This is a genomic window from Gordonia sp. (in: high G+C Gram-positive bacteria), from assembly GCF_020438995.1.
GTDB lineage: Bacteria > Actinomycetota > Actinomycetes > Mycobacteriales > Mycobacteriaceae > Gordonia.
In genome coordinates this window covers 1-55,822 of record NZ_JAGQTN010000078.1, presented here as the reverse complement: position 1 = coordinate 55,822, position 55,822 = coordinate 1, and the positions used below count along the sequence as shown (strand labels likewise).

At 67.5% G+C, this 55,822-nt stretch carries 52 protein-coding genes and 4 tRNA genes; 27 read left to right on the top strand and 29 right to left on the bottom strand.

All coding sequences use genetic code 11. The features are described 5' to 3' along the window. Nucleotides 1-1,989, top strand: a 1,989-nt coding sequence (locus KDB67_RS06875) for an ABC transporter permease (protein WP_291014019.1), incomplete at its 5' end; no start/stop codon positions are given. A gap of 330 nt (nt 1,990-2,319) precedes the next feature. Here the strand turns inward: KDB67_RS06875 and KDB67_RS06870 are convergent. Genes KDB67_RS06870 through KDB67_RS06845 form a run of 6 tightly spaced genes read right to left on the bottom strand, consistent with a single transcriptional unit; the run spans nt 2,320 to nt 9,877 of the window. Beyond that, nucleotides 2,320-3,423 (bottom strand): hypothetical protein, encoded by a 1,104-nt coding sequence (locus KDB67_RS06870; protein ID WP_291014017.1) that lies wholly within the window; start codon nt 3,421-3,423, stop codon nt 2,320-2,322. After that, nucleotides 3,420-4,631, bottom strand: coding sequence for an ATP-binding protein (locus tag KDB67_RS06865; protein ID WP_291014014.1), 1,212 nt, complete (start codon nt 4,629-4,631; stop codon nt 3,420-3,422). Before KDB67_RS06865 ends, KDB67_RS06870 begins: the two co-directional genes overlap by 4 nt. Then, nucleotides 4,628-6,922 carry an ATP-binding protein gene (locus tag KDB67_RS06860; protein ID WP_291014012.1) on the bottom strand — a complete coding sequence of 765 codons (2,295 nt, stop codon included), beginning with the start codon at nt 6,920-6,922 and terminating at the stop codon, nt 4,628-4,630. Before KDB67_RS06860 ends, KDB67_RS06865 begins: the two co-directional genes overlap by 4 nt. Continuing rightward, nucleotides 6,919-8,016 carry a hypothetical protein gene (locus KDB67_RS06855; RefSeq protein WP_291014010.1) on the bottom strand — a complete coding sequence of 366 codons (1,098 nt, stop codon included), beginning with the start codon at nt 8,014-8,016 and terminating at the stop codon, nt 6,919-6,921. Before KDB67_RS06855 ends, KDB67_RS06860 begins: the two co-directional genes overlap by 4 nt. After that, entirely contained in the window at nt 8,013-9,257 is a 1,245-nt protein-coding gene (locus KDB67_RS06850; RefSeq protein ID WP_291014008.1) for an ATP-binding protein, read from the bottom strand. The genes KDB67_RS06855 and KDB67_RS06850 overlap by 4 nt, the downstream gene beginning before the upstream one ends. Continuing rightward, nucleotides 9,224-9,877, bottom strand: a complete 654-nt coding sequence (locus KDB67_RS06845; protein ID WP_291014006.1) for a response regulator transcription factor — start codon at nt 9,875-9,877, stop codon at nt 9,224-9,226. Before KDB67_RS06845 ends, KDB67_RS06850 begins: the two co-directional genes overlap by 34 nt. Before the next feature lie 219 nt (nt 9,878-10,096). Between KDB67_RS06845 and KDB67_RS06840 the strand changes: the two genes are divergently transcribed. Continuing rightward, the gene (locus tag KDB67_RS06840; protein WP_291014004.1) at nt 10,097-10,390 is read left to right on the top strand and encodes a helix-turn-helix domain-containing protein; all 294 of its coding nucleotides are present in this window, start codon (nt 10,097-10,099) and stop codon (nt 10,388-10,390) included. Further along, a complete protein-coding gene (locus KDB67_RS06835; RefSeq protein WP_291014001.1) occupies nt 10,387-11,265 on the top strand; it encodes a Clp protease N-terminal domain-containing protein in 879 nt (292 codons plus the stop codon). Before KDB67_RS06840 ends, KDB67_RS06835 begins: the two co-directional genes overlap by 4 nt. 7 nt (nt 11,266-11,272) lie before the next feature. Here KDB67_RS06835 and KDB67_RS06830 read toward each other — a convergent pair whose 3' ends face one another. Continuing rightward, nucleotides 11,273-11,977: a metal-dependent transcriptional regulator gene (locus KDB67_RS06830; RefSeq protein ID WP_291013998.1), complete on the bottom strand. Its 705-nt coding sequence runs from the start codon at nt 11,975-11,977 to the stop codon at nt 11,273-11,275. 77 nt (nt 11,978-12,054) lie between these two features. Here KDB67_RS06830 and KDB67_RS06825 point away from each other — a divergent pair, with 77 nt between their 5' ends. Further along, nucleotides 12,055-12,744 carry a response regulator transcription factor gene (locus tag KDB67_RS06825; RefSeq protein ID WP_291013996.1) on the top strand — a complete coding sequence of 230 codons (690 nt, stop codon included), beginning with the start codon at nt 12,055-12,057 and terminating at the stop codon, nt 12,742-12,744. Between the two features lie 35 nt (nt 12,745-12,779). Here KDB67_RS06825 and KDB67_RS06820 read toward each other — a convergent pair whose 3' ends face one another. The 6 genes from KDB67_RS06820 to KDB67_RS06795 form a co-directional block, all read right to left on the bottom strand. Then, entirely contained in the window at nt 12,780-14,285 is a 1,506-nt protein-coding gene (locus KDB67_RS06820) for a HAMP domain-containing sensor histidine kinase (RefSeq protein ID WP_291013994.1), read from the bottom strand. Nucleotides 14,286-14,476: 191 nt separating this feature from the next. Then, on the bottom strand, nt 14,477-15,364 hold the full coding sequence (locus tag KDB67_RS06815) for a 1,4-dihydroxy-2-naphthoate polyprenyltransferase (protein WP_291013992.1): 888 nt from the start codon (nt 15,362-15,364) through the stop codon (nt 14,477-14,479). A 156-nt stretch (nt 15,365-15,520) separates the two neighbouring features. Beyond that, nucleotides 15,521-16,804 carry an o-succinylbenzoate--CoA ligase gene (menE, locus tag KDB67_RS06810; protein ID WP_291014026.1) on the bottom strand — a complete coding sequence of 428 codons (1,284 nt, stop codon included), beginning with the start codon at nt 16,802-16,804 and terminating at the stop codon, nt 15,521-15,523. A gap of 41 nt (nt 16,805-16,845) precedes the next feature. Further along, on the bottom strand, nt 16,846-17,232 hold the full coding sequence (locus tag KDB67_RS06805; protein WP_291013990.1) for a DUF3349 domain-containing protein: 387 nt from the start codon (nt 17,230-17,232) through the stop codon (nt 16,846-16,848). Nucleotides 17,233-17,432: 200 nt separating this feature from the next. Next, nucleotides 17,433-17,714 (bottom strand): hypothetical protein, encoded by a 282-nt coding sequence (locus KDB67_RS06800; RefSeq protein ID WP_291013988.1) that lies wholly within the window; start codon nt 17,712-17,714, stop codon nt 17,433-17,435. A gap of 32 nt (nt 17,715-17,746) precedes the next feature. Further along, complete coding sequence (locus KDB67_RS06795; protein WP_291013986.1) at nt 17,747-18,976, bottom strand: inorganic phosphate transporter; 1,230 nt, start codon at nt 18,974-18,976, stop codon at nt 17,747-17,749. A gap of 292 nt (nt 18,977-19,268) precedes the next feature. On the opposite strand from KDB67_RS06795, the gene KDB67_RS06790 reads away from it, so the two are divergent. From KDB67_RS06790 to KDB67_RS06775, 4 genes are all read left to right on the top strand, one after another. Beyond that, nucleotides 19,269-20,321 (top strand): LLM class F420-dependent oxidoreductase, encoded by a 1,053-nt coding sequence (locus tag KDB67_RS06790; RefSeq protein ID WP_291014024.1) that lies wholly within the window; start codon nt 19,269-19,271, stop codon nt 20,319-20,321. 178 nt (nt 20,322-20,499) lie between these two features. Further along, the gene (locus KDB67_RS06785) at nt 20,500-21,675 is read left to right on the top strand and encodes an EAL domain-containing protein (RefSeq protein WP_291013984.1); all 1,176 of its coding nucleotides are present in this window, start codon (nt 20,500-20,502) and stop codon (nt 21,673-21,675) included. Between the two features lie 154 nt (nt 21,676-21,829). After that, the gene (locus KDB67_RS06780; protein WP_291013981.1) at nt 21,830-23,206 is read left to right on the top strand and encodes an exopolysaccharide biosynthesis polyprenyl glycosylphosphotransferase; all 1,377 of its coding nucleotides are present in this window, start codon (nt 21,830-21,832) and stop codon (nt 23,204-23,206) included. Nucleotides 23,207-23,363: 157 nt separating this feature from the next. Continuing rightward, a complete protein-coding gene (locus KDB67_RS06775; protein WP_291013978.1) occupies nt 23,364-24,575 on the top strand; it encodes a GGDEF domain-containing protein in 1,212 nt (403 codons plus the stop codon). Nucleotides 24,576-24,614: 39 nt separating this feature from the next. Here KDB67_RS06775 and KDB67_RS06770 read toward each other — a convergent pair whose 3' ends face one another. Continuing rightward, nucleotides 24,615-25,574: a 1,4-dihydroxy-2-naphthoyl-CoA synthase gene (locus tag KDB67_RS06770; protein WP_291013975.1), complete on the bottom strand. Its 960-nt coding sequence runs from the start codon at nt 25,572-25,574 to the stop codon at nt 24,615-24,617. Nucleotides 25,575-25,722: 148 nt separating this feature from the next. On the opposite strand from KDB67_RS06770, the gene KDB67_RS06765 reads away from it, so the two are divergent. Next, nucleotides 25,723-26,340 (top strand): PaaI family thioesterase, encoded by a 618-nt coding sequence (locus KDB67_RS06765; protein WP_291014022.1) that lies wholly within the window; start codon nt 25,723-25,725, stop codon nt 26,338-26,340. 42 nt (nt 26,341-26,382) lie between these two features. On the opposite strand, the gene KDB67_RS06760 is transcribed toward KDB67_RS06765, so the two are convergent. Genes KDB67_RS06760 through KDB67_RS06735 form a run of 6 tightly spaced genes read right to left on the bottom strand, consistent with a single transcriptional unit; the run spans nt 26,383 to nt 33,747 of the window. Then, complete coding sequence (locus KDB67_RS06760) at nt 26,383-27,630, bottom strand: glycosyltransferase (RefSeq protein WP_291013972.1); 1,248 nt, start codon at nt 27,628-27,630, stop codon at nt 26,383-26,385. Further along, entirely contained in the window at nt 27,627-28,757 is a 1,131-nt protein-coding gene (locus KDB67_RS06755) for a glycosyltransferase (RefSeq protein ID WP_291013970.1), read from the bottom strand. Before KDB67_RS06755 ends, KDB67_RS06760 begins: the two co-directional genes overlap by 4 nt. A 1-nt stretch (nt 28,758) precedes the next feature. Next, complete coding sequence (locus tag KDB67_RS06750; protein WP_291013968.1) at nt 28,759-29,736, bottom strand: hypothetical protein; 978 nt, start codon at nt 29,734-29,736, stop codon at nt 28,759-28,761. After that, nucleotides 29,733-30,914: a glycosyltransferase family 4 protein gene (locus tag KDB67_RS06745; protein ID WP_291013966.1), complete on the bottom strand. Its 1,182-nt coding sequence runs from the start codon at nt 30,912-30,914 to the stop codon at nt 29,733-29,735. The genes KDB67_RS06750 and KDB67_RS06745 overlap by 4 nt, the downstream gene beginning before the upstream one ends. Then, on the bottom strand, nt 30,911-33,100 hold the full coding sequence (locus KDB67_RS06740; protein ID WP_291013964.1) for an O-antigen ligase family protein: 2,190 nt from the start codon (nt 33,098-33,100) through the stop codon (nt 30,911-30,913). The genes KDB67_RS06745 and KDB67_RS06740 overlap by 4 nt, the downstream gene beginning before the upstream one ends. Then, complete coding sequence (locus KDB67_RS06735) at nt 33,097-33,747, bottom strand: hypothetical protein (RefSeq protein ID WP_291013962.1); 651 nt, start codon at nt 33,745-33,747, stop codon at nt 33,097-33,099. Before KDB67_RS06735 ends, KDB67_RS06740 begins: the two co-directional genes overlap by 4 nt. A gap of 460 nt (nt 33,748-34,207) precedes the next feature. Between KDB67_RS06735 and KDB67_RS06730 the strand changes: the two genes are divergently transcribed. Next, nucleotides 34,208-35,470, top strand: a complete 1,263-nt coding sequence (locus KDB67_RS06730) for a glycosyltransferase family 4 protein (RefSeq protein ID WP_291013959.1) — start codon at nt 34,208-34,210, stop codon at nt 35,468-35,470. Between the two features lie 31 nt (nt 35,471-35,501). Beyond that, nucleotides 35,502-37,073: a lipopolysaccharide biosynthesis protein gene (locus KDB67_RS06725; protein ID WP_291013956.1), complete on the top strand. Its 1,572-nt coding sequence runs from the start codon at nt 35,502-35,504 to the stop codon at nt 37,071-37,073. A 29-nt stretch (nt 37,074-37,102) separates the two neighbouring features. Here the strand turns inward: KDB67_RS06725 and KDB67_RS06720 are convergent, their stop codons facing one another. After that, nucleotides 37,103-38,383 carry a saccharopine dehydrogenase NADP-binding domain-containing protein gene (locus KDB67_RS06720; protein WP_291013953.1) on the bottom strand — a complete coding sequence of 427 codons (1,281 nt, stop codon included), beginning with the start codon at nt 38,381-38,383 and terminating at the stop codon, nt 37,103-37,105. 43 nt (nt 38,384-38,426) lie between these two features. Here KDB67_RS06720 and menD point away from each other — a divergent pair, with 43 nt between their 5' ends. Genes menD through KDB67_RS06705 form a run of 3 tightly spaced genes read left to right on the top strand, consistent with a single transcriptional unit; the run spans nt 38,427 to nt 41,287 of the window. Beyond that, the gene (gene menD / locus KDB67_RS06715) at nt 38,427-40,112 is read left to right on the top strand and encodes a 2-succinyl-5-enolpyruvyl-6-hydroxy-3-cyclohexene-1-carboxylic-acid synthase (RefSeq protein ID WP_291013951.1); all 1,686 of its coding nucleotides are present in this window, start codon (nt 38,427-38,429) and stop codon (nt 40,110-40,112) included. Further along, nucleotides 40,109-40,564 carry a DUF3592 domain-containing protein gene (locus KDB67_RS06710; RefSeq protein WP_291013948.1) on the top strand — a complete coding sequence of 152 codons (456 nt, stop codon included), beginning with the start codon at nt 40,109-40,111 and terminating at the stop codon, nt 40,562-40,564. The genes menD and KDB67_RS06710 overlap by 4 nt, the downstream gene beginning before the upstream one ends. Before the next feature lie 18 nt (nt 40,565-40,582). Beyond that, entirely contained in the window at nt 40,583-41,287 is a 705-nt protein-coding gene (locus KDB67_RS06705) for a demethylmenaquinone methyltransferase (RefSeq protein WP_291013945.1), read from the top strand. Nucleotides 41,288-41,436: 149 nt separating this feature from the next. Here the strand turns inward: KDB67_RS06705 and KDB67_RS06700 are convergent, their stop codons facing one another. Continuing rightward, on the bottom strand, nt 41,437-42,354 hold the full coding sequence (locus KDB67_RS06700; RefSeq protein WP_291013942.1) for an oxygenase MpaB family protein: 918 nt from the start codon (nt 42,352-42,354) through the stop codon (nt 41,437-41,439). 20 nt (nt 42,355-42,374) lie between these two features. Further along, on the bottom strand, nt 42,375-43,625 hold the full coding sequence (locus KDB67_RS06695; RefSeq protein ID WP_291013939.1) for a geranylgeranyl reductase family protein: 1,251 nt from the start codon (nt 43,623-43,625) through the stop codon (nt 42,375-42,377). 101 nt (nt 43,626-43,726) lie between these two features. Between KDB67_RS06695 and KDB67_RS06690 the strand changes: the two genes are divergently transcribed. Then, on the top strand, nt 43,727-44,743 hold the full coding sequence (locus KDB67_RS06690; protein WP_291013936.1) for a polyprenyl synthetase family protein: 1,017 nt from the start codon (nt 43,727-43,729) through the stop codon (nt 44,741-44,743). A 92-nt stretch (nt 44,744-44,835) separates the two neighbouring features. Continuing rightward, the gene (gene htpX / locus KDB67_RS06685; RefSeq protein ID WP_291013933.1) at nt 44,836-45,681 is read left to right on the top strand and encodes a zinc metalloprotease HtpX; all 846 of its coding nucleotides are present in this window, start codon (nt 44,836-44,838) and stop codon (nt 45,679-45,681) included. 4 nt (nt 45,682-45,685) lie between these two features. On the opposite strand, the gene KDB67_RS06680 is transcribed toward htpX, so the two are convergent. Next, on the bottom strand, nt 45,686-46,177 hold the full coding sequence (locus KDB67_RS06680) for a YajQ family cyclic di-GMP-binding protein (RefSeq protein WP_291013930.1): 492 nt from the start codon (nt 46,175-46,177) through the stop codon (nt 45,686-45,688). Nucleotides 46,178-46,338: 161 nt separating this feature from the next. On the opposite strand from KDB67_RS06680, the gene KDB67_RS06675 reads away from it, so the two are divergent. From KDB67_RS06675 to KDB67_RS06625, 11 genes are all read left to right on the top strand, one after another. After that, nucleotides 46,339-46,419: transfer RNA gene (locus KDB67_RS06675), tRNA-Tyr, on the top strand. 123 nt (nt 46,420-46,542) lie between these two features. Continuing rightward, nucleotides 46,543-46,615 (top strand) — tRNA-Thr (locus tag KDB67_RS06670). Nucleotides 46,616-46,637: 22 nt separating this feature from the next. Continuing rightward, nucleotides 46,638-46,711: transfer RNA gene (locus KDB67_RS06665), tRNA-Met, on the top strand. 84 nt (nt 46,712-46,795) lie between these two features. Next, nucleotides 46,796-46,963, top strand: coding sequence for a 50S ribosomal protein L33 (gene rpmG, locus KDB67_RS06660; protein WP_005188102.1), 168 nt, complete (start codon nt 46,796-46,798; stop codon nt 46,961-46,963). 108 nt (nt 46,964-47,071) lie between these two features. Further along, nucleotides 47,072-48,160: a fused (3R)-hydroxyacyl-ACP dehydratase subunits HadA/HadB gene (locus tag KDB67_RS06655; protein WP_291013925.1), complete on the top strand. Its 1,089-nt coding sequence runs from the start codon at nt 47,072-47,074 to the stop codon at nt 48,158-48,160. Between the two features lie 199 nt (nt 48,161-48,359). Further along, nucleotides 48,360-48,432 (top strand) — tRNA-Trp (locus KDB67_RS06650). A gap of 39 nt (nt 48,433-48,471) precedes the next feature. After that, entirely contained in the window at nt 48,472-48,876 is a 405-nt protein-coding gene (secE, locus tag KDB67_RS06645; RefSeq protein WP_291013923.1) for a preprotein translocase subunit SecE, read from the top strand. Nucleotides 48,877-48,988: 112 nt separating this feature from the next. Further along, nucleotides 48,989-49,798, top strand: a complete 810-nt coding sequence (gene nusG / locus KDB67_RS06640; RefSeq protein ID WP_291013921.1) for a transcription termination/antitermination protein NusG — start codon at nt 48,989-48,991, stop codon at nt 49,796-49,798. Between the two features lie 82 nt (nt 49,799-49,880). Continuing rightward, nucleotides 49,881-50,315, top strand: coding sequence for a 50S ribosomal protein L11 (gene rplK / locus KDB67_RS06635; protein ID WP_291013918.1), 435 nt, complete (start codon nt 49,881-49,883; stop codon nt 50,313-50,315). Nucleotides 50,316-50,396: 81 nt separating this feature from the next. After that, a complete protein-coding gene (rplA, locus tag KDB67_RS06630; protein WP_291013915.1) occupies nt 50,397-51,113 on the top strand; it encodes a 50S ribosomal protein L1 in 717 nt (238 codons plus the stop codon). Between the two features lie 252 nt (nt 51,114-51,365). Next, nucleotides 51,366-52,466 carry a DUF2855 family protein gene (locus KDB67_RS06625; protein ID WP_291013913.1) on the top strand — a complete coding sequence of 367 codons (1,101 nt, stop codon included), beginning with the start codon at nt 51,366-51,368 and terminating at the stop codon, nt 52,464-52,466. Between the two features lie 51 nt (nt 52,467-52,517). On the opposite strand, the gene KDB67_RS06620 is transcribed toward KDB67_RS06625, so the two are convergent. The 5 genes from KDB67_RS06620 to KDB67_RS06600 all read right to left on the bottom strand — a co-directional run. Further along, nucleotides 52,518-53,024 (bottom strand): hypothetical protein, encoded by a 507-nt coding sequence (locus KDB67_RS06620; RefSeq protein ID WP_291013911.1) that lies wholly within the window; start codon nt 53,022-53,024, stop codon nt 52,518-52,520. 109 nt (nt 53,025-53,133) lie between these two features. Further along, nucleotides 53,134-53,409 (bottom strand): hypothetical protein, encoded by a 276-nt coding sequence (locus KDB67_RS06615; RefSeq protein ID WP_291013908.1) that lies wholly within the window; start codon nt 53,407-53,409, stop codon nt 53,134-53,136. Between the two features lie 300 nt (nt 53,410-53,709). Continuing rightward, nucleotides 53,710-54,345 carry a hypothetical protein gene (locus tag KDB67_RS06610; RefSeq protein ID WP_291013905.1) on the bottom strand — a complete coding sequence of 212 codons (636 nt, stop codon included), beginning with the start codon at nt 54,343-54,345 and terminating at the stop codon, nt 53,710-53,712. 62 nt (nt 54,346-54,407) lie between these two features. Further along, nucleotides 54,408-55,022 carry a hypothetical protein gene (locus tag KDB67_RS06605; RefSeq protein WP_291013904.1) on the bottom strand — a complete coding sequence of 205 codons (615 nt, stop codon included), beginning with the start codon at nt 55,020-55,022 and terminating at the stop codon, nt 54,408-54,410. Between the two features lie 302 nt (nt 55,023-55,324). After that, nucleotides 55,325-55,822 (bottom strand): hypothetical protein (locus KDB67_RS06600; RefSeq protein ID WP_291013902.1); only part of this gene is annotated, 498 nt, incomplete at its 5' end.

The following is a 55,822-nucleotide window of genomic DNA, read 5'->3' as shown; positions in this document are numbered from 1 at the left end:
GACGCGCTCAACGGCGGCGGCTTCGTGTTCGCCTATCTGAATCTGGCGCAACGGCTCACGGCCAAGGTGGGCAGGCTCGATTCGATCCTCATCGTTCCGCGCGACGGTGTCCCCACCGCACAGCTGCGCAGCGAGATCAACCGGATCGTCGACGGCCGCGCCGTCGTCGTCGACCCCGCATTCCGGGCCAAACAGATGGAGACCGCCACTTCGGTGACCCGCGACGCGACGCTGCTGGTGTCGCTGATCTCGCTGGTCATCGCCGCATTCCTGGTGTTCAACACCATGAACATGGCCGTCGCATCGCGGCGCCAGTCGATGGCGATGCTGCGGGCGCTCGGCGCCAAACGCGGGCATCTGGTGATCGACCTGCTCGGCGAGTCCGCGGTGTACGGACTGGTCGGCGGACTCATCGGGGTACCGCTCGGCATCCTGGGCGGCCGTGCGGCCGTGTCGGCCGGGTCCGGCGAGTCTCACGGCGGCATGGTGACGCAGTACCACCTGCCGGTGAGTGCGCCGGTCATCGCGGTCCTGGCGTGCGTGGTGGCGTGCGTGGCGGCGACGATGCTGGCCGCGCGGTCGGTGTTCGCGGTCTCGCCCGTCGAGGCGATGTCGCAGGGCGAGGTCGCCGAATCGGCGGCGCCGCGCAGTATTCTGCGGCAGGTTGCGGGGGTCACCGGGATCGGCGTCATCGCCGGATCGTTCGCGGTGGCATTGCAGGTTCCGGGACGCCCGGCGATCATCGCGGGCGCGGTGTACGCGGTGGGGGTGCTGCTGCTGTGCTTTGCGCTCACCGGGCCGCTGGTGTGGCTGGTGGTGCGGTGTGCGCGCCTGTTCTCCGGCCCCGGGCAGCTCGCCGCCGTCAACACCGAACGCGCGCCGCGCCGGGCGTGGGCGACCCTGATGACCGTCGCGGTGGCGATCGCCGTGGGGATGGGCACCTCCGGGGCGCTGGCCAACATGGTCTCGTCGATGTCCGACTCACTCGACGGGCTCGCCGACCCGGACTTCTACGTGGCATCGCAGCCGCTCGGGCAACTGCCCACCGACCCGCTGCTCTCGCCCGTGATCGCCAAGCAGATCCGGAAGGTGCCGGGCGTGGACGAGGTGACCGACGGCCAGTGGGCCACGGTCAACGTCGGCGAGGCCCGGATCATCGTGCAGGGTCTGACAGCCGGCTCGCTCGCCCCGTTCATGAAGAAGGCGCCGGCCGACGCCCGCCGCGACATGCTGGCCGGGAAGGGGATGGTGTTCTCGAAGGTGCTGGCCCGCACGCTCGATGTCGGCACCGGCGACCGCGTACGGTTGGCCACCCCGACCGGCTACCGCGAGACGACGGTGCTCGCGACCGTCGACTACGTGTCGCTGGACTCGGGAACGGCCGCGATGTCACTGGATCTACTACGCAAGTGGTTCGACCGAGACGGCGCCACCTACCTCCAGGTGACTCTCAAGCCCGGCGCCGACGCCGAACAGGTGCGGACCGAACTCGAGCGGATCGCCGAACAGAATCCGTCGGCGTCCGGTGAGCCCGTCGACGTGCACAGCGGCACCCAGGCGATCGAGTCGTCGAAACAGATCGTCGAGCAGTCGGGGGCGTTCACCGTGGCGATCCAGTGGATCGTGTCGGGCGCGGCGGCGATCGCGCTGCTCAACACGCTGCTGCTGTCGGTGATCGAGCGGCGCCGCGAACTCGGGGTGTTGCGGGCCATGGGCGCCTCCCGCAGGTTCATCTCCCGGATGGTGCTGGCCGAGGCGGCGGCCGTCGCGATCGTCGGCTCGGTAGCGGGACTGCTGTTCGGCGGCGTGCTGCACTGGCTGGCCGACAAGATCCTGGCGGCCACCACCTCCGTCGGTGTCGAGTACTCACCGCAGCCGTCGACGCTGCTGTTCGTGACGATCGCGATGGCGCTGTGTCTGCTCGGCGCCCTGGTGCCGGCGATGCGGGCGGCCAGACTCAACATCAGCGAGTCGATAGCTCAGGAGTGAACTTACCCCCTGCCGGTTTCAAACGATCGCACTGAAAACCGGCAGGGTGGTCAGACCGACTTGCGGCGGGGCTCGGGCGGCTGCTGCGACGGATACACCGGGCCGGTGTGTAGGCGCCGGACGAACGGCAGCGGCGCGGCGGTGGGCCGGACGCGGCGCCTCCGCTGCCACCAGCGTGGCCTCGTGAATTGGGGGCAGCCGCACTGCGCACAGTCAAGACCCGCACGGTGATGTTCGTGCGCGTGGCGCGGATGGCCACAACCGGAACATTCCTCACGGCCTCGCATACCGGCGAGTGTAGTCAGTGAGCACGGTTTATGGTCCGAAGTCTCAGCGTTCTCCCAGGTTGTCGCCCGGACGGTCGACACGCTCGCCGTCGGCGGAAAACTCCAGCCGGACCGGTTCGGAACCCGGCACCTGCGGGTCGATGACGACGGTGGCCACCAGTGCCCGGTCCGGTGGCAACACACGCACCACCACGGACCCCGTCGTCGTGGAGTCGAGCGCGTCGGCGACCGCGGCGAGTACCGAGCCGCGCACCGCGGGGGCGGAGTCGTCGAGTCCGTGCGCGTCGACCAGGACGACTTCGATGCCGCGGCCCCGGGCGCGGGCGGCCGCACCGGCGGTTCCGGGATCGGCGGCGATGATCGGGGCCCGCAGCCGGTCGCGCAGTGACTCCTCCAGGCGTCGGCACCGGTCGCGTTCGGCGTCGGTGAGCGGCTGCGGCCGGGCGATCCGGTTGAGAGTGGGCCGCACCTCCGCGTCGAGATACCGCATCTGTTCGCGGTTCTCCTGGAGCACGGCGAGCGCGGCCACCTGGGCGGCGATCGACTGCATCGAGCGGTTGCGCAGTTCGTAGATGTTCTCGACGGCCGGCCGGATCGTCAGCGAGAACAGGGTGGCCGCCACAAGTGCGGCGATGGTGGTGGACATGAGTCCGACGGCCGCACCGATCCCGCGGTCCGTGTCGACCGTCCACATCGCGCACGCCGCGGTGCAGCCGATCATCAACACCCACGCCGCGGCGGTGCGCCCGCGGATGCTCAGGTAGATGCAGATCGCCGTCACCATCCCCAGCGGCCAGGTCTGCTGGGGAGCGGTGGTCGGCGACGGCGTGGTAGTGAACACCAGGTAGAGGAGTACCGGCACGACCACCGCCATCGCCACGGTCAGCGGCCATGGCAGCGGGTCGGCGGACACGGCCAGCAGCGCCAGGCAGCACAGGGCCAGCACGATCAGCAGCAGAACGCTGGGCCACTGCGGATGCACGTCGCCGGCGACCATGACCACCTGCACCGTCTTGGAGACCAGGAACAGACCCACGATCAGCCACGCCGCCCGGGTCGTCATCCCGAGTAGTCCGCGCACGTTGCCGCCGGCCGCGGTATCCACCGGATACTCGCCGGCCGGTACGCCGAGGCGCCGGCCGATCATCGCGGCGCCGACCAGGCCAGATGGACCGCGGTGCCCGCGCCGGGCCGGGACACGACCTGCGCCGATCCGCCTTCGAGCGCGCGTACGCGCCGGATGATGCTGACCGCCACCCCGAGGCGGTGCGGGGGCACGGCGCCGGGATCGAATCCGCATCCGTCGTCGAGGACGTCGACCGTGAGCGAGTCCACATCGGCGCGGATCGACACGTGCCGGGCGGCGTCGGCACCCGCATGCAGCATCGAGTTGCGGACGGCCTCGCTGACGGCGGCGTCGAGCACGTCCACCACATCCGCGGGGATGGTCAGCGCCGCGGATTCGGGGGATGCGGTGGCGTCCACCCGCGGCGAGAGGTCGACGGCGTGGACGCCGGCGCGCAGCTGGGTCAGGGCCGCGCGGAGCGGGACCATGGTGGCGGGCACCGGCTGCGTGTCGAGCTTGTCCAGGGTGAGCAGCGCCTGCTGGCGCACGGCGTCGTTGTTGCCCTGCCGACCGGCCGCCAGCAAAGTCGAAATCACCCAATCATGAAGCAGCGCATCAATTTTGGTTCGATGAGACTTGCGGGCGAGGGTGGCCGCGGTCCGTGCCGCCGCCGCGTAGGTGCCGGCCCTGGTCTCGTCGAGCAGGCGTGCGGTGCGCAACGTCATCACGCCGGCCGCCACGAACAGCAGGCTGAAGCTCAGCGTGAACATGATCGACAGTGGCAGGATTCCGGCCTTGTCGTCCGGGCGGGCGAGGTACTCGGTGGTGCACGAGAGCACGACGGCCGCGCACAGGTAGGCAATCGTCGTCCGGGCGGGCATCACGACGGCCGCCGCCAGTGCCGCGAACGCCGGGAGCATCGAATACCACAGGGGTACTGTCGAGGACTCGTGGTTCCACGCGATCAGCCAGGTCAGCCCGGCTGCGAGATAGCCGACGGCCGACGTCACCGCTGCCATGCGCGCGAGGTCGCGGCGCCGGACGATCGAGGCGGCCAGCAGGACGACCGGTGGCCCGAACACCGCAGCGACCGCCGGAACCGTCCACCACCCGGCGACGAGATCGGTGTTCGACACGATCGACGGGCTCAGGATCGCCAGATACACCAGGTAGGAGCTGCCGACGAAGATCCCGAACAAGCGGACGATGCGGGTCTGGGCCTCGTTGTCCGGGATCGGGTCGTCGGCGATCGTGGAGCCGGCACCGGTGGTATCGGCGGTGGTGGTCATGGCAGCGCGAATTCGAGTCGGGTGGCATAGGAGGCGGATTCGGTGCCGCCTGCGTCGGGGTCGATGACGGCGGTCGCGACGAGGTCGCGTCCTGGGGGCAGGACCCGGATGATGATCGATCCTCCGGTCACAGTGTCGAGGGCGCAGGCCAGGCGTTCGAGTACGTATTCGCGGTCGGCGGCCGTGGTGTCGTCGAGGCCGTGTCCGTCGACCATGACCACGGTCACTCCGCGTCCACGGGCGCGGGCGGCGGCTTGTGCGGTGCGTTCGTGGCCGGCCAGGATCGGGGCTCGCAGGGCGTCGCGCAGTTGTGCTTCCAGAGCGAGGCATTCGGCGCGTTCGTCGTCGGTCAGCGGGGCTGGATCGGCAATCCGTTCGAGCATCGGCCGGACCCGATGGTTGAGTGCGCGCATCTGCTTGTCGTGTTCGGCGACGGCCGCCAGCGAGGCCACCCGCGCCGCGTTCCGTTCCACCGCACGCTTGCGCGACTGGTAGATATCGGCGGCTGCAGGTCTGACCGTCAAGGCGAATAGTGTTGCCGCGAAAAGTAACCCGAAGTTGTTGGCGCCGATGCTGAGGCCCTGTGCCGCACTGTCGCCGTACCGGTGCGTCCAGAGCATGGCCGCTGCCACCAGCAGGCTCAGGAACAGCCAGGCGCTGCCGATCCGGCCGCGCACACACATGTAGCCCGCGACAGCGGTGAACGCTCCGAACTGCCATGTGTGTTCGGCGCGCGTGAGGGGTAGTGGCGTGCCGATGAAGGACAGGTAGACGACGATCGGGACACACACGAGCGTCACCACGACGGACCACGCCGGCAGCGGGTCGGCGGGGATCTTGAGGAGCCCCGCCGCGCACAGCGCGACCATGATCAGCGATGCCAGACCGGGCAGGAGAGCGCTGCCGTGGTCGACCGAGACGAGGAGTTCGGCGGTCAGCGCGATCAGGAAGAACGCGACCACCAGATGCGCGGTGCGGGTGTTCATACCGAGCAGATCGCGGACATCGCCCGACAAGAATGCGGTGGCCGGCGGCTCGGGCGGCTTCCGGGTGCTCACCGTGTCATCGCGACGAACGCCGGGGGAACCGTACGCAGACCCGGTCCAGCGCAGGTCGACCCTGGTGCCCTCGCCCGGCGCGGTGATCACTTCTGCGGATCCACCGGGCAGTGTGCGCACCCTGCCCAGCACGCTGACCGCCACCCCCAGTCGGTGCGGCGGCACGTCGTCGGGGCTGAATCCGGTGCCGTGGTCGGTGACGGTCGTCCGGACACCATCGCCGGTGATGGACAGCGACACCGTGGTCCGGGCGCCGGGACCCGCATGCAGAATGCTGTTACGCACCGCATCGCTCACCGCGTCATCGATAATGTCGATGACGTCGGTGGGGATATCCGGGGCGTCGGAGTCGATGTGGGTGCTGATGGCTGTGGTCAGGTCGACGTCGAGAACACCGGCGCGCAATTGCGCCATCGCGGTGGCCGCGGGTAGCCGGGACAGCGCGATCGGCCCGGAATCGAGTTTGTCGAGGGTGATCGCCGCCTGTCTGCGGACGGCGGCGGTATTCGCCTGGCGACCGGCCGCCAGCATCGTCGAGATCACCCAGTCGTGTAGCAGTGCGTCGATGTGGCTGCGCTGACTGCGCCGCGCGCCCGCCCCGGCGGCGGCCGCGGCCTCGGCGTAGGTGTTGGCGCGGGTGGCATCCAGGATACGGCCGGTGCGCATCGCGACGATCGCCGCGGACGCGAACAGCAAGGTGAACGAGATGCAGAAGAGCATCGTGGCCGGCAGGTTGTCGGTATACGACGCTTCTCGCGCGAGGTACTGGTATCCGTTGGCGGGAACGGCGCCTGCGATGAGCGTGGTCAACATCCAGCCCGTCGACATGCTGATGGCGGCGGCGACTGTCGCCATCTCGGGGACGATGAAGAACCAGAGGAATTGGGGCACGGGGTGCCCGTCCCAAGCCAGTCCGAAGGATGCGGTCGCCACGACGGGGCCGACGGCGCAGGCCCGCGCCGCCCAATGCATGGCTATCCGGTGACGGGTGAGGGCAGCGGTCAGCAGGACCGCCGAGGGACCGAAGGTGAGTAGGACCGCAGTAGGGGTCCACCACGCGGCGGTATGTTCGGCTGTGCTGACGATCGAGCCGGCCAGCAGCGGCAGATAGCCCAGGCAACCTGCGCCGACGAAGATGGAGAGCAGCCGCTCGATGCGGACTTCGGCGGCCTGATCCGGCCGGGGGTCGGCTACTTGCGGCGACGTCGGCGCTTTCTCGATGACGGGTGTCATGGCATCGCGAATTCCAGGCGGGTGGCCCGCGAGGCGGATTCGGCACCACCGGCATCGGGGTCGATGACGGCGGTCGCGGCGAGGTCACGCCCCGGTGGCAGCACGCGGATGATGATGGATCCGTGGGTCACCGAGTCCAGTGCGCCGGCCATGCTGTCCAGGACGCTGTCGCGGTCGCTGGTTGTGGCGGCGTCGAGGCCATGCCCGTCGACCATCACCACAGTCACCCCGCGTGCGCGGGCGCGGGCGGCGGCTTGTGCGGTGCGTTCGTGGCCGGCCAGGATCGGGGCTCGCAGGGCGTCGCGCAGTTGTGCCTCCAGGGCCAGGCATTCGGTGCGTTCGTCATCGGTGAGCGGGTGCTGGTCGGTGATCCGTTCAAGCATCGGCCGTACCCGCTGGTTCAGTGCGCGCATCTGCTTGTCGTGTTCGGCGACAGCGGCCAGCGAGGCCACCTGTGCCGCGTTGCGTTCGACGGCGCGCCTGCGCAGTGCGTAGATGCTGGCCGCGGCCGGGCGGATCGTGAAGGCGAACAGCGTCGCCATGAACAGTGGCCCGAAGTTGATCGCGCCCAGCGCCAGGCCCTGAGTGGCGCCGTCACCGTACCGCTGTGTCCACACCATGGCCGCGCCCACCACCAGACACAGCAGCAGCCAGGCCGAGCCGGCCCGGCCACGGACGCACATGTAGGTGGCGACGGCAGTGAGCGCCGCGAACTGCCACGTCTGTTCAGGACCGGACGGGGGCAGCGGGGTACCGATGAACGACAGGTACACCCCGATCGGCCCGCAGACGAGAGCGGCCGCGACGTACCGCACCGGAAGCGGGTCGTCGGGGATGCCGAGCAGCCCGACGGCGCCCAGCGCCACCATGATCAGCACCGCCAGGCCGGGCAGCAGATCGCTCCCGTTGCCGACCGAGACGATGAGGTCGGCGGTCAGCGACACCAGGTACAACCCGGCCACCAGATACGCGCTGCGGGTGTTCATTCCGAGCAGGTCGCGGACGTCACCGCCGGCGTGGTGGTCCGCTGCAAGCAGGACTTCGGGGTACGGGCGCGTCGCGTCCGGCGGCTCACGCCGGTTCCGTCTGTTCATGCCGGTGCCGGACCGCGTGTCACGTCGCTAGCGGTGTTGGTCCAGCGCAGATCGACTCTCGTGCCTTCGCCAGGCGCGGTGGTGACCTCGGCCGACCCGCCGGGCAGTGCGCGCAGGCGGCCCAGGATGCTGACCGCTAGCCCGAGCCGGTGCGGTGCGACGTCGGCGGGGTCGAAACCGGTCCCGTCATCGATGACCGTGGCGTCGATTCCATCGGCGGTGATGATCATCGACACCGTCCGGCGGGCGCCCGGGCCGGCGTGCCGAATGCTGTTCCGCACGGCCTCGCAGATCGCGGCGTCGATGATGTCGATGACGTCGGCGGGGATGTCGTTCGCTGCCTCGTCGATGCGGGCGTCGATGGGTTGGGTCAAGTCGACCTCGAGAACCCCGGCGCGCAGCTGGGCCATCGCGGTGGCCGCCGGAACACGGGTCAGCACGATCGGACCGGAGTCGAGTTTGTCGAGGGTGAGCGCGGCCTGTCTGCGGACGGACTCGGTGTTGCCCTGCCGTCCGGCCGCCAGCATCGTCGAGATCACCCAGTCGTGCAGCAGCGCGTCGATATGACTGCGCTGGCTGCGGCGAGCGGTGGCTGCCGCGGCTGCCGCGGCTTCGGCGTAGGTATTGGCGCGGGTGGCGTCCAGGACGCGCCCGGTGCGCATCGCCATGATCGCCGCGGACAGGAACAGCAGGGTGAACGAGAACGCGAACAGCATCGTGACCAGCAGGTTATGGGTGTTCGACGAATCTCGCACGAGGTACTGGTACACGTTGGCGGGTATCGTTGCCGCGATGAGCGTGATGAATGCCCAGCGCGGTGAGATGGTGACCGCCGCGGCCAACGCCGCGAGGCCCGAGATGATCGCGAACCACAGGTAGTCGGGTATCGGGTGCCCGTCCCATGCCGGACCGAAGGACACCGCCGCCACCACAAAGCCGCCGGCCGCCGAGCGTCCCGCCCAGCGCGCCACCGTCCGGTGGCGGGTGAGGGCGGCCACCAGCAACACCACGGCGGGACCGAAGACCAGAAGCAGCGCCGACGGCGTCCACCACGCGGCGGTGTGCTCGGCGGCGTTGCCGATGGCACCGGCCATCAGCGGCAGATAGCCCAGGTAACCTGCGCCGACGAAGATGGAGAACAGCCGCTCGATACGGATTTCGGCGGCCTGATCCGACTGCACAGCGGCGTGATCGGGCTGCGCCGGGGCTATTTGCGGCGTCGCCGGGGAAAGGGTAGCCATCCGTCTTCCAGGGCTCGCCGGTACAGGTCGGTCTTGGTGGATGCGGGTCTGCCGACTTCGGCGTATTTCTGCCGGATGCGGCCGAGGTAGTCGTTGACCGTGTCCGTGGACAGGTTTGTCAGGGATGCCACCCGGGCGGCGGATTCGCCGGACGCGTAGAGACCCAGCACCTCCCGCTGCCGGGGGCTGAGCGCCGCGGCGGTGAACTCGCCGTCACTGTCGACGGCCATTGCCCAGTCCAGCGACCCGACCATCTCCCCGCGGCTGGTGGTGCGGATCGCGTCGATGATGACGGAATCGCGTTCGGCCTTGTTGATGACGCCGAGCACACCCGCCCGCGCGGCGGTCCGCACCAGGTAGGGCTCCTCGCCGGAGGTGAACACGAGGACCTTGGTAATGCCGGCGGCGTGTAGGTCGGTGACGTTGGCGGCGGGCGACGATCCGTCGGGCAGGCGCAGGTCCAGGATGGCCATGTCGACATCGATTTCCAGATCGAGGAGCTCGGCGACGGTCGGTGCGGCCGCGACGATATCCAGGTCGGGTTCGGCCTCCAGAATCTGGCGCAGTCCCGTGATCACAACCGTGTGGTCCTCCACGATGCCTATGCGGCATGCGGTCATCGTTGTCCCTCCGTCACCTCGGTGCGCTTGCCCCGGCGTCTGCGCGCAAATTTTTCGTCAGACCTAGAGCCTAGGTCAGGGCACTGACATCGGGGCCGGACATCGAGGGGTTGGGACATTCGTCCTGGGGGGACGATATTCGTCGTGGGGGAACGATCCGGAAATCTGGTCGTCAACAATTATTGACACGACCGTGGTTGTCAATATAACCTGACAATCATGCACGACGATCCCAGTGACAACGCCACGCAGGCGGACTCCGTTGATGGCGAGTCCTCCGACAATCTGGCCCGGTTGGCCGCCGATGACGACCCGAACCGCGGGCTCGGCGCGGTACGCGCCCTGCGCACCCTCGCCGACCGACTCGAAGAGGTTCAGGTGGCCAACGCGCGGAAAGCGGGCTGGAGCTGGCAACAGATCGCAGACATTCTGCAGGTCAGCCGGCAGGCCGTGCATCAGAAACACGCAAACGAACGCCGGCCCCGAGGGCCGGAAGGAGAAGAAGAACCATGATCGAACGATTCACGCGAGAAGATCGCATGATGCTTGCCTTTGCCGAACAGGAGGCCCGTGACCTCGGCCATCCGGCACTCGGCAACGACCATCTCGTTCTCGGGATGCTCTGCAACGCCCGCGGCCCGCTGTTCGGGCTGCTCGGCGAACGCGGCCTGGCGCTGCCCGGTGCCCGGGCCGTCGTGTCGGCCCACCGAGCCGCCCATCCCGCTGCCGACGCCGACCGCGACGCCGCCGCCGCACGCTACGACGAGGACCGGGACGCACTGCGCGCCATCGGTATCGACCTCGACAAGGTGCGTGAGGCGGTGCGTGGGAAGTTCGGCGACGACCTGTCCGAGGGCTGGGGCGGACGCCCCGGTGGCCGCGGCGACAAGCGCCGGGGCCGTGGCCCCAGGGGCCGCGGCCGACCAGGACCGGGTTTCGGTCCGGGCTGTGGCCCCGAAGGCCCTGAAGGTCCCGAGGGCTTCGGTCCGGGTGGTCACGGGCCCGGTGCACACGGGCCCGGTGGTCACGGACCGGGAGGTTTCGGACCCGGCGGATTCGGACCCGGCGGGCCCGGGCCGCGCGGCTTCGGGGGACCTGAGGGACCCGGCGGTCCCGGTCCCTGGGAGGCCGGCCGGGGACGCCGCGGACCACGCGGCCGCGGCGGCCGTCCGCGTTTCGACGCCGACGCCCGCGCCGCACTGCGTCAGGCGGCCGTCATCGCCCGGGACCGCGGCGACCGCTCGATCACCGCGCAGCACCTGCTGCTCGGCATTATCGACGTCGCCGACGACGCCTCCCGCGCGGTGCTGGCGACGGCGACGGTCACCGTCGAGGAACTGCGCCAGGCGGTCGTCGACTCGATGCCCCCCGTCGGTGCCGACGCCTGACCGGCTCTCAGCCCAGGTCGATCTGGACGGCGTGGGCCCGTTTGCGGGGGATCTGCACGGTGCCCACGCCGCGCAGCGAATAGCCGGTGCAAGTCGTGGTGATCGCGACCGTCGCCCCGGGCACGATGCAGGCGCCGACGAGTTCGGCCATGAACGCGTCGTCGGCCTGCGTGTCCTCGGACACCCAGTGCACCCGTCCCGACACCGGTCTGCTCGCGCGGGGTACGTCCGGCAGCCGGGTGGCCGACGGTGTGGGCATCCGGCTGCTGCCGGGCTCCGGGATCGGATTGCCCCAGGGCGAGACCGGCGGCCCGACAAGTGCCGACGCCGCGCCCTCGGCCGCGTCGTCGCTCATCACCTGGGCCCAGCGGCACGCCTCGGCGTGCGCCGCGAGCACCGGTAGTCCGAGCATGTCGACGAGTATCCGCTCGGCCAGCCGATGTTTGCGAGTCGAGGACACCGCCAGGGCCAGGCCGTCGGAGGTGAGCTCCACCTGCCGGTCGGGGCCCACCCGCACCAGCCCGTCGGCCTGCAGTCGCCCGACCATCTGCGAGACCGTCGGACTCGACAGCCCGAGCCTGTCGCACAGCCTGGCGCGGCGCGCGGGCACACCGTCCTCACCGAGGTTGTAGATGGTCCGCAGGTAGGCGACCGCCGTTTCCGACACCGCGTCGGCGGGCCGGGGCCTGGCTCTGGGGCTGCCTGGCGCCACCGCGTGTCCGGGTGCGGCGGTTAGGGTTGAGTGCTGGTACATACTCACCTGCCGTGTGAAGGGGACTTGGTCGGGACATGCGCATCCTGCTGGTGGAAGACGACCGCAACGTGGCCGAGACCGTCCGGCGGACGCTCGTGTCGCAGGGCTGGGTCGTGGAGGTCACCGGTGACGGGGTATCGGGCCTGAACAGCGCCGTGGGTTCGAAGTTCGACGTGATCGTGCTCGACATCATGCTGCCGGGCCTCAACGGCTACGAGGTGGTTCGCCGGATGCGCGCCGCGAAGGTGTGGACACCGGTGCTCATGCTGACCGCCAAGAGCGGGGAGTACGACCTGGCCGACGCGCTCGATCTCGGCGCCGACGACTATCTCACCAAACCGTTCTCGGTCGTCGTGCTGATCGCCCGGCTGCGTGCTCTGGCCCGCAGGGGGGCGCCCGAACGTCCGGCGGTCCTGTCCGCCGGCGACCTCCATCTCGACCCGGCCGCACATACCGTCCATCGCGGCGATACCGAATTGGGTTTGACACCAAGGGAATTCGCGGTCCTGGAGGATCTCATGCGACATAAGGGGCAGGTCCGGTCCAAAGCCGACATCCTCGCCTCCGTATGGGACGCGGAAGTCGGTGGCGACGACAACCTGGTCGAGGTCTACATCAGTTACCTCCGCAGGCGCGTCGATGCGCCGTTCGGCCGCAAGGCGATAGAGACGGTCCGTGGGCACGGCTATCGGCTGGCCGCCGACGGTGGTGCGCACACCTCCTGAAAAGTATTCCGGTGCAACTAGATTCGCCGTGGTAGTCATTCGGGAACCCTTGTGGTGTCCGCAACCGCCTCGGTGTCAGGGAATTTCGGGGCAGGGAATTCCGGTTCGGGGGATTCCGGTTCGGCCCGGCCGTCGTCGTCCGGGGTCTGCGGTGCCAGCGGCAGCGTGATCGTGAAAGCGGCACCGTCGCCCGGATTGTCGGCGACGGACACGGTTCCGCCGTGGGCGCGCACGATCTCGGTCACGATCGCCAGGCCGAGGCCCGAACCGCCCTGCCCGCGGTCGCGCGAGTCGTCGAGGCGGACGAACCGGTCGAACACCCGGGCCTTGTCGGCGTCGGCGATGCCCGGACCGTCGTCGGCCACGGTGACCGTCACCCGGTGCCGGTGTTCGTCACGGGACATGCTGAACGACAACTGGTTTCGCGTGTGCCGGGCCGCATTGTCTGCGATGTTGCGGATGGCCCGGGTGAGCGTGCCGGGGTCGCCGTCGACGCGGGCCGCCACGATCGCCGACGACACTGCGGCCGGGGACAGCGCCCGCATCCGGGCCACCTCGGCACGCACCAGGTCATCGAGGTCGACCGGTTGCGTCCTAGCGCGCATACCGTGCTCGTCGGCACGGGCCAGGGTCAGCATGTCCTCGACGAGCCGTCCGAGCCGCTGTGCGTCCGGCAGCATGATCGTCTCTACGGTGTCGACGTCGATTGGTTGCCCGGTGGCGCGGGACAGGTCGAGCAGGCCGACGAGAGTGGTGAGCGGGCTGTTCAATTCGTGCGAGGCATCGTTGACGAACTGCAATTGCCGTGCCCGGGAATGCTCGATGCGTTCGAGCATCGCGTTCATGGTGCCCGCCAGTTCGGCGATCTCGTCACCGGTGTCCGGCACGGTCAGCCGCCTGCTGGTGTCTCCGCCGGAGATCGCATCGGCCTGCCTGCGGATGGATTCGACGGGCCGCAGCGCCCTGCCGACCAGGAAGTAGGTGAGCAGCGCGACCCCGATGATGATGCCGGGGAACACCAGGCAGATGGTGTACCCGACCGTGAGGACCGAGGTGGTTATCGGCCCCTGGTCGGTGGTCACGAGCACGGTGAGCGGGCCGTCGGGGGTCTGCACCCCCACCGCGTTGACGGTGTACCGGTAGTCGTACCGGCCGATCACCTCGATATTGCGGACGACCTTGGTACGTCCTGGCGGCAGGCTCGCCAGCAGCGGCCGGACCCCCACCACGCTGGACTTCTGAACCTCGCCGGCGGCATCGATGATGACCACGTCGGCGACGTTGGGTGCCCTGGCCAGCATCATCGGCGTCATCGCGTTCAGGCCGTCGGCCTCGAGCGCCTCGGCGAGCTGATGCGCCCTGGTCGCACCCGCCGATTCGGCGTCGCGGATCAGGATGCGGTGCATCGTCAGCAACATGCCGGCCGCGGCCAGTGCCATCGCGACGGTCACCACGGCCGTGGCCACCAGCGTGAGCCGGGTGCGGACAGGACTGAGCCACCTGCGGGCGCCGGGCCCGCTGCTGTCGGTGGTGGACGGCACGTCGCCGACAGTAGGTCGGCCTCCGGTCTGGCCGCCACCGGTTCTCAGGATTCGCTAAGAACCGTCACTGCCGGCCATCTGGGTCCCGAGGCCGAACTCCTTGATCCCTGAGGCCGAAGCGACGAAGGCGCGAGGGACGCGTTGGGGCCGGTGAGGTTCACCCCTGACACCACCACGGCCACGAACAACACTCACCCCACGAGCAGCGCCACCGCCGTCGCCACCGACCACAGCAGCATCGCCCTGCCGGTGGTGGCCAGCGACACGATCAGCGCCGGCCCGATGCCGCCGGTGCGCACCGGCCCGGAGGCGACCCAGATCAGAGGTGCGGCGAACAGACCGATGAGCGCCCACCACGTCACCCCGGCCAGGGCCACGGACACGACCAGCGGCACCGTCAGCAACGTGCCGAACAGGATGCGGGTGCGGGCGTCACCGAGCCGCACGGCCAGGGTGATCTTGCCCGATTCGGTGTCCGAGGGGATGTCACGGAGGTTGTTGACCACCAGCACGGCGCTGGAGAAGCAGCCGACGGCGATCGCGCACACCAGCCCCACCCAGTCGACGGTGTCGGCGGTGACGAACTGCGTGCCCAGCACCGCGACGAGGCCGAAGAACACGAACACCGCCACCTCACCGAAGCCGAGGTAGCCGTACGGGGAGCTGCCGCCGGTGTAGAACCAGGCCCCTGCGATACATACCGCGCCGACCGCGACCAGCCACCACGCGGTACTGATCGCCAGCACCAGCCCGCACATCGCGGCCACCCCGAAGCACACGAAAGCGGTGCGTTTGACCGCCGCGGGCGCGGCCGCACCCGATCCGACCAGCCGCATCGGGCCGACCCTGTCGTCGTCGGTGCCGCGGATCCCGTCGGAGTAGTCGTTGGCGTAGTTGACGCCGACGATCAGCGACAGCGCCACCAGCAGCGCGAGCCCCGCCCGCCACCAGGACAGATCGCCCGCCGAGAGATCACCCGCGGCGTGTGCGGCGGCGCCGACGCCCGCGACGACGGGTGCGATCGCGTTCGGAAGGGTGTGCGGGCGTGCGCCCTGGATCCACTGCTGTGCGGTAGCCACGAACCGATCCTTACACGCGCCGGGCCACCTCACGACACCGGGAGACACGGCCCGGGGAGAAAAAGCACCGCGAAAAATGGCACCGGGAGACACGAGACACGCCGCGACACGCGGAACGGGTGAATCGGGTAGCGCTTTCGCGGCGGGCATGGCACACTATGTGAAGTCTCTTCCCGGAGACTTGCGCCCTGCCTGCATCCCCCCCAAGTCGGCAGGGCGCTTCTCCGTTTCCGGACCCTTTTCCGGTCCTGGCACCCGGCTTTCCGTTTCTGGCGCAACTGCGCCGGTCAGCCGTTCCCGCAGTGCGGCCCGGTCGGGTTTGCCCGGCCCCCGCATCGGCAGGGTGTCGACGACGATCACCTCGCGCGGCGCGGCGAATCGGTCGAGCCGAGCGGTCACGAGCTCGATGATCAGGTTCGGGTCCACGGCCCCGGCCTCGGATTCGACGAGCACCGCCACCACCTTCTCGCCGAGCCGCGGGTCGGGCAGGCCCAGCACCACGCATTCGGCGACCGACGGATCGGCCGCGATGGCCTCCTCCACCACCTCGGGCAGCACCGTGAGCCCACCCGTGCTGATGGCCTGATCGGCCCGCCCGACGACCCGCAGCAGTCCGGATTCGACGATCCCGAGATCGTCGGTACGAAACCACCGGTGCTCCCCGGAGGAAGGCCCCCCGGAGGAATCCCTGGAGAGGTATTGCCCGAACGACGGGTGGTGCGGCAGATTGCGGTAGCCGTCGGCGACCATCGGACCACCGAGCCAAATACGTCCGGCGCCGCCGTCTCCGGGGCCTTCGATCCGCACCTCGACCCCGTCGAGGGGAAAACCGTCATAGACGCAGCCGCCGGCGGTCTCGCTCATCCCGTACGTGCACACGATCGCCAGACCCTCATCGATCGCTTTGCGCCGCAACAATTCCGGGGTTGCGGCCCCGCCCACGAGGATGGCGTCGAATGTCCGGGCGGCGTCGGTGGCCGCCGGTGACGCCAGCACCTTGATCAACTGGGTGGGCACCAGCGATGTGTACCGACGCACGCCGTCGAGCTCGCCGGTGGAGCGGACGAAGTCGTCGACCCCGAAGCCGTCGCGCACGTCGATGACGCGGGGACGGTACCCGGCACCGATTGCCCGCAGCAGCACCTGCAGCCCGGCGATGTGATGCGGTGGCAGAGTGAGCAGCCAATTGCCCGGTCCGCCGAGAAAAGCCTCGGTGGCTCGGGCCGAGGCGCGCAGGGTCGCCGCGGTGTGCTGAGCGCCTTTCGGGATGCCGGTCGAACCGGATGTCGAGATCACCAATGTCACGTCGTCGCCGATCGGTTCGCCGGCGCCGAGGGCGGCGCACAACCGGGCCGCGGCCGCGGCGTCGCCGGGCACCGGCAGGACGGCTCGGGTGGCGCCGTGCTCGAGGAGCCCGGCGAGCGTGTCCGTGTGGGCCAGGACTTCCGGTGCGCCTACCAGCTCCAGCGGGTGCAGCCGGTTCAGTGGCCGTCTCCGGACTCGCCGGGACCCTCGCCGTCCTCGAGGGGTTCGGGTGACGCGTTCGGGGTGATGGTGTCGGCGAGCGGTTCGTCGTCGAACGGCCAGCCGGCCACGACGAGCAACTGCCGCACCCGGGCGATGTCGACGGCGTGGGGGAGCTCGTCGGTGACCTTGGTTATCTTGACTCCCGCGTCGATCTTGGAGATCGGTTCGAGATGCCGCAGGGAGTCGTCGATCAGGTCGGAGGTCACCTGGTCGAGTTCATCGTCGGAAAGTTGTCGGCGCAGCAGTGCCACGAGCGGAATGTAGTCGCCCTGGGGTACCCCGTTGGGGTAGCCGGCCCGCAACCATTCGACGACTTTCATGAGTAGCTGTGGTCGGTCCATGATCGCCTCCCTTCTTCGTACCTGGGATTTGTTGTACTCGGTTCACGGGCTGGGGCGTGTCCGGGCCGGTGTCTGACATCGTGTCCGGTTCGGATGCTTGTCATCCCAGTACACACCCTTGCGGTGCCGACCGCCGGAATCGGGCAGTGACAACAGTTCGGCGCCGACCCTCACGGGGTCGGCGCCGAACTGTTCCTGTCCTAGTACCAGGCGTCAGGGAAGACTCTGACGCCCAGATGGAAGTCGAGGGTGTGTCGGCACACCCAGAGGATGCCGACAGCGATGACGACCACGACCAGCCCGAACAGGACGTAAGCGGCGGCCTTGCGGACCGGATCGGGGGCCGTCACCGTGCCATCGGCGTGCTCGTTGCCCATACCGACGGCGTGCAGGCGTAGGCCGACCGCGAAGATCGCGGGCAGTCCCGCTCCGAGCATCAGACCCACGATGAGCACTCGGGCGATGGATTCGACTATGTGCATGGTGCTTTCAATCCTTAGCTGATCGCGCGGGGTCAGACCGACGCAGGACGGGTCGCGGGCTCTTCACCCGCGGGGACGGTGGTACCGCTGCCGTCCTCCCAGTCGTCGGTCACGTTGTTGTGGTCGACCTTGTTCTGCTGTGCGCGCCAGTACATGTAAGCGGAAGCGGCCACGAGGATCGCGAAGATCGTGATGGCGCCGTAGACGTCGCCGATAAGGTGACCGAGCCAGAAGCACAGGGCACCCACCGTTGCGGCGGCCGGAACCGTGGTCACCCAGGCGACCGCCATGCGGCCCGCGACGCTCCAGCGCACCTCGGCGCCCTTCTTGCCGACGCCGGTGCCCAAGATCGAGCCGGTGGCGACGTGGGTGGTCGACAGTGCCATACCCGCGGTGGAGGAGGTCAGGATGATCGCGGCCGAGGATGCGTCGGCGGCGAAGCCCTGCGGCGAGCTGATCTCCACCAGGCCCTTACCCAGGGTGCGGATGATGCGCCAGCCACCGAGGTAGGTACCCAGGGCGATGGCGAACGCACAGGTCAGGACCACCCAGATCGGCAACCCGCTGGAGACGGTGCGCGCATCCAGATGATTGGTGGCGATGAGGGCGAGGGCGATGACACCCATGGTCTTCTGCGCGTCGCCGGTGCCGTGCGAGAGGGCGAGCAGGGACGCGGTGGCGCGCTGGCCATAGCGGAATCCGGCGTCCCGGTTCTTCTCAGCGATCGAACTGGTGATCTTGAAGATGATCCATGTGCTGGTGGCGGCGACAATGCAGGCGATCACCGGCGCGGCCAGGCCGGGGACCAGGATTTTGTGGGTGATGCCGGCCCAGTTGATGCCGCCGAACCCGATGGCGGCCAGGCCTGAACCGATAAGTCCGCCGAACAGTGCGTGCGAGGAACTCGACGGCAGGCCGAACAGCCAGGTGAACAGATTCCACAGGATGCCGCCGATGAGTCCGGCGAAGATGATCAGCAGCGCCTTCTGGGCGTCGAGTCCTGCGACCAGCTCGCCGGCTCCGTCGCCCTTGGTCTCCTGGATCTTCAGTACGTCCTTGGTGATGGTTGCCGCCACCTCGACCGACAGCAGCGCGCCGATGAGGTTGAGGATCGCGGCGACGGTGACCGCGGTCTTGGGTTTGAAGGCTCCGGTGGCGATCGAGGTCGCCATGGCGTTGCCGGTGTCGTGGAATCCGTTGGTGAAGTCGAAACCGAGTGCCGTGATGACGAGCAGCACCAGAATAAGCATCTCTGAGCTCATGCGATCATCATGCTGTGTGACGCGCTCTGGCACCTAACTTCGGGAAAGCCAAAAGACCCCATTTGACGTGCGTGTTTGCTCTATCGCGCCAGGTGTTCACCGACTGTTCACGTTCCGTCGGCCAAGTGGAAATCTTCCGGTGGATGACCCGGGGACTTTGGTCCTGCGCCGTTGGTCTCGTGGCCGCCTCGTCGGCGTCCGAAAGTCGCCGACCGACCGCTCGTACGGGTGCCGACCGACCGCTCGTACGGCTGTGGAAGAATGCGTGTGCATGACGCCAACTGCTGCCCCGATGAAGCTCGGCATGCCGATCAACTACGCCGGCGACTTCCGCGAGACCATCGACCACCTCGCCGACTTCGAGCGGGCGGGTGTCGGCAGGGTCACGGTGCCGGAGGCCTACAGCTTCGACGCGGTCAGTCAGCTCGGCTACATCGCGGCGCGTACCGAGAAGATGGAACTGCAGACCGGCATCCTGCCGATGTTCTCGCGTACCCCCACCAACCTGGCGATAACCGCGGCCGGCCTGGACTACATCTCCGGCGGCCGCGCGATCCTGGGTATCGGGGCGTCCGGTCCTCAGGTCATCGAAGGCTTCCACGGGGTGCCCTATAACGCGCCTCTCGGCCGCGCCCGCGAGCACGTCGAGATCTGCCGCAAGGTGTGGCGGCGCGAGCCGGTGACCTTCGACGGTAAGCACTACCACTTGCCGCTCGGCCCCGAGCATGGCGGGTCGGGCCTGGGTAAGGCCTTGAAGATCATCAACCATCCGGTGCGGGATCGCATCCCGATGCTGCTCGCCGCCATCGGCCCCAAGAACACCGAGTTGGCCGCCGAGCTCTTCGAGGAATTCCAGCCGTTCTTGTTCCATCCCGGGTACGTCGATGCCGCGTTCGGGGAGGCTCTCGAGGCCGGCAAGGCCAAGCGCAGCCCGGACCTCCCGCCGCTACGCATCGTGGTCAACGCCGCCGCGCTGATCACCGACGACGCCGAGCAGATCGAGCATGCCAACCAACTCGTCCGCAATCACTGCGCGCTGTACATCGGCGGCATGGGCGCCCGCGGCAAGAACTTCTACAACTCACTGGCCGTGCGTTACGGATTCGTCGACGAGGCCAAGCTGATCCAGGATCTGTATCTGGACGGTAAGAAGGCCGAGGCCGCCGCAGCCGTGCCTCAGGATCTGGTGGATTCGACCGCCCTGATCGGGCCCAGATCGCAGGTGGCCGAGCGGGTCGAGGCCTTCCGCGCCGCGGGTGTGGGGGTGCTCCTGGCCGCGCCGGCGGCCGGGACGCACGCCGAGCGCGTCGAGGACATGGAGATCCTGCGCGAGTTGATCGGCTGAGCGCGAGGCCGCCACTGAAGCCGAAAGCAGGGTGAGATGGTCGGCGAGATTTGGGGGTTGACCTGCCGATCCTGTGCTACTTTTGTCGCGCCATCGCTGATGGCGAAGTTCGCCGTCTGCTCGGGGGTGAGGTGGGGAAGTCGGCCTACTCGCTGAATAGAGGGAATCAATGCGTGCGGTGCCGGACGCAACAGTCGTGGCCATCACCGTCGACCCGTATCGCAGGGGAACAGAACTGTACGGCTGGGCGGAGTCCGTCGCCGTGGCCGAGCGGTACGTCGATGCCGTGCTCGGTCAGGTTCTGGTAGGGGGAACTTTCGAGCGGCGCGGTCCACTGGACTGGCTGTGGCGGTCGGGTGCCGCCGGTCCGTCCGACGTTCATGCGTTCGACCTGTCTCTGCTCGACGTGTCGGGCGTCCGGGTCGCCGACCCCTATGTGCCCGCACGGTTCGTCGATGTCCGCGTGGGTATTGCGCACCGGTCCGTCGTGCAGGAATCCCCTTGGGGCGACGACGATCTGGCGCATGTCGCCGATACCACGCTGCGTGAGGCCATCGAGTTCGGCGCCCCGGTGGTGATCGCCCGTCCCGGAATGCTTGCCGTGGCCCGCCGCCGCGCCGGGATCGGCTCCGACCTCGCCGCGGCGTCGTCGGACTCCTGGGAGCCGGTGTATCAGCCGATCGTGAAGCTGGGTGCGGGTGAGGTGACGACGGCCGGATACGAGTCGCTGCTGCGCTGGCGGCGCGACGGCGCGCTCGTGGGGCCCGACGTGTTCTTGGCGGGGCTCGAGGCGACCGAGCTGATCGTGCCGGTCGGCCGGGTCGCGATCGCCCGCTCGGTCGAGGCACTGGCCGGGCCGGTCACCGAACTACTCGGGCCGGATGCGTTCATGTCGGTGAATCTTTCAGCCGGGCAGTTGCGGGACAGGTGGCTCGGTGACTACGTCGGGTGGCTGCTCGGTGAACACGGCCTGGACCCGGCGCGGCTGTGGTTCGAGATCTCCGAGAACGCCGTCGTCACCCAGGGCAGCGTCGCCGACAGGACCATCTGGACCCTGCACGGGCTCGGGTGCGGGATCTGCGTCGACGACCTGGGGGCCGGCTTCGCCGCGCTGGGGTATCTGCGGAATCTGCCGATCGACGTGCTCAAGGTCGACCGTGCGCTGGTCAGTCGGATGCCGAGCGAACGGATGGACCGGGCGGTGGTGCGCGCGATCTGCGACCTGGCGTCCGCGGCGGGCGCGCTCACCGTCGCCGAGGGCGTCGAAACGCCGGAGGTGCTGGCCGCCGTCAAGGAACTGGGATGCGACATGGCGCAGGGGTACCTGTTCGGCAGGCCGGCCTCGTTGGCGTAGTGCACTCGGTGGCACCCGCGAACGACCTTTCCGGACACGGCGCCAAACCTCGATGCATGCTATTTTCGCTATTGCATTTGACATAGAAATGGGCTGTGAACAGGGCATCACACGGAATCCAGGCCTGCGGGACAGCGGAGGATATCAGGAATCGATGGTGGCACTTTCTCGCATGCCGGACCGGCAGCAGACACTGTCCGCGGTGCTGCGCAGCCGGATCGACTGGCTGCTGCTGGGACTGGACGCGACGACCATGCTAGTGATCTCGGTTCTCGTCCACCTTGACGAAGGCGGCTACGCAGAGGCCGTGGGCATCGTGGGTGTCGCACTTACTTTGGTGTCGCTGGAGGTCGCCGGCCTGTACCGTTCGCGGCTGACCCTGTCGGCGCTCGACGATCTGCCGCGGCTGGCGGCCTGGTCGATCATCAGCTCCGGGACGGTACTCGCCGTAGCCCGCCCGGGCGAGTCGATCACCCGCACCGCGGCCTACGCCACCCTGGTATTCGTCGCCCTGTTCGTCGTCCGCACCGCGTACTACATATTCGTCCGCAGGCGTAGGCGGCGTTCGCCGGCCGTGAGGATGCGGGCGATGGTCGTCGGCGACGGGCTGGTATCGGTTGAGCTGATCAAGAACACCCGCGCTCTCCCCGAATTGGGCCTCGATGTGGTCGTGGCGGTCAGCGACAGTCCGATGTCCGAACTCGTGGACACCCGAGTCAGGGTCGAGGGTGGCGCCATCCTGGACAAGGCCGTCGAGCATGACATCGATATCGTGCTGGTGTCGTTCGGTTCGGCGCCGGATTCGCGGCTGGTCGGGCCCCTGCGGGCCTGTGACGAACTCGATTGTGAGATCTTCATCGTCCCGCGGTTGTACGAATTCGTTTCGCTCACCCCCACCATGGACCGGATTCATACGATTCCGCTGGTGCGGGTGCGCCGGGACGCCTTGCGTACCTGGTACTGGAAGCTCAAGCGGGTCTTCGACGTCACCGTGGTGTCACTGGCCCTGGCTGTGCTCGCCATCCCGATGGCCCTTGTGGCTCTCGGCGTGTTCCTGTCCGATCCGAGCGCCCCGATCCTGTTCCGGCAGAGACGGATCGGCCGCGACGGGCAGCTGTTCGACATGCTCAAGTTCCGCTCGATGCGGCCCGCTACGGAAACAGCCTCGGATTCGCAGTGGCAGCCCACGGACCGGATCTATCCGCTCGGCAAACTGATGCGCAAGACCTCGATCGACGAACTGCCGCAGTTGTGGAATGTACTGCGCGGCGACATGTCCATCGTCGGCCCCCGCCCGGAGCGGCCCCATTTCGTCGAACAGTTCGAGTCGTCGGTGCCACGCTACGGTGACCGTCATCGCGTCGACGTCGGGCTGACCGGTTGGGCGGCGGTGCACGGACTGCGCGGGGACACCAGCATCAGCGATCGCGCCGCGTACGACAACTTCTACATCGAGAACTGGAGCGTCTGGCTCGACATCAAGATCATCGTCCGCACAGTCGGTGCGGTACTGCGCGGATCGGGGTCCTGAACGGCGGTTTGATCGAGTTCATGGTTTGATCGAGAAGATCTCGCATCGTGGATTTTGCACGCACATGAATGGAGAAGCCAGTGATCTGCCAATCGTGCGAATCCGGGAATCTGTCGATCGTTGTCGCTCTACCGCAAGCGGGCTCGCCCGCGAGGACGTGACGATCTCTGTGGAAGTCGGATCCGTCAGCCGAGGCGATCGCCCGCCACGGCCCCTGCGCCGCAACCGCTTGGCGACGCATTTCGACCAGCGAACGCAGTCGGTGCTCGTCAGCGAGGTCGGTGCGCTGCCGTTGATCGCTACCGTCCTGGCCGTGCAGTCCACGCTGGAACCGGGGGGCGTGCCGTGGATGGTCGGGGTCGGTATCTATACGGTGATCTCGATAGTGATCACCGCTGCGGTCGGTCGGCTCACCGACGTGATGTTCGCCGTATTGGGCTTCGGCGGGATGGTCGGCGTCGCGATTTCCGCAGGGGTGCTGGCCGACCCGGGAACCGCGCACATGGTGCTGGCCCTGCTCGCCGCCGTTCCCGCGCTCGCCGCGATGGAGTCGCCGACCCCGACGGCGATCGGATTCGCCGTCGTCGCGATCGGTTTGGGTTTTGCAGCCGTCGCGACCAGGGCGGAGTCGATCGTAGCGCTGGTCATCAGCGGCGGGGCGTTGGTGATGGCCGTGATCGTGCCGACCTCCCTGGTGCTGATGCTTCGGTCGTCGTTGTCCGCTGCGTTGGAGCGGCAATCGGCGCTGAGCGAGACCGATCCGCTGACAATGACCCTCAATCGGCGAGGGCTCGTCTCCCGCTGGGATGCAGAGGTCGGGTCATCGACCTGGTGGGGTCGGGCAGTCGGTTTCATCGAGTTGGACATCGACTACTTCAAACAACTCAATGATCGGTATGGCCACTCCGCCGGTGATGCGGTCCTGGTCGTAGTCGCCGAGGTACTGACGGAGCTGACCGCCGACGCCGGGCTGGTCGCGCGAACCGGTGGTGAGGAGTTCGTCGTGGTGGTTCCGGTGGACAGTGGGCGCGACCTGGCGCGCTTCTGTCACAGTCTGCGTGTGAAGGTCGCTGAATACACCGATATCACGGTCAGCATCGGCGCGGTGTACGCCCCGGTTCCGAGGTCGGCCGACTGGCTGCGCAGACCGACCCATGCGGTGATCGATGAACTGCTGGCAGCAGCCGACCAGGAGTTGTACGCGGCCAAAGGGAGCGGGCGCAATCGGATCGCGCTGGCCGAATCCGACGTGCTGGTCAGGGCCGGGGCTCGCGCAGTTGCGGACGACCGGAAGGCAGGTGGCCATGGCCGACATCCTGCACCCGGAGGCGGTCGCGGCTCACCGGCGTTACGAGGGTCCGTCCGCTGAGACAGCGCACCGACGCCTGCGTCGACCGTTCCCTTACTACTAGTAGTAGTAGGGGAACGCGTTCCAGTCGGGGTCTCGCTTCTCCAGAAACGCGTCCCGACCCTCCACGGCCTCGTCGGTCATGTACGCCAGCCGCGTCGCCTCACCGGCGAACACCTGCTGACCCATCAGCCCGTCGTCGGTGAGGTTGAACGCGAACTTGAGCATTCGCTGCGCCGTCGGCGACTTGCCGTTGATGGTGCGCGCCCAGTCGATCGCGGTGTTCTCCAACTCGGCGTGGTCGACGACCCGGTTGACCGCACCCATCCGGTGCATCGTCTCGGCGTCGTAGGCCTCGCCGAGGAAGAAGATCTCTCGGGCGAACTTCTGGCCGACCTGCTTGGCCAGGTAGGCGCTGCCGTACCCGGCGTCGAACGAGCCCACGTCGGCGTCGGTCTGCTTGAATCGGGCGTGCTCGCGGGATGCGAGCGTCAGGTCGGCCACCACGTGCAGCGAATGCCCGCCGCCCGCCGCCCAGCCGTTGACCACCGCGATCACCACCTTGGGCATTGTGCGGATCAGTCTCTGTACCTCCAGGATGTGCAGCCGCCCACCCTCGGCCTTCACCCGTGCCTCGTCGACGCCCTCGACGCCCGCCGCGGTGACGTCCGAATCGTGGCTGGTGGCGTACTGGTACCCCGACCGACCGCGAATCCGCTGGTCGCCGCCGCTGCAGAACGCCCACCCCCCGTCCTTGGGGCTCGGCCCGTTGCCGGTCAGGAGAACCGTCCCGACATCGGGGGAGCAGCGCGCGTGATCGAGGACGCGATACAACTCGTCGACGGTATGCGGCCGGAACGCGTTACGCACCTCCGGCCGGTCGAATGCGATCCGCACGATGCCGTTCGCCCGGCCCTCACCGGTGTGCCGGTGATAGGTGATGTCGGTGAGATCGCCGAATCCGGGGACGGCCGCCCACTGGGCGGGATCGAAGGGGGACGCTGCCGATGAGGTGCTCATGACCGTCCACCCTAACGGGACGCCGGATTCGTGCGGTGTCGGTTGGTGGGAGGTTCGAGACCCACGGGTGAACACGTTCTACTACGGTGAGAGGGTGAGTGACGTGCAAGACATACTGACCGGTGCGGACGCGGACTCCGCCGACGAAGTGGGTTCGCGCCGGGGCGGCTTCCGGCCGATCGACCCGGCCGTCGGAGACAGGGGCGGTCCCCGCTACGGCGAGTTCATCGAGCAGGTGCGGCTGTTCATGGACAACGTGCGGCTGGCGTGCCCGACACCGGAGATGGGCGACGACCTCATCGACACCCTCAAAGATCTCAACGCCAAGCTCGCCGCGGTGCAGATCGACGAGTGGCACACCCCGGCCGGCACCCGTATCGACCTGCCGGCCCGCGGCAACATCACCCTGCCGCCGTTCGTCATCGACAACATCGACAGGGAGAACGGGTCGGTGGAGGCGACGGTCACCTTCACCAACTACCACCTCGGGGGCAACGACGCCGCCCACGGCGGACAGGTCGCCGTCGCCTTCGATGACATCGGCGGATACGCGTCGGCGGTGGCCACCAACGGCATCTGCCGCACCGGCTACCTCAGAGTCGACTACCGCTCGGTCACCCCGCTCAACACCGCGCTGAAGATGCGTGCCTGGGCCGACCGCGTCGAGGGCCGCAAAGCCTTCATCAAGGGCACCATGCACGACGGCGACCGCCTGTGCGCCGAACTCGACGGTCTGTTCATCCGCCTCAACCCCGGCCAGCCGTAATCCGACCGGCTGTAGCCCGGCTCAGGCCGTTCGCCGACCGAGTTACGGGGCCGTGGGTCTGCGCCGGGCGTGGTCCAGTAGTTCCGTGAGAGCTGCGGTGGTTCGGGCGATGTCGAACTCACGCTCCACGAGCGCGCGGCCCTCATTGCTGAGGTTGCCGTCGTGGGCGGTGACCGCCCGGGTGAGCGCATCGTTGAGGCTGCGCGCATCGCCGGGTTCGGCCAGATGGCCGGTCACGCCCTCGACCACGATTTCGGGGATGCCGGACAGGGACGTGGATACCGTGGGCACACCGCACGCCAATGCCTCCATCAACGCGACCGGTAGTCCTTCCATCTGCCCGTCGCGGGCCACGATGCTGGGCAGGACGAACAGGTCCGCGGCATCGAGTGCGGCGCGCACCTGGTCCTCGGTTTGGCCGCCGCGGAATCGGACCCGCTGGGAAATGCCCAATTGTTTTGCAAGGGAATCTAATTCGTCGCGCAGTGCGCCGGATCCGATGAGCTCGAGCTCGATGCCGTCGACAGCGGTGCCGCCGAGTGCGAGTGCGCGCAGGAGAATGGCGTGGCCCTTGTACTCCTGGAGGGACGCGACGCAGAGCGCGCGAATCGGCCGGTCGGCGGAAATCGTGCGCGGGCGATAGTGATACGCGGTGGTGTCGATGCCGCAGTGCACGATGTGAATCGGGGTCGGACCGGCATCGAGGGCGGTCAGGAGCCCGCGGTTGTGACCGGAGATGGTGACCACGAATTCGGCGTCGCGGACTTTGCGGCGCAACATCGAGGTGTCCACATACAGATCGTGGGCGTGGGCGGTGAAACTATAGGTGGCTCCGGTCAATTCGCGGCACACCCAGGCGGCGAGCGCTGGATACGTCGCGTAGTGAGCGTGGATATGCGGGGGTGCGGAGAACTCCCCGGAGGTGAGTCCGGCGCTGATCTCCTTCGAGTGCGCGCACGCCAGGGCAAACGTGATCAGCGCGCGTGCGGCGGGCTCGGGACGGCGGCCGTATCCGGTCACGACTACTGCCAGGGCCCGCAGGAACCGGATCGGATGACGCACACAGGCCCACACGACCCCCGCGATCGCCGCTGCTGCACCGGGGCGGCGGTTCCGTGGAACCCACGGCTGCGCGATCGGATGGACCACCCCGGGCGGCGCGGGGAACAGCGACCGCAACCGGACATCGGGGGTACCCACCGATATCGCATCGAGTTCACGCACGATGAACGTCTCGGACACCACCGGAAACCGCGACACCATGTACCAGAGATCGCGTGGCGCCGTCATAATGCCGGCTGCACGTCGAGGTAGGTCTCCCGCAGCCGGGCCAGCCACGCGTCGGCGGAAAAATGTTCCCGCGCGCGCCGCAGCGCCGCGTCCGTCATCTCGGTGCGTAGGCCGGGATCATCGAGCAGGCGGATGACGGCGTCCGCGAATGCGTCCGGGTCGCCCGGCTCGAACAGCAGTCCGGTCCGGCCGTCGTCGATGATGTCGGGGATTCCGCCGACCCGGGTGGCGGCGACTGCGCAACCGGCGGCCGATGCCTCGATCAGCACGGTGGGCAGGTTCTCATGGGTGCTCGGCAGGACGGTGATATCGGCGGCCCGGTAGATGTCGGGCATGTCGGTGCGCACACCGGCGAAACGTACCGAATCGGTCAGCCCTGCTGCGGTGACCTGTGCGCGCAGCTCGGCGTCGAGCTCACCGCCGCCGACCAGCGCGAGGACGGCTCCCGGGTGTTGTTCCAGGACCCGCGGCCAGGCGTCGACGGCCACCGAAATGCCTTTGGGCCGACGGAACGCCGCCGGCAGGACGACAACCGGACGGCCGGCGGAACCGCCGAGTCGAGCGCGGACCGCGGGATCGGCCGGCCCAGGGGCGAAGCCGGTCACGTCGATCCCGTTGTGCAGCACCATCCAGTTGGCAGGCATCCGGCGCGGTCGGTACAGCTTACGGAACGATTCCCGCGACGCACTCGAGACGAACAGGGCCCGGTCGGCCGCGGTGGCCGAGGCCACGGCGAGGCGTTCGCGCTGTGCCGCACGCCCTTCCAGTGGTGCGGCGACGTGATGGAAGGTGCATACCAACGGGGTGCGGGTCAGGGTGCAGGCGGGTTTCGCCAGGGTGATCGCCATCTCCAGATGGGCATGCACAACGTCGTACCGGCCGTCGCGGATGAGGGATACCAGCTTGGGTACCGCGGTCGGATCGAGGAGCCGGCGAATCCCCAGCGAGCGCGTCGTGACCCCGGCGTCGGTGAGGATGGTCATTGTCTTGGCGGCGTTCATCGACTCGGGCGAGAGTCCGACGAAATCCATCGTCATATCGGTGCGGCGCGTGGCGGCAGCCATCGGGGCGAGCAGGGTTTCGGCACCGCCCATCCGGAAGGCGTCGATCAGGACCAGGACACGCATCTCACTTCACCACCCGGAGCCGGTTCCACGGCACGCCGCCGAGGGAGTCGTAGTCCCAGCGCAGGCCCGCGTTGCGATAGATGCCGCCGATGTGGTTGCCGGAGGCGGCCGGATCGCGTTCGAAGCTGACGCTCAACGCGGAGCTGCCGATGTCGACGATGTAGCCGCCGTAGCGCTGCATCGCCGTGGCCACAGTTCGTTCGGCGGGAGTGAGCCCGAGTGAGTTCAGGTCGATCGAGGGATCGAGCTGCAACCTGGCTCCTTCGGGTATGCAGTCGGATCGGGCCGAGCGTCCGTCGGTCTTGATCGCAGGGGAGCGGAAGACGACCGCGCAGGCGTTGTTGGTCTGCAATGCCAGGGCGTGCGGGATGTTCCCGCGGGCGATCTCGGCCAGCCGGACGACCCCGCCGAGCCGCGATGCCCCCGATCCGGTCGCGGCACCGCCCCATCCGGAACCGGTCAGGGTGTTGACGGCGCCGAATGCCGCCGACCAGCTCCGGCCTTGTTTGTGTACCCGCCAGAACTCGTACACCGCGTTTGTGCGTTCGTCCACGACCACCATCGCACTATCGCTTCCGGTGGAAGGTCGGGCCCCATTCGGTACGGGTACTGAGAGACCGCTGAAGGGACAGGGGCCCCAGGTGGTCACCCGGCAGGGGACCGAGTAGCGCGGGGTACTCCGTCCGGCGACGTAGACGGGAATGCCGAACTCCACGATCGAGGTATGCAGGGCCACTGGGGGTTGCAGTGATCGCACCATCTGCGCGCTGCGCGGATCAGTACTCGGGTAATGGCCGATCGTCGTGTTCCACGGTGCCGAAGCGGCGAACGGCCGGGCCGCGGTACCGGACCGTACGTCGGCGGAAGCCGAGTAGGAGCCGGCGCAGACCGTCGCCGGTATCAGTGCCGACAGGACGATGAGCATCCGCAGGTAGCGCGGACGGTGGCCGGTTCGACGGCGAATGTGGTTTGTGCTCATGGCGTCGTGGCCTCCTTCAGTGCGTCGCCGACGATCGTGGCAGTGCGTTGCCAGGCTCCGGCGACATGTTCGTGCCCGGCGGCGCCGAGAGCTGCGGCCAGTTGTGGGTCGGTCAGCAGCTTGAGCATGGCCGCCGCGAGCGCCGCGGGGTCCTGCGGCGGCACGAGCAGGCCGTTCTCGCCGTCGTGTACCGCCTCGGCGAGGTCACCGACCTCCGTGGCGACGACAGGCCTGCCGAAGGTGTACGCCAGGTGCACCACGCCGCTCTGGCTTGCCCGTACGTAGGGGGTGACCAGCAGGCGGGCCGATCCGACGATCCGCGCGACCTGGTCGGTGGGGATGTATCCGGTCGTCGTCGTCACGTTCCCGATGGACTCGGCTCGTGCGAGGACCGCGGGCAGGTCGACGTCGGCGCCCACCGCTCCGGCCATGACGAGTTCGGCATCCGGACGTTCGGCGCGGACGTGTTCGAACGCGTCCAGCAGTACGTCGATGCCCTTGTACGCGGTCCAGGTGCCGAAGAAGAGGGCGACCGGCGCGGTGTCCGCAACGGGTGTGGTGGCGTCGGGTTCGGGGTCCAGCGCCCCCTCGTCGCCGTGTTCGATGACCAGGACAGGGCAGTGGGGGCGCCAATGATCCTGCACCAGTTCCTTTGTGCGCGAACCAAGTACGAACACCACGTCGAGTTGTTGCCAGGCCGCGGCGAAGCAGGCCTGCAGGACGCGGCCGGACTTGACCGTGCTGGTGTCCTTGGCATCGGACCGGGGAAAGGGTTCATGGGCGATCAGGGCGAAGGCGGTCCGAGGCAGGAGCCGGGCGTACACGGCGACGAACGCGGGCTCGAAGGCGAACCGCCAGTGTGAGAAGACGACGGCGCGTGGGCGGGACCGGATCAGGAGTGCGCCGAGCACGATCCAGGCCAGCACCAGTTGCGCCGCCCGCAGCGGCCGCCGGATCAGGCGAACGGCACGCGAGCGAACCTCCTGATCGGCCGGGTGCCAGGTGGGCAGCACCGAACGGATGGAGAATCCATCGGTGTGAAAGGAGAGTTCGGGGTCGGGTCCGGTCCATAGCTCGACCTGCCGGCCGTCGGCGGCGAGTGCCTGGCCCAGCTGCGCACCGAACTGGAACAGCCCTCCCGACGGGGAGAATTCCACGAATACTGTCGGACGGGTCATGCAGGGACAACCTCTCGGTTTCGTTTGCCGGTCGTGGCGGTGTGTCGAGTCGGGCGGAGCACGGCCCACCCGCCGACGGCGACGAGCAGGCCCGCTATCACCGCCGTGGTGGCGGCGCGCGGTGATATCGACGCCGTGGTCCGGGTGATGGCCGGTCCTACTTCGGTGAAACTGTACTGACGGTGGCCCAGATACTTGGTGGAGCGGTTTTGCGCTTGCCTCACCGCGGTCTCGACAAGGCCGCGGCTTCGCGTCGGGGCGGCGGTGGCGGTGATCCGGATCGTCCCCCGGACCGGGTCGGCCGCGACGGTGACGCCGTCGACGTCGGGGTCGATGATCCGCGCCACGGTGGGCAGGAACTGTTTGCGATTGCGGATATTGAGTGCGTAGCTGTAATAGCCGTCCACCTGACCGACGGGTCGCAGGGTGACGTGTTGTTCAGTGACATCCTGCGAGTCTCGGGTATTGATCAGTACGATGCCGGCCGTGCAGGCGCCGGCGGCAACCGCAGCGATGACGGCCGCTGCCTGTCGCGCGCTGTGGCGCACCCTGTCCCGGCCGTCCGGCCACTCCGGTGCGAGCGCGGCCGCCAGCGCCAGAATGATGCCGAACGTGCGGAAATACGCAATGTGCAGGGTGATACTGGCCGCACCCCAGGCGACGATCGCCGCGCACACCGCCGTGGTGAGCAGCCGGTCGGGGTCGCGTGGCCGGGAGACGATCCCCATAAGTCCGAGAATCAGAAATCCGACGAACATGATGGCCCAGCTGATCAGGCCCACGACACCGGTTTCGGCGAGTAGTTCCAGGTACAGGTTGTGCGGGGCGTTCGGGGCCAGCTCGGTGGTCAGCGGCCGGCCGAGTGCGGTAGGCACCTGGTCCTGATGGGCGTCCACCTGAAGGCCGTAGGTTCCCGCGCCGTAGCCGAACACCGGACGTTCGGTGAACATCAGCCGGGCGATCTCCTGGGATGACATCCGGCCGAGGAGCGAGGGGTCGAGGTCGGCGATGTCGGTGCTGCTCGAGTTGATCTCGGAGGCCGCCGATAACAGCCGGTCACCGATCCCGGGAGTGAGAAGGAGAACGGCGATGAGCGCGGGGATCGCGACGACGCTCCACCGTCGCGCCGTCGGGCCGACCAGGACCACGAACACGCACAGCGCCACTCCGGCGGCGAGAAACGTGCCCCGGGACTGGGTGAGGTAGATGCCGATCAGCAGCAGCGACGCCGCGACCAGCCAGAATGCAGTCCGGGCGTGTTGACCCGCGCGCAGGCACCGTGCGGTGAGCGCGGCAGCAAGCGACAGACCCAGCACGAGGTGCCGCCCCCAGAAATTCGAATCAGGCAGCGGCCCGCCGTATCGCAGCGTCGTGATGCCCTCGCCGAGTGCCTGGGTCGCGTCGGCGAAACCACCGAGTGAATTGGTTCCGCCGAAGACCAGCTCGTTGATCAGCGTCATCGCCGACATCACAGCCAGAGGTACGACGAATGCCGCGGCGGCCGTCCAGTGGCCACCGGACACCTGGACGAGCATCAGTACCAGGAGCACGAACGAGCAGTCGATGAACGCGCGAACCAGATCGGCCTCGGAAGTGGCAACATCGGAGCTGGCTATCGCAGACAGCGCCTTCCCCGCGAGGTAACACGCCAGCAGCACCGCGGCGACCGCGGTCCACCGGTTGAGCCGTCGCCTGTGTTGCTCCTCGCGCAACGCCAGGATCAGGGCCGTGCCGCCGAGAGCGACGGACGCGTGGAAGATCGGTAGGGACGTGCGTCCGGCCAGCACGCCGGACAGATTCGTCACTTCGACGACGATGATCGTGACGGCAGTCCACGACGGGTTCTGGGCCACGAACCAGGCGAAGGCGACCGCGACGGGGACTGCGCAGATGATAAGCGGCGAGGACATGCCTGCGACGGTGATGGCGCCGAGTGCGGCCAGACCGGCGACGATGAGCAGCGCCGGAGCCTGGGTCCGGGCCTGCACCACGATCCGGTCCACCGCCGTCTGGAATGTGTCCGCCCTTGGGGCGCCCTGACGGGGGATGCCCTGTCTGTGGGTGCCCTGACTGGGGGTGCCCTGACTGGGGGTGCCCTGACTGGGGGTGCCCTGACTGGGGGTCGACGGGGGTTCGGGAGCCAGGACCGGTGCGGTCACCGGGTGCAGGCGTCCGGCGGCGTTCATTCGTAGGGCCTGGTCACGGCACGCCTGGTCGTAGCCTCATCGGCGGCGCCCGCACCGCGCATGCGGTGGCGTCCGGCCCCCCGGGTGATCGCCAGTGCCGCGCCGAGACCGAGCAGCGCTCCGGCCGCCGCCCCGAGGATCGCGACCTGCGTCGGCGAGGACTTCGCGACCGGCCGGGCACTGCCTGCCACCGTCTTGATCACCTCGACCTCGAACGGTCTGGCGATGCTTTTGACGTTGCTCGAAGCGGCGGAGAGCACTGCCGCCAGGCCGCGCTCGGCCGCGGTCGAGGTCGGTGCCTCCACGGACACCGTCAGCATGGTCGTCTCCGGAATCGCGGCCGCGGTGAGAGTGAGATCTGACTGCTCGACGTCGGCGGCGGCTGCCATCACCGGAAGCCACCGGTCGGTGTCCTGATAGATCAGTGCCACCGTTTTCGGCAACTGGCCGCCGGTGAGCACCTCCCAGAATCCGGAACTCCGGGCGGTTGACAGCTTTTTCGGGGGGAGGAGGGCGACATCGGCTTTTGCGACATAGCGGGTCTCGTTCGGGGTCAGGGACCAGGACAGCAGCATGCCCACTAGCGCGCCGAGCAGTACTCCGGCGCTGATGATGGCGCGGGTGCGGGTACCGATGGGGCGTGTCATGCTCTCTCCGGACATTTAGTGTCGCGACTTCGGGACGGCGCTCCGCGGTTATGTGTCGATATGGATGCCACCTTAACTAGGGTGGATAGTACCGGTAGGTCGCGGTCCGGCCGTGGTCGAGCAAGCCTGCCGAAGCGGTGACATTTCACTCATCAGCACCAATGTGAAATTCTGGTACATTTCATGAAATGCCTACGGCTGACATCATTTCGAGAGCCCTCGCATCCCCGAAATAGGGTGGGATTCTGGGCTCGCTGGCCCGTCGTACATGGCGGCGTGTGATAACTCTCAACTTCCATCGGATCGGTATACCCGGGGACGGTGACGACCCGGATTTATGCAGGACTTCCGCCGTGGCTGTTCGGCTCGCCTCGTCGGTACGCATGAAGGCCGACACGTAAGTGTTGCCACAAGTTAGTACATCCGCTGATAGAGGGCGGCGACGGACGGAACTGATGCGATGACGGTGATGCTGGTCAGTGCGGTCGACCCATACCCCGTCGATGCCGGCAAGAAGGTAGTCCTCGCCGGATTCGTGGACTACTTCAGGGAGCGATACGGGCCCGGCGGTGTGCACTATCTACTGGTTGGCGGGCGTCCCCCCGAGCGATTCCCGGTGACCCTGCACCACGTACCCGGTCCCGGGCGGCTCACCGCCGTCGGCAATGTCGCGCTGCGGGCGACGACCGGGCGATCGAGCATCCAGGAGGCGTTGCTCCGATCGCGCGCGGTCGGCCACGGCATCGATCGCATCCGCGAACAGGTACGGCCTTCGCGGCAGGTGTACGACACCGTGCGCATGGCGCAGTACGCGGACGAGAGTGCCTCGAAACAGGTGTGTTACCTCGACGACCTGTTCTCAGAGCGGTACACCGCGATGCTGGCGGCCGCGCGGCGGTTTCCCGATGTCGACATCCGGCCGCTGGGCAACTTCGCCGCCCATGTCCCGTCGCCGCTGCGCCCGATCGCCGACAACCGGCACGGCCGCAACGCGCTGCTGCGCACCGAACGACGACTGGTGCGCCGTAGCGAGGACCGGGTGGCCACCACCTTCGGCACCAGCCTGCTGATCAGCGAGGCTGAGGCTGTTGAGCTCGCCGCCCGTACCGGCGTTTCCCGTGACCGCGTGCGATCGCTGCCCCCGCTGGTGCGCCTCGCGCCCGGAGGTGCGAACGCGGAGCGTCGCGAGCCGGAGGCCGGCCGGCCTGTGTTCGTCTTCCTCGGGCTGCTGTCCCTGCCGCACAACGACGACGGGTTGACGTGGCTGCTGAGCGAGATCTGGCCGCTGGTCCTGCGCGCGCTCCCCGGTGCGCGGCTGCGGGTGATCGGCCGGGAGGCCTCGGAAGCGTTGCGCGCGTTGGCGGGCCGATACGGCGACAGCGTGAGCGTCGAAGGGTTCGTCGAGGATTTGAACGGGGCGCTGGCCGATGCGTCGGCGATGCTCAACCCGCTGCGGTTCGGTTCGGGAATCAAGCTCAAGGTGATCGAGGCGCTCGCGCGGGGCATCCCGGTGGTCTCGACGACCGTCGGCGCCGAGGGCATCGTGAGCGGTGCCGACGCCGGGATCCTGGTCGCCGACGAACCGGCCGCCATCTGTGCGCAGATGTGTGAGCTGACCTCGCCGGGTCACAATGCGCGCATCGCGCGCGCCTCGGCGGCTCACTTCGATGCGGTCTATTCGCGCCCGGCGGTGTTCGCGGCCTACGACAGAGCATTCGGGTGATGTCGGGGAAGTGCCCCGGCCGGAGGAACCGGTGACCCACCGCGCCCCGGAGCCCGAGGACAAGGAGCCCGAGGACAAGGAGCCCGAGGACAAGGAGCCCGAGGACAAGGAGCCGGGGGCATCCGGTGGACTGACCGGGCATCTTCTCAAGGGCGCCGGGGCGGCGGCCGGCGGGCTGGTCATAGTCCAGGGGGTCGGCGCGGTTCAGACCCTGGTCCTGGGCCGGCTGCTCGGACCGGCCGAGGTGGGACTGTTCATCGCGGGGACCGTGCTGCTCAGCTTTATCGCCGAGATCACCCAGGGGTCGATGGCGCAGGCACTCATCGCCCGGCGCCACGACATCGAACGGGCCGCCAACACGGCCCTCGTCGTCACGTTCTGCACCGGTGTCGGATTCGGCCTGGCGGTGGCCGCGGCCGCGCCGCTGCTGGCGATGATCTTCCATAGTGACAAGGTCGGCTGGATCGCCGCGGCCAGTAGCGGCATGGTGATTCTGCATGCGTGCACCGCGGTACCGGACGCGCTGATGCAGCGCGAGATGAAGTTCTACCGCAGGCTGGTCATCGACCCGATCGTGACCATCACCTATGCGGTGACGGCGATCTCGCTGGCGCTGGCCGGATTCGGTGCGTGGTCGATGGTCATCGGGACGTATCTCTCGCAGATCGTGTGGGTGATCATGAGCTGGTGGCTGGCACGGTGGCGTCCGTCGCTGCGGCTGGCCTCGTTCCGGATATGGCGGGAGCTGGCTACGTTCTCGGCGCCGCTGCTGGTCTACGCGCTCGCCGAGCAGAGCCGGGATGTGCTGAACCAGACGATCGTCGGCCGGGTGCTGGGCACCCCGAAACTCGGGCAGTTCCGCTACGGTCTGCGGCTGGGAATGATGCCGTCGATCGCCATCATCCAGGTGTGCTCGTATGTGCTGTTGCCGGCATTCGCCGCGATCGCGGGGGAAGCCGAACGCTTCCGCCACGCATACCTGCGCGCACTCGGCTGGATCTGGTGTGTGGCCGCCCCCGTCGGTCTGGTGATGATCGTGGCGGGCGAACCGGTCATGGTGGCGTTGCTGGGGGAGCAGTGGCGGCCGGCGGGCGTACTGGCGGAGGGGCTGGCCGGTGTCGGCCCGGGGATGGCGCTCTACGCGGTGGCCGGCGAAGCCGTCAAAGGGGCCGGCCGAACGCGGGTGCTGATGTGGCTGTCGATCGTCGACCTCGGCGTGGGGGTTCCGGCCGTTCTCGTCGCCGCCCACCACGGGCTGGTGTACGTCGGTATTGTGCTGTCGGTCATGTCGCTGGCCACCGGCGCGGCGTGTGTCATGTGCGCGCGACCCATCGTCGGGGTGAGCGGCCGGGAGACCTTGCGCTGCGTGGTACCGGCGGGAGCGGCGGCGGTCATTTCGTTCGCTCCGCTCATCGCCGGCCGGATACTGCTGGTCGACGAACAACCGGGCCTGCCGCGGGTAATCGTGGAATGCCTCGTCTACGGGGTCGTATACGGACTGGCACTGGCCGTCGTCGACAGAGAGCGGGTGCGCGTGTTGTTACGTCTGACGGGCTCGTTGGCCGGCAGGCTCCGCGCCCGCAAGCCGGTCGAACCGGAATGACCACACGACAGTGACTACAGGGCGGTGACTTACAGCGCTACCGCGCCGATGGAGAAGCCCGCGTGGTTCAGGCGTTCGGTGAGGACATCGCCCATCGCCACTGCCGGGGTGAGCACCCCGTGGTGGTCGGGGAGCCTGTCGCGGTCGAGGGCCAGGGCCAGGGCGCTCTCGCCGAGCATCACCGCGGTCGCCTTGTAGCCGGGATCGCCGTGGCCACGGAAGCGGGCCCGGTAGCGTCGGCCGGTGGTGCTGGTGGTGAACGCCTCGGCAGTGAAATGTCCTTTGTCCCTGGTCTTTTGGTTCGGTCCCTCGCCGGGTGCGGGCAGTACCCGGTCCAGCAGCCGACGCGTCGGCCCGAAACTCATGGCGCCCAGGAATGCGCCTGTGCCCACCCCGACGAGCCCGGCGGTGACCGCCGACACCACCGGAATGTCGCCGACGTTCATCGTCTCGCCGTAGTGGAAGTTCGCGCCATAACCGCCTTCCAGCAAAGCATTCGAGCGCCGGACGATGCGGGTGTTGTGCGAGGCCATGAAGAACGGGGCCAGTGTCCCCGATAGTGACGGATCCACCTTGCGGGCCGATACGATATTGAGATCGCTGGGCTCCGAACGCATTTCGGATCGGGGCGGGTCGCCCGGGCCCGACGACAGCGCCTGCGGATTGAGCATAAGCCTGCGTACCTGTGAGTCCTTGGCCTGATCGGCGATGACCCGCACTGAATCGATGGTGCCGCCCGACACCCCGCCACGGAAGGACTGCAACACGAATGTGGTGTCGGTGAGCTCCCCGGCGCGGTCGGCGGCGATCTTGCGATACAGCGCCCACACCGTCAGATCCGACGGAATCGAGTCGAAACCGCACGAATGCACGATGCGCGCACCGGAGCCCGCGGCGAGATCGTGGGCCTTGTCGATGGAGAACCGCACGAACGGCACCTCGCCGGTCAGGTCGACGTAGTCGGTGCCGGCGGTCGCCGCGGCCACCACCAGTGCCTCGCCGTACTTGAGGTACGGGCCGACGGTGGTGCATACCACGCGGGTGCGGGAGACCATCGCATCGAGGGAAGCAGGTGAGTCCGCGTCGGCGACGATGACCGGCCAGTCGGTTGCGGCCCCGCCGATGCGTTCACGCAATGCGACGAGTTTGGCCTCCGAACGCCCGGCCAGCGCGATCTTGGTCCCGACCGGGGCATGTGTGGCCAGGTAGCGTGCGGTGAGTTCGCCGACGAAGCCCGTCGCACCGAACACGACGACGTCGAACTCGCGCTTACCGGACTTATCGGACACCGTCGTTGTGTCTTCACTCATACGTCCGACTCTAGACTCCCGCGGCCCCATTTAGGGTGGGAGGATGCACCAGCCTCGCACCGAATACCCGTCCACCCTGCAGGCACGGGTCATCGTCGACGAACTGATCCGCGGCGGGGTGCGTGAGGCGGTGCTCTGCCCGGGTTCGCGAAACGCGCCGCTGGCATTCGCGTTGCACGCGGCCGACACCGCCGGACGGCTCCGGCTGCATGTGCGGATCGACGAACGCTCGGCCGGTTTCCTGGCGCTCGGCCTGGCCGCGGCGTCGCGGCAGCCGGTGCCGATCATCATGACCAGCGGCACCGCCGTCGCCAACATGTCACCGGCCGTATTCGAGGCCAACTACGCCCGCGTGCCGCTGGTGGTGGTGTCGGCGAACCGGCCGTACGAGCTGCTCGGATCGGGGGCGAATCAGACCATCGAACAGTTCGGGATCTTCGGTACCCAGGTGCGGGCCGCGATCAGTCTCGGCCTGGCCGAGCAGGACCTGGACACCAATTCGCAGTGGCGGTCGGCCGTCGGCCGGGTGCTGGCCGCGGCACGCGGTGCCCGCACCGGTAACGCCGGGCCCGTCCAGTTCGACATCCCACTGCGCGAGCCGCTCATTCCGGCCGACCCCGGCGAGGCTCAGCAGGACCTGGGGATCTTCGAGGGCCGCCCCGGAGGGCTGCCATGGACGCAGGCGCCCGTCGGCAGGCTCGACGTCCCGTTACCGATCGACCTGACCCTCGACACCGTCGTCGTGTCCGGTCACGGCGCGGGCGTCCATCCCGAACTCGCCGCGGTGCCCACGGTCGCCGAACCCACTGCTCCTGCCGTGGTCACGCCGCTGCACCCGCTTGCGCTTGACCTGATATCGCCGCGGCAGGCCATCATCTGCGGGCGCCCCACCCTGCATCGCGGGGTGTCGCGGCTGCTCGCCGACCCGAATGTGCGTGTGTACGCACTGACCACCGGCCCGCGCTGGCCCGACGTGTCGGGCAATGTGTACGCCACCGGAACCCGCGCCGAGGTCACCGGCGCCCCCGCCGAGGCATGGCTCAAACACTGCGCCGACACTCAGCACCAGGTGGTCACCGCGGTCGACGCCGAACTCGACGTACCCGGCAACACCACCGGACTGCATGTGGCGCGGGCGGTGTCGGCGGCACTGCGGCCCGGTGACCAGCTGGTGGTGGGGGCGAGCAACCCGATCCGCGACATCGCGCTCGCCGGCCGCGTCAGTCCCGAAGTCCGGGTGCTGTCGAACCGGGGAGTCGCCGGCATCGACGGCACCAACTCGACCGCCATCGGCGCCGCCCTCGACCTGCAATCGCGTGACCCCGGTGCCCGCACCGTCGCGCTCATGGGCGATCTGACGTTTGTGCACGACGCGACCGGCCTGCTCATCGGGCCCGGCGAACCACGTCCGTCCAATCTGCGGATCGTCGTCGCCAACGACGACGGCGGCGGTATCTTCGGGCTGCTCGAACAAGGTGACCCCCGCTTCAACACCGGTCCGTACGAGGGGGCGTATGAGCGGGTGTTCGGCACCCCGCATCGCACCGACCTGGCAGCGCTGTGCGCCGGATTCCACATCGCCCACCGGCGGGTGAGCCTCGGCGAATTGAGTGGCTACCTGCAGACCGAGGTGCCCGGCGGGCTCGAGGTCGTGGAGGTCAGCACCGATCGCGCCCGGCTGCGCGACCTCCACGCGGCCATCGCCGCCCGGTACCGGGAAATCCCATGAATGCGGCGGTGTTGCGGCGTGTCCAGAAGGGATTACTGCTGGTCGGGCTCGTCGGCACCGTGATGGGTGCGGTGCTGGTGATCGCGTGCTACCGCAACGACCACCAGATCGAGGCGCACAAGGCCACCGTCATGGCCGACGTCCTGTACGCGGGCGACCTGCGCGCCGACGTCAGCTTCCAGACCCCCGACGGCCAGCTGCACAGCCCGCGCCTGGGCCTGCTCTACCCCACCGAACTGACCCAGGGCCAGCGGATCAGCGTCGAGTACGACGCCACCAACCCCGACCTGGCTCGCCCAGCCGGCCGCGACGCGAGCCTGTCGATCGTGCCCGCCGTGTCGGTGGTGGCGCTGCTGTGGCTGGTCATCGGCGCCGTCGTGATCGGGCTGGCCGAAACCAACCGAAGGCTCACCGCCCGCCGGCCTGATCGGGTGACTGCGGGCGATCGGTGACCCAGTAGCGTGATACCCATGGCTGACACCGCGGGGCACCCGAGCAGGGCAACACTCGACAAGGATCCGGCCGAGGTCGCCCAGATGTTCGACGGCGTCGCCCGGCGCTACGACATCACCAACACGGTGCTCTCATTCGGGCAGGACCGGCGCTGGCGCACCGTCACCCGCAAGGCGCTCGCGCTCACACCCTCCGACGTGGTGCTCGATCTGGCCGCCGGCACCGCGGTGTCGACGGTCGAGCTGGCCAAGTCGGGGGCGCGGTGTATCGCCGCCGACTTCTCCCTCGGCATGCTCAAGGCCGGTGCTGGCAGGCCGGTGCCCAAGGTCGCCGCCGACGCCCTGAACCTGCCGTTCGCCGACCAATCCTTCGACGCCGCAACCATTTCCTTCGGCCTGCGCAACGTCAACGATGTTCCCCGGGCACTGAGCGAGTTCCATCGCGTACTCAAACCCGGTGGCCGCCTGGTGATCTGCGAATTCTCGACCCCCACCGTGCGGCCGTTCCGCACCGTATACATGGAATACCTGATGAAGGCGCTGCCCGCCGTGGCCACCAAGGTGTCGAGCAATCCCGACGCGTATGTGTATCTCGCCGAATCGATCCGGGCTTGGCCCGACCAATTCGAACTCGGCGAACTCATCCGCGACGCCGGCTTCTCGGGCGTCCGCTGGCAGAACCTCACCGGCGGCATCACCGCCGTCCACTCCGCCGTCCGCTGACATCCCCGTACCCTGCCTGAGAGCCTCATCTCACCCGCCCAACGCGTCCCTCGCTCCAGCGGCGGACATCTTGATCCCTGAGGCCGAAGCGACGCAGGAGCGAGGGTCACGAAGGGTCCGGTGACCTTTTGGCACATGGCCGGACCACCTCAGATGTGCGGCACCGGGCAGCCGGGCTTGAACGTGCCCAGTTTCTCGATTTCGTAGCCGTTCGGGTAGCCGCGCACCTGCGGAGTCTGCCGGCCGAACATCGGTTCACGGCGCGGCGGAAACAGCAGCGCGATCGCCAGGCCACGCGCCTTGAGCCCGCCGCGCACCACGACCTGCTCCACCCGCGTCGGCCGCGGATACCGGAACGCCACCCGCAGCCGATCGTCCATGAGCGCGAACGAGATTCGCCGCACCGCCGCGCGCGGCAGCAGATGGAACGGCGCGAACGTACCCAGCAGGTCCAGTGTCGAGTCCGCGACTTCCCGTGCCTTGGGGGAGTAGGTGAAATGGCCGATCTCGTACTCCTCCATCAGCTTTTCGAATCCCGCGTAGTCTTCGGGAATCCCCTTGATACCCATACGTTTTCCGAGCAGCCGGTAATAGTCGGTGAGTGCGGTGACCTCCCGGTCGGTCAGGTTGCGCCACTCGTAGCTGTTGATCCAGTCCACCGGACACACCACGAATGTCGACAGCACGTACAGCATGTCGTCGTTGGAGATGTCATACATGCCGTGCATCTCATTGACCCGCCGGATCCCGGTGCGCCCCATCGTCGACGACACGCCGTGCTCAATGGGTGCGTCGAGCAGCAGCACCGTGTCGTCGTAACGCTTCTGGGTGTGTTCGGTGAACTGGCGGGTGTCGCACAGCAGATCGCCGATCGACGGGACCGCGTACGTGCGGAACAGCGCGAAACTCAGCGCCTGCGTGTTGCCCCACGGAAACTCGCGACTGATCAGGTCGCGCACGATCGACTCGAAGTCTCCGTCGTCGCGGGCGGCGATCTCGTCGCGCAACGCGAAACGCCGGGCACGTCGCGCGCGCAATCGGGCAGTGAGAGACGTGGCTGTCGTCATGTGATGTAGATTACCGCCACTCACCGGAACGGCGGACGGTCGTCGACCCGGCTGGAGAGACGGCCGGCGGTGCGCCAGGCCCGTGCCACCAGGTCGGCGTCGTCGGGGGTGATGAGGTTACCCATCACCCGGACCACCATCGACATCAGCCGCGCCGACCGCATCCCGGGCCGTCCCAGGGCGGGTACCGCCTGCGGCACCGTGAGCACCCCGGCCAGCCTGCGTGCCGCCGAGAACGCGAGCCCGTAATGGTCGGTCAGTACGTCGCGCCAGCGGGTGGTGTAGTCGTCGGCACCGAGCAGTTCGACGGCCAGGCGCCCGGTCTCCATCGCGTAGTCGATGCCCTCGCCGTTGAGCGGGTTGACGCAGGCTGCGGCGTCGCCGATCAGCATCCAGTTGCGCCCGGCCACCCCGGTGACCGCCCCGCCCATCGGCAGCAGCGCCGACGCCACCCGCATCGGGACGCCACCGATGCGCCATTCGTCGCGGACGAACTCGGTGTAGTGCTCCAGGATCGGCCGCAGTTGCATGCTCGCCGGACGTTTGGCCGTAGCCAGCGCCCCGACCCCGATGTTGAGCAGGCCGTTAACGTTGCCCTGGCTGCCGAGTGGGAACAGCCACCCGTAGCCGGGCAGCAGTCCGCCGTCGGGGCCGCGCAGTTCCAGGTGCGACCCCATCCACCGCTCATCGGCGCGTTCGGACGCCACATATGCGCGGGCGGCCACCCCGTATGCGGTGTCGCGGTGCCACTGCCGGCCGAGCGTCTTGCCGAGGGTCGAGCGCACCCCGTCGGCGACGATCACATCGCGCACCGCGACGTCCGACGTCCCACTCGGCCCGGCCAGCGTGACCGACTCGATCCGATCACCAGCCATCACCGCGCCGACGGCCTTGGTGCCCTGCAGCATCGTCGCCCCGGACGCGACCGCGTGCGCCCGGATCTCCTCATCGAGTTCGGTGCGGGCCACCGCGCTGCCGTGTGCGGGAAACCGTCCCGACGGCCACGGCACCTCCCGCGTCGCCCCCCACCCGGCCAGACGCAGCCCGTCGATGCGTGGCCTGCCGTCGAGTAGCGAGCCGAGGCCGAGGGCGTCGAGTTCGGCCACCGCGCGTGGGGTGAGGCCGTCGCCGCACGTCTTGTCCCGCGGAAAGGTGGCCCCGTCGATGAGTGTCACCGCACGTCCGGCGGCCACGGCGTGTGCGGCGGCCGCGGCGCCGCCGGGGCCCGCCCCGACGACCAGAACGTCCACAGGTTGGGGTTGGTTGCTCACCCGACCAGTATGTCGGCAGCCGGTAGCGGTTACGCTCACAGGCAGTGTGACGGCCATCGACGGCTGTTGCGGGAGACCAACGAGATGGGGCGGCACGGGACGTGAAGTCGACTTTCGCCGGACTTGACCTGGGCACCGACGAGTTCGCCGAGGTGGTGCGGTCGGCGTTGGCAGACGTCGAGGACCTGCTGATCACCGAACTGTCCTCGGGCGACGCGATCATGACCGAGGCCGCCACCCACCTGGCGAAGGCCGGCGGCAAACGGTTCCGGCCGATGTTCGCGATCCTGGCCGCCCAGTTCGGCCCCGACCCGGGCAGCCGGGACGTGATCACCGCGGCGACGGTCGTCGAGATGATCCACCTGGCCACCCTGTACCACGACGACGTCATGGACGAGGCTCCGATGCGCCGTGGCGCGCAGTCGGCCAACGCCCGCTGGACCAACAGCATCGCCATCCTGTCGGGCGACTTCCTCTTCGCGCGGGCATCGCGACTGGTGTCGACGCTCGGCCCCGACGCGGTGCGGATCATCGCCGAGACGTTCGCCGAACTGGTCACCGGCCAGATGCGGGAGACCGTCGGCGCGACCGGCGACATCGACCCGATCGACCACTACCTGAAGGTGGTGTGGGAGAAGACCGGCTCGCTGATCGCTGCCGCCGCCCGGTTCGGTTCGATGGCCGCCGGTGCCGACCCCGACAGCATCGAGCGCCTCGCGCGGATCGGCGACATCATCGGCATCGCCTTCCAGGTGTCCGACGACATCATCGACATCGCGTCGGCCACCGGCGACTCGGGCAAGACCCCGGGCACCGACCTGCGTGAGGGCGTGCACACGCTGCCCGTGCTGTATGCGCTGCGCGGTGACGAGCCGTCGACGCCAAGGCTGCGGGAGCTGTTGCTGGACCCGGCCGGCAAGCCGCGTGCCCTCACCGCCGACGACGAGGTCACCGAGGCCCTGAAACTGCTCACCACGTCATCCGGCATGGCCCAGGCGCACGCCAAACTGCATTCGTTCGCCGACGAGGCCCTGGCCGAACTGGCCCGGCTCCCGGAAACACAGGCCACCGGCGCCCTGTCCTCTCTGGTCCGCTACACCATCGACCGCACCGGCTGAACTTCTCAACACGGAACCTGACCGCACCTCACGTACGTTTGACAGTGTGAACCGGTGATGTACCGGTGTCGGACGGTGGAAGCGGGTGGGTGATGCATTTCAACGGTCTCAAGACGGCGGTGCTGCTCGGGGTGATGTCGGCGATCATCATCGGGATCGGCGCGATGTTCCGGAGCCCGCTGATCCTGCTGGTCGCGATCGTCTTCGCGGTCGGCATGAACGGCTACGTGTACTTCAACAGCGCCAAGATGGCGCTGAAGTCGATGCGCGCGCAGCCCGTCACCGAAGTGCAGGCGCCGATGCTGTACCGGATCGTGCGTGAGTTGGCCACCACGGCACACCAGCCGATGCCAGCGCTCTACATCAGCCCCACCGAATCACCCAACGCGTTCGCGACCGGCCGCAACCCGCAGAACGCCGCGGTGTGCTGCACCGCGGGGATCCTGCGACTGCTCAACGAACGCGAACTACGGGCGGTCCTCGGGCACGAACTGTCGCACGTCTACAACCGCGACATCCTGATCTCGTCGGTCGCCGGCGCGATGGCGTCGGTGATCACCGGCATCGCCAACTTCGCCTTCATGCTCGGCGGCAACCGCAACAACGGACCCGGTCTGCTCGGCATGATGGCCATCTCACTGCTCGGACCGATCGCGGCGACCGTCATCAAAATGGCCGTGTCGCGCTCGCGTGAGTTCCAGGCCGACCAGTCCGGCGCCGAACTCACCGGTGACCCGCTGGCGTTGGCGTCGGCGCTGGCCAAGATCTCCGGCGGCGTCGACAGGGCCCCGCTCGCCCCCGAACCCGCGATCGAAGCTCAGAGTCACCTGATGATCGAGAACCCGTTCCGCGGCGGCGGAATGACCCGGCTGTTCGCCACCCACCCGCCGACCGAGGAACGGATCGCCCGGCTACAGGAGATGGCGCGCAGGGGTTGACGCGCTATCGGTAATTCACGAATTGCAGTGCGATCCCGAAATCCTCGCCCTTGAGCAGCGCGATGACGGCCTGCAGGTCGTCGCGCTTCTTGCTGGAGACCCGCAGCTCGTCGCCCTGGATCTGCGCCTTGACACCCTTGGGGCCCTCGTCGCGGATCTTCTTGGAGATCTTCTTGGCGTGCTCGGAGTCGATGCCCTGCACGAGGTTGCCGGCGATCTTGTAGGTCCTGCCCGACGATGTGACCTCACCGGCGTCGAAGGCCTTCAGTGAGATGTCTCGCCGGATCAGCTTCTCCTTGAACACCTCCAGGCCGGCCTGGGCGCGTTCCTCGGCGTCGGAGGTGATCACGATGCCCTCCTCGCCGGACCACGCGATGGTGGTGTTGGTGCCACGGAAGTCGTAACGCTGCGACAACTCCTTGCCGGCCTGGTTGAGGGCGTTGTCGACCTCCTGGCGGTCGACCTTGCTCACCACGTCGAACGATGAATCAGCCATGACCGACAGGGTAGCGGTAGGCGCGGGCGCGCCCGGCACCGAGTCCCCGCACTGCGGCCTCGTACAAGGGCCTCTCACCAGGCGATTTGCGCGACAGGGCATGGTTCGTTGTATTCTTCACCGCGTTGTTCTCATCGGTTCCGGCCGAGACGGAACGGCACGGCAGGTTGCCCGAGCGGCCAAAGGGAGCGGACTGTAAATCCGTCGCGCAAGCTACATAGGTTCGAATCCTATACCTGCCACAACGTGGTCACTCGTCGATGACAAGCGCGCCCCGATCGCCCCAACAGGCGATTTGGAGCGTGTGAGGATCGGTGTGTAACCTCGTAAAGGCTCTCGGGAAGCCCACAAGGCATCCCGGGTACGCCCCCTTAGCTCAGTCGGCAGAGCGTTTCCATGGTAAGGAAAAGGTCGACGGTTCGATTCCGTCAGGGGGCTCGCTGGACCGACCAGTCCACAGGGCGGTGTAGCTCAGCTGGTTAGAGCGCACGACTCATAATCGTGAGGTCGAGGGATCGAGTCCCTCCACCGCTACACACAACGGTGCATCGCGACGAGTTCGGTTCTCTGAACAAGTCGTGGGCCGACCGAAGACCATACACCCGAAAGAAGATTGCAGTGGCCTCCTCAACCGATGTTCGCCCCAAGATCACCTTGGCATGCGAGGTGTGCAAGCACCGTAACTACATCACGAAGAAGAACCGTCGCAACGATCCCGACCGCCTGGAGATCAAGAAGTTCTGCCCCAACTGCGGAACGCACCAGGCGCACAAAGAATCGCGCTGACACAGTTCACCCACCGAATCTTGAACCCATAGCGCAAAACCGCGGGCTGCCTCGAAAGAGGTGGCCCTTCGGTGTTGTTGTGGCCCGTCCGATGAAGGAGACCACCGAATGAGCCAGGTGTCTGCCGAAGAGTTGCAGCAGCGTGCATTGGCGTTCCAGAGCGGTGAGAAGTTCTCTCCCGATGAGCTCGCGGCGCGGACCGCCGAACTCGTCGGCTACCACTACACGGTGGACGACTACTTCGAGGTCGGCCGCGAAGACGTCCGCCGGCACGCGCTCGCCGTCCAGGACGCCCACCCCGTCCACTGGAACGAGGCGAAAGCGAGTGAACTCGGTCACGACACCCTGATCGCCGCGCCCACCTTCGTCTCGATCATCGGCGTCGTCGCACAACGCAAACTGTTCGACGAGGTCGTCGTCGGCTACGACCTGTGGTCGATCCTGCAGACCGACCAGCGGCTCATGTACCACCGGCCCATCAAAGTGGGCGACCAACTGGTGTGCGATGTGACCCTCGACTCGTTCCGGCACGTGACCAGCCCCGAGATAGTCGACCTGATGGTCACCAAGAACGTCATCTGGAACCAGCACGACGAACCGGTGATGACCACCTGGACCTCGCTCGCCGCCCGTCCCGGGCTGGAGATCGACCCCGAGCTGATAACCTCGCTCGACCACGTGATGATGAAGGTCGACACCATCCCCGACCCCGGCATCACCGTCGCCGCCGGCCGCGAACGCAAACCCGACCCCACCGAACTACCACCCGCCTACAGTGCGATCGATTTCGACACACTGACCGTCGGACAGGAACTGCCCGACAAACGGTTCCTGCTCACCCGCGGCAACCTGTCGAACTACGCCGGCGTCGCCGGTGACCCCAACCCGATTCACTTCTCCGACCACGTCGTCAAGGCGGCCGGCCTCGAGGGCGTCGTGGCCCACGGCATGCAGACGATGGGCCTCGGCGCGAGCTACATCTCCGAATTCATCGGGGACCCGGCGGCGTTCTGCGAGTACAACGTGCGCTTCACCAGCATGGTGTACGTACCCGAGGACGACAGCGCCGCCGTCGACTTCACCGGCAAGGTCAAATCCCTCGACCCCGAGACCCGCCGCGGCACCATCGCCATCGTCGCCAAGCAGGGCAACCGCCGCATCTTCGGCCGCGCCCAGGCAGTGGTGCAGTTCAACTGATTGCACCCGCTCGAAGGGGCGTTTTGGGTTCGGAGGCGGTCGTGATCTACACTGAAGTGTCGATTGAATTGACTTGCGCGCTGCCCTGAGGGTGGCGCGTTGATTCTGTAGGACGTAAGTCCCGCAGAACGTTCTGTAGGACACAAATCCTGTAGACATGGTCAGGCACAATGGACTGTGGCCATCTCGGTGGCCGCAAAGGGGCGTAGCTCAACTGGCAGAGCAGCGGTCTCCAAAACCGCAGGTTGCAGGTTCAAGTCCTGTCGCCCCTGCCCTGGACAGGGCACACGTTGACGAGAGGAACCTCGAAGGTGAGCAAGCGAGACCGCGCTGCCCGGGCCAAAGGTGCCCCTGACGCCGCCGACTCGGTGGTGGACGACCTCGAGACCGACCTCCCGTCCGACGACGACGCCGAGCTTCGCCCGCAGGGTAAGCGCTCGGCACGGGGACGCCGTGCCGCGAGCGACGGAGGATCATCCGTCGCCGTCGCCGAGCGGAAGAAAGATGCTCCGGAGTCGGCGAGTGCCAACCCGTTTGTCCGGATCTGGACGTTCCTCAAAGAGGTCGTCGCCGAACTGAAGAAGGTCATCTGGCCGACGCGCCGGGAGATGATCACGTACACGATCGTCGTTCTCGCGTTCGTCGTGATCATGACGGCCTTCATCGCCGGCATCGACATCGCCTTCGGCAAGGGCGTCCTCTGGCTGTTCGGCTGACACCGGGCCGTTCACGCCGGACAAGACCGCACCGGATGCACCACATCCGATCGAGACCGGCCGGCAGCGCCGCTGCTGACGACCAGCAAGTGAAAGAGGAGCGTGGGCAGCAGTGAGCACCCCCGAGAACGAGATCGAAGCGACCGAGGCGCTGACCCCGGACGCCGATGCGGTGGACGCTGCTGACGTCGACATTGCCGATACCGAGCCGGTAGCGGACGAGACCGCCGCTGCCGATGAAGCCGCCGCCGAAGACGCTCCCGTCGCTGAAGAACCTGTCGCAGAAGAGCCCGTCGAGGTCGATCCGGTCGAGGAAATGCGCAAGCAACTGCGTCGCGCGCCCGGCGACTGGTACGTCATCCACAGCTACGCGGGCTACGAGAACAAGGTGAAGGCCAACCTCGAGACCCGCGTGCAGAACCTCGATGTGGGCGACTACATCTTCCAGGTCGAGGTGCCGACCGAAGAGGTCACCGAGATCAAGAACGGTCAGACCAAGAAGGTCAACCGCAAGGTGCTGCCCGGATACATCCTGGTGCGGATGGAACTCAACGACGAGTCGTGGGGCACCGTCCGCAACACCCCGGGTGTCACCGGGTTCGTTGGATTGACCGCGCGTCCGTCGCCGCTGACGATCGAAGAGGTGCTCAAGTTCCTCGCGCCGCCGGCCGCCGCCAAGAAGCAGTCGGCGACCAAGGCCGCCAACGACAGCGTTGAGGCCGCAGCCGCCGCGGTGACCGCGGTCATCGAGGTCGACTTCGAGGTCGGCGAGTCGGTCACCGTCATGGACGGTCCGTTCGCGACGCTGCCCGCCTCCATCAGCGAGGTCAACGCCGAGCAGCGCAAGGTCAAGGTTCTGGTATCGATCTTCGGTCGCGAGACCCCGGTCGAGCTGAACTTCAACCAGGTCGAAAAGATCTGACGCGCGCTCCCACAGCGGAGCGGTCACATACTTCCACGCCTCCAGCGGACGTGGATTCGCAAGAAACAAACAAGGAACAAGAATGCCTCCCAAGAAGAAGAAGCTTGCCGGGATCATCAAGCTCCAGATCCAGGCAGGTGCTGCCAACCCGGCACCGCCCGTCGGCCCCGCACTGGGCCAGCACGGCGTCAACATCATGGAGTTCTGCAAGGCGTACAACGCGGCGACCGAGTCGCAGCGTGGCAATGTCATCCCGGTCGAGATCTTCGTGTACGAAGATCGCTCGTTCGACTTCAAGCTGAAGACTCCGCCCGCCGCGAAGCTGCTGCTCAAGGCAGCCGGTGTACAGAAGGGCTCGGGCGAGCCGCACACCAAGAAGGTCGGCAAGGTCACCCTCGATCAGGTCCGCGAGATCGCCAAGACCAAGCAGGAAGACCTCAACGCCAACGACATCGATCAGGCCGCGAAGATCATCGCCGGCACCGCCCGTTCCATGGGCATCACCGTCGAAGGCTGATAGCCGCCATTTTCCGTGGGAGGGCCGGCTCGGTCCGCACCACACACCCCGCGTCGTCATAGCGGAGAAAGAACAGAGCACATGAGCAAGAAGAGCAAGGCCTACGCCGAAGCAGCGGCCAAGGTCGACAAGTCCAAGCTGTACAGCCCGCTGGAGGCTGTGAAGCTCGCCAAGGACACCTCGTCGAAGAACACCGACGCGACCGTCGAGGTCGCGATCCGCCTCGGCGTCGACCCCCGTAAGGCAGATCAGATGGTTCGAGGCACCGTCAATTTGCCCCACGGAACGGGTAAGACCGCCAAGGTGATCGTGTTCGCCGTCGGTGACAAGGCCGCCGAGGCCCTGGCCGCCGGCGCCGACGAGGTGGGCGCCGAGGATCTGATCGAGAAGATCCAGGGCGGCTGGCTCGATTTCGACGCCGCGATCGCCACCCCCGACCAGATGGCCAAGGTCGGCCGGATCGCGCGTGTCCTGGGCCCGCGCGGCCTGATGCCCAACCCGAAGACCGGCACCGTCACCCCCGACGTGACCAAGGCCGTCAACGACATCAAGGGCGGCAAGATCAACTTCCGCGTCGACAAGGCCGCCAACCTGCACTTCGTCATCGGCAAGGCCTCGTTCGACCCGGCCAAGCTGGCCGAGAACTACGGCGCCGCCTACGACGAGATCCTGCGGTCCAAGCCGTCCGCGGCCAAGGGCCGGTACCTGAAGAAGGTCACCATCACCACCACCACGGGCCCCGGCATCCCCGTCGACCCGGCCGTCTCGCGTAACTTCGCCCTCGAGGCCGACGCCTGATCAGGCAGTAACGCACGTACCGATCGGCCCTCTGACCAATTGTCAGGGGGCCGATCGGCATTTCGGGACGGTGCTTGTTGCCGGTGGGTTCGACCGGAGCCACGCCCGCATGTGGGGGTCAGTACGCGCTAAATGTCACTGGGCTGCCTCGGTCATTGCCGGCGCCATTTGGTGATGGTTTGAAGGGCACGAGTAGTGGACGACTAGTTTGTGGGGTTGCGGCCGCCCCGAAACTTGAGGCACGATTCAACTGTGACCGATGGCGCGGACAGATCCTGGACGTACGAGCTCAAGCGTGACGACCTGGGCACCTCACGTGTGGTCGAGACGTCGCTGGATGCGCTCGCCGACGGCGAGGTGCGGCTCAAGGTCAGCCGGGTGGGCCTCACGGCCAACAACGTCACCTACGCCGTCCTCGGCGAAGCCTTCGACTACTGGGAGTTCTTCCCGGCCGCCGACGGCTGGGGAATCGTGCCGCTGTGGGGGTTCGCCGACGTGGTCGAATCGACCGTCGCCGGGGTTGACGTCGGGTCGCGGTTCTACGGGTACTATCCGGCCGCAGGTCATCTCGTTGTGCGGCCCGGGCGTGTCGACTCGCGCGGATTCCGCGACGCGAGCAAGCATCGCGAGAACCTGACGTCGCCGTACAACGCGTATGCGCTCAGCGACACAGACCCGCTCTATGACGTTGCCACCGAGGAGCTGCAGATCCTGTTCCGGCCGCTGTACTGGACGTCGTTCATGTTCGCCGACTGGATCATCGACAATCGGCTGTTCGGCGCGCAGTCGGTGATCATTTCGTCGGCATCGGCGAAAACGGCCTACGGCACCGCATTCGAGTTGGACCGCAAGGACGTGCGGGTCATCGGACTCACTTCGCCCGGCAACAAGGACTTCACCGCCGGTCTCGGCTGCTATGACGAGGTGTTCACCTACGACGAGCTCGACAACCTGCCCGCCGACACCCCGGTGATGCTCGCCGACTTCACCGGCAAACAGTCCCTGCCGGGCACCTTGCGCGACCACCTCGGCGACGCGTTGGTGAAGGTCGCCATCGGCGGCATGACCAACCAGCAGTCCGCATCCGTCGGCACCATCGACGACGCGGGCACCGAAACCGCCGACCACCCGGTCACCTTCTTCGCACCCCAGCAGATGCGCAAACGCTTCCTCGACTGGGGCCGCGACGGCATCACCGACAGATTCGCCGAATCCTGGAACGCCTTCCTCCCCGTCGCCGACACCTGGGTCACGGTCACGGTCGGCGACGGCCCCGAAGGGCTGGAAAACGCCTGGCACGACGTCTATTCCGGCCACGCCGACCCGGCGGTCGGCCATATCATCAGCTTCTGAATGAAACTATGCGGACTTGTGGATCACAGTCCGGGGGATCGGGCCCGAACCTCAGACGTCGATCGGCCGGAGCAGGATCGCGGTGGTGTCCGTTTGGCCGCCGTTGCGGCATTCGCTGAGCGCCGAGTAGGACCGGGCCGAGCGCCCCTTGGACGACCAGTACACGACGCGCGTGCTTCCCGGGGAAACCTTTGTGGGGGTTCGAGACTCGTACAGTGGGCGGCCCGCCGAGGCGGCTTTGGCCCTCGCCCGCGTTGCCGACTTGCGGGCATCCGGCTTCTTCTGCTGGGCGCGCTGTGTCTCCGACAGGTTGCGCAGGTGCGCGGCCCGTCGCAGCGTCGTGACCTTGCTTGCGGGGTATATCCGCACCGTGCAGGTGATCGTCCGATCCAGCGGGTTGGTGTAGATGATCCGCACGGTGCCCGCCACCGTCTGGCCCGAAGCCGAATGCGCGGGAACGCTCACCCAAGCACCCGCGGTACCCGCGGTGAGCGCACTGGCAGCGACCGCCGCACCGGTGGCGGTGACGGCCACGCGGCGGCGAAAGGTGAGTCTCATCCGGCTTCTCCTGGTACGACGGCTTTGCCGGACCATCTTGCCACCTCCTCGCCGGGCCATCCCCGACCGGGTCGTTCGGGGCTCTGGTCGTCTGCCCGTCGACTTCGAGCTACTTGGGGAAGAGTGCCGGTTGGAGCGGAATGGTGTGCAGTGTCGTCTGGTTCGGCTTCAGGCGCGGGTCGAGAAGGCAGCCGCAGTCGATCTTCGGGATGAGCGGGTATTCCGGTACGACGACGGTCTTGCTCTTGCCTGCTTCGGGAGTGCCGGTGCTGTCGGCGGAGGCCAGGGTACCGACGGTGCCGGCGGCGAACACTCCCGTGGCGGCGAGGCCGACGACGATGGTGGCGACACGCCTGCGGCGGACGGTGGTTGCCGGTGCGGACATGAGAACCTCCTGCGTGAGAACTCTTGGCGTTGCTGTGACCCCTCTCATGTTTGTGTCGCCGAAGCCCCGTGCCACGCGTAGCCGACTACCCGAATCTCTGCGGGTGCCACGCGCCGCGCCCGCGTAGTCGCGCGGTCGATCGTGGTCGACGGGTGCCCTCAGCTCACCGCGTAGGGCTGTGGATGGTGATGGATTTATCCGCAGAATTGGGTGATTCGGAATTCCGTGTGGTTGATCGGAGTCTGTGGGTGGCCCCGATCAACCACTGCGCTGGCTTTCTGGGGAACCTCAGCGTGACCGTCAGCGGTACTTGGGTGGCGTGACCTTGATGGTCGGTACGGTCAGTTTGGGTTTCGGTGAGGTGATCACCTTCGGGATGTTCGTGGGGATCGTCAGGTATGACTGGGATATCGGGAACGCATGCGCGTCTCCGTCGGTCGCGGTGCCGGACGGGAATGCGTCGCTGCAGGCCGTCAACCCGGCGTACGGAGGGTTCGGGAAAAGTGAAGTGGCGCCGAAGGCTTTGACTTCAACTACGAGCTTCGTCGACCGGATCGTTACACTCGTGGCCGAACTGGAGCCCACCTTACTCAACGTCGACTGGTCCGCGATGACCTTCTTCATCGCCGTGTCCGCACCGGCGTGATCGCCGTTGACAGCGGCCCGCCAGTACTCGTTCAGGTGATCAGCGACGACGGTCAGCGTCGGCAACGCCGAGCGGGGCGCGATCACGATGTCGCACCGGATGCGGCGGGGCAGTGGATTGCTGAGCGTGATAAAGATGCGTTCGTTCTTCCAGACCCCGGAGCCGGCGTGACCGGCGGCCGTCACCCATGCGTCGGCGGGGCCGGAGCCTGCGAACAGGCTGTAGGCGGCGGCGACGCCGACGACGGCGGTTGTCGTGCACTTTTGTATGAAAGACTTAACGCTTGACATGATGCTCCCTGAAATCGGTTCGGTAGGTGGACAACTGTGCTGCGGTCCGGACAATCTCATCGTCATTTGAGCCGCGGCACGACCTTGGGGATGTTCACAGGAGGCGCGAGGGTGGTGGTCGGGATCTGGGCCACCGATCGGACCGGGAACGCATACGCGTCGCCGTCGATTGTTCCGCCCACCCATCCGCTGTTGCGGCAGAGGCTCAGCGCCGCATACGGCGGGTTGAGGAAGTACCCTGTGGCCCCGCGTGCGTAGATGACGACGGTTCGAGATGATGTGGCCGGGACCGTCACCGACTCATTGTTGGTCGTAGTGAAATTCAGCAGGGTGACCTGTTTGAGCGCTGCGACGGCATTGTTGTTGTGAGTAGTGGCCCCGCTGTGGTCACTCTTGGCATCCGCTGCGAATGCCGCGTTGAAATGTTTCGATGCGGTTGTCAGTGCGGGAAGGTCTTTCGCCGGGGTAATGAGAATTCCGCAATCGATCGGTTTGGTAAACGGATTCTTGAACGTTGCGTAAATGTTCCTGTGTGCCAGTACCGCTGATCCGGCGTGGCCGGGTTGGGTGGTCCAGGCTCCGGCGGGCCCGGCCGCGAGTGCGGCCGAGGCGGTGACGACCGCGATGGCAGTGGTGGCGGCGCAGCGACGCCAGGTCGATGACTTCAGGATTAACATTGTGGCCTCCCGGGTTGTGAGATGTTGCCGATAGCATTGCTCAGGTTCCGGCGATCGTCGCGAGTAGTCGACTACTCGACTGAACGCGCCTCCTGCTGATCGTCGTCGGTGCTGTTGCTGGTGGCACGAGTAGTGGACTACTTGACATTCGAGAGGGTCCGAACGGGCGACGTGCGGGCAGGTTATCCGCGGGCCACGGCCGGTAGGCGACGGCCTCGTCGCTTCTCCGATACTGAAACGAGAGTCGGCCCAACCCCGTTCGCCGGGTGGGCCGACTCATCGATCTGGTGAGATCAGATTTCTCATTCCTTATCGATGCTTATGCGTCCGGACCAACTGTCCAGTTTCCCGGTGTTGCAGCCGCCGTAGACTCCCTTGGCCTGCACGCTCATCGTGTGCATTCCCTTCCGGAGGTGGGTATCGATCTTCATCGACTGCCCGGGCCGCAGTCGGTTCGTCTGCTCGGGGTAGTCGTCGATATAGATGGTCGCGTAGATATCCGAGCAATGGGTGGGATCCGCCTTGAACTTGAGAATCACGTGACCGGATCCGGGGTAGTTGACATGGAAATCCTGCGAGATTTTATTGCGGCAGACCTGCGGATTGGTGATCGGATTGTCGCAGTGAGCCACTTTCGTGGTCTTGGTGATCACGTCAGCCGAAGCCGGGCTGGACATTCCGAGCAGGGCTACTGTCGACGAGGCGGCGGCGAGAGCGGCGGCGGTAAGACGACGAGTGTTCATGGTGTCCTCCTGAAGAACGGGGTATGTCTTCTGTTTTCTTGATATTGACGAAGATAG

What these genes read in the sequence shown, in the direction of transcription:
- KDB67_RS06870 (WP_291014017.1), bottom strand. Translation starts at nt 3,423, where the DNA reads ATGATCGGCCGGCGCCTCGGCGTACCGGCCGGCGAGTATCCGGTGGAT.
- KDB67_RS06865 (WP_291014014.1), bottom strand. Translation starts at nt 4,631, where the DNA reads ATGACCACCACCGCCGATACCACCGGTGCCGGCTCCACGATCGCCGAC.
- KDB67_RS06860 (WP_291014012.1), bottom strand. Translation starts at nt 6,922, where the DNA reads ATGACACCCGTCATCGAGAAAGCGCCGACGTCGCCGCAAGTAGCCGAC.
- KDB67_RS06855 (WP_291014010.1), bottom strand. Translation starts at nt 8,016, where the DNA reads ATGAACAGACGGAACCGGCGTGAGCCGCCGGACGCGACGCGCCCGTAC.
- KDB67_RS06850 (WP_291014008.1), bottom strand. Translation starts at nt 9,257, where the DNA reads ATGGCTACCCTTTCCCCGGCGACGCCGCAAATAGCCCCGGCGCAGCCC.
- KDB67_RS06845 (WP_291014006.1), bottom strand. Translation starts at nt 9,877, where the DNA reads ATGACCGCATGCCGCATAGGCATCGTGGAGGACCACACGGTTGTGATC.
- KDB67_RS06840 (WP_291014004.1), top strand. Translation starts at nt 10,097, where the DNA reads ATGCACGACGATCCCAGTGACAACGCCACGCAGGCGGACTCCGTTGAT.
- KDB67_RS06835 (WP_291014001.1), top strand. Translation starts at nt 10,387, where the DNA reads ATGATCGAACGATTCACGCGAGAAGATCGCATGATGCTTGCCTTTGCC.
- KDB67_RS06825 (WP_291013996.1), top strand. Translation starts at nt 12,055, where the DNA reads ATGCGCATCCTGCTGGTGGAAGACGACCGCAACGTGGCCGAGACCGTC.
- KDB67_RS06805 (WP_291013990.1), bottom strand. Translation starts at nt 17,232, where the DNA reads ATGGACCGACCACAGCTACTCATGAAAGTCGTCGAATGGTTGCGGGCC.
- KDB67_RS06800 (WP_291013988.1), bottom strand. Translation starts at nt 17,714, where the DNA reads ATGCACATAGTCGAATCCATCGCCCGAGTGCTCATCGTGGGTCTGATG.
- KDB67_RS06795 (WP_291013986.1), bottom strand. Translation starts at nt 18,976, where the DNA reads ATGAGCTCAGAGATGCTTATTCTGGTGCTGCTCGTCATCACGGCACTC.
- KDB67_RS06790 (WP_291014024.1), top strand. Translation starts at nt 19,269, where the DNA reads ATGAAGCTCGGCATGCCGATCAACTACGCCGGCGACTTCCGCGAGACC.
- KDB67_RS06780 (WP_291013981.1), top strand. Translation starts at nt 21,830, where the DNA reads ATGGTGGCACTTTCTCGCATGCCGGACCGGCAGCAGACACTGTCCGCG.
- KDB67_RS06770 (WP_291013975.1), bottom strand. Translation starts at nt 25,574, where the DNA reads ATGAGCACCTCATCGGCAGCGTCCCCCTTCGATCCCGCCCAGTGGGCG.
- KDB67_RS06760 (WP_291013972.1), bottom strand. Translation starts at nt 27,630, where the DNA reads ATGACGGCGCCACGCGATCTCTGGTACATGGTGTCGCGGTTTCCGGTG.
- KDB67_RS06755 (WP_291013970.1), bottom strand. Translation starts at nt 28,757, where the DNA reads ATGCGTGTCCTGGTCCTGATCGACGCCTTCCGGATGGGCGGTGCCGAA.
- KDB67_RS06750 (WP_291013968.1), bottom strand. Translation starts at nt 29,736, where the DNA reads ATGAGCACAAACCACATTCGCCGTCGAACCGGCCACCGTCCGCGCTAC.
- KDB67_RS06745 (WP_291013966.1), bottom strand. Translation starts at nt 30,914, where the DNA reads ATGACCCGTCCGACAGTATTCGTGGAATTCTCCCCGTCGGGAGGGCTG.
- KDB67_RS06740 (WP_291013964.1), bottom strand. Translation starts at nt 33,100, where the DNA reads ATGAACGCCGCCGGACGCCTGCACCCGGTGACCGCACCGGTCCTGGCT.
- KDB67_RS06735 (WP_291013962.1), bottom strand. Translation starts at nt 33,747, where the DNA reads ATGACACGCCCCATCGGTACCCGCACCCGCGCCATCATCAGCGCCGGA.
- KDB67_RS06730 (WP_291013959.1), top strand. Translation starts at nt 34,208, where the DNA reads ATGACGGTGATGCTGGTCAGTGCGGTCGACCCATACCCCGTCGATGCC.
- KDB67_RS06720 (WP_291013953.1), bottom strand. Translation starts at nt 38,383, where the DNA reads ATGAGTGAAGACACAACGACGGTGTCCGATAAGTCCGGTAAGCGCGAG.
- menD (WP_291013951.1), top strand. Translation starts at nt 38,427, where the DNA reads ATGCACCAGCCTCGCACCGAATACCCGTCCACCCTGCAGGCACGGGTC.
- KDB67_RS06710 (WP_291013948.1), top strand. Translation starts at nt 40,109, where the DNA reads ATGAATGCGGCGGTGTTGCGGCGTGTCCAGAAGGGATTACTGCTGGTC.
- KDB67_RS06705 (WP_291013945.1), top strand. Translation starts at nt 40,583, where the DNA reads ATGGCTGACACCGCGGGGCACCCGAGCAGGGCAACACTCGACAAGGAT.
- KDB67_RS06700 (WP_291013942.1), bottom strand. Translation starts at nt 42,354, where the DNA reads ATGACGACAGCCACGTCTCTCACTGCCCGATTGCGCGCGCGACGTGCC.
- htpX (WP_291013933.1), top strand. Translation starts at nt 44,836, where the DNA reads ATGCATTTCAACGGTCTCAAGACGGCGGTGCTGCTCGGGGTGATGTCG.
- KDB67_RS06680 (WP_291013930.1), bottom strand. Translation starts at nt 46,177, where the DNA reads ATGGCTGATTCATCGTTCGACGTGGTGAGCAAGGTCGACCGCCAGGAG.
- KDB67_RS06655 (WP_291013925.1), top strand. Translation starts at nt 47,072, where the DNA reads ATGAGCCAGGTGTCTGCCGAAGAGTTGCAGCAGCGTGCATTGGCGTTC.
- rplK (WP_291013918.1), top strand. Translation starts at nt 49,881, where the DNA reads ATGCCTCCCAAGAAGAAGAAGCTTGCCGGGATCATCAAGCTCCAGATC.
- rplA (WP_291013915.1), top strand. Translation starts at nt 50,397, where the DNA reads ATGAGCAAGAAGAGCAAGGCCTACGCCGAAGCAGCGGCCAAGGTCGAC.
- KDB67_RS06620 (WP_291013911.1), bottom strand. Translation starts at nt 53,024, where the DNA reads ATGAGACTCACCTTTCGCCGCCGCGTGGCCGTCACCGCCACCGGTGCG.
- KDB67_RS06615 (WP_291013908.1), bottom strand. Translation starts at nt 53,409, where the DNA reads ATGTCCGCACCGGCAACCACCGTCCGCCGCAGGCGTGTCGCCACCATC.
- KDB67_RS06610 (WP_291013905.1), bottom strand. Translation starts at nt 54,345, where the DNA reads ATGTCAAGCGTTAAGTCTTTCATACAAAAGTGCACGACAACCGCCGTC.
- KDB67_RS06605 (WP_291013904.1), bottom strand. Translation starts at nt 55,022, where the DNA reads ATGTTAATCCTGAAGTCATCGACCTGGCGTCGCTGCGCCGCCACCACT.